Raw genomic sequence first — 50,473 nt, 5'->3', positions numbered from 1 at the left:
TTCAGTGGACTCTGCCTCAGCACCGACCGACTCGCGAATGCCCAGCTCCCGCTCGCGCAGGACCGTGTAGATCCGGGCGATGTCGCGCTTGACGGCCTTCAGACGGCTGGAGTTCTCCAGCTGACCGGTGGCGGACTGGAAGCGAAGGTTGAACAGCTCCTCCTTGGCGCTGCGCAGCTGCTCGGCGAGGGACGAGTCGTCCATCGCGGAGAGCGTCTCAACCGTCAGATCCTTCGACCCAACTGCCATGGTCACTCACCACTCTCTCGGCTGATCACGCGTGCCTTCATCGGCAGCTTGTGGATTGCCAGACGAAGGGCCTCCTTGGCCACCTCGTCGCTGGCACCGGTCACGGTCAGCTCGAACATCACGCGTCCGGGCTTCACGTTGGCCACCCACCACTCGGGCGAGCCCTTGCCGGAGCCCATGCGGACCTCGGCCGGCTTCTTGGTCAGCGGGTGGTCCGGGTAGATGTTGATCCAGACCTTTCCGCCGCGCTTGATGTGGCGGGTCATGGCGATACGCGCAGACTCGATCTGGCGGTTCGTGACCCAGCCGTGGCCGAGGGCCTGGATGCCGTACTCGCCGAAGGCGAGCTCAGTGCCGCCCTTGGCGTGGCCGCGGCGCTTCGGCTTGTGCGGCTTGCGGTACTTGACTCGACGGGGCATCAGCATCAGCTCTGACCTCCTTCTGCTGCAGACTCGGAAGCAGCCGGCTGGGCTGCGGTCTCAGCGGGGGCCTGCTGGTCACGACTGCGGCCGCCGCGCCGACGACGCTCGCCGCCGCGGCCACCGCCGCCGCCGCGCCCGCCGCCGCGGCCCGAAGGCTGCGCGGCCTGCTGGGCGGCCAGCTCCTTGTCGGTCAGGTCGCCCTTGTAGACCCAGACCTTCACGCCGATGCGGCCGAAGGTGGTCTTGGCCTCGTGCTTGCCGAAGTCGATATTGGCCCGGAGGGTGTGCAGCGGCACGCGGCCCTCGCGGTAGAACTCGTTGCGCGACATCTCCGCACCGCCCAGACGGCCGGAGCACTGGATCCGGATGCCCTTCGCGCCCGACCGCATGGCCGAGGAGATGGACTTCTTCATCGCGCGGCGGAAGGCCACCCGGGCGGCCAGCTGCTCGGCGACGCCCTGGGCGATCAGCTGCGCATCGGTCTCGGGGTTCTTGACCTCGAGGATGTTCAGCTGGATCTGCTTGGCGGTCAGCTTCTCCAGCTGACCGCGGATCCGGTCCGCCTCGGCGCCGCGGCGGCCGATGACGATGCCCGGACGGGCGGTGTGGATGTCGACCCGGACGCGGTCGCGGGTGCGCTCGATCTCGACCTTGGAGATGCCGGCGCGCTCCACGCTCTTCGCCAGCAGCTCGCGGATCTGGACGTCTTCCTTCACGAAGTCCTTGTAGCGCTGACCCGCGGCGTTGGAGTCGGCGTACCAGTGGGAGACGTGGTCCGTCGTGACGCCCAGACGGAAACCATTGGGGTTGATCTTGTTACCCACTACTGATCCCCACCTTTCTCGTCCGCACCGACCACGACGGTCACGTGGCTGGTGCGCTTGTTGATGCGGTAGGCCCGACCCTGGGCGCGCGGGCGGAACCGCTTCATGGTCGGACCCTCGTCGACCCGGGCCTCGGTCACGACGTAGTCGTCCTCGTTGAACGCGACGCCGGCCTGGTCGGCGTGCTGGCGAGCGTTCGCCATCGCCGAGGCCAGAACCTTGTAGACCGGCTCGGAGGCTCCCTGCGGGGCGAACTGCAGGATCGCCAGCGCCTCGTTGGCCTGCTTGCCGCGGACAAGGTCGACGACGCGCCGGGCCTTCATAGGCGACACACGCAGATAGCGCGCAATTGCCTTGGCTTCCATTGCTTTCCTTCTCTCGTCTCTGGATCGAAGAGGCAGCGTGCTCATCCCCTCGGGGATCAGCGGCGCTTGCCCTTCTTGTCGTCCTTCACATGGCCGCGGAACGTGCGCGTCGTAGCGAACTCGCCGAGCTTGTGCCCGACCATCGACTCGGTGATGAACACCGGGATGTGCTTCCGGCCGTCGTGCACGGCGATGGTGTGGCCGAGCATGTCCGGGACGATCATCGAACGGCGGGACCAGGTCTTGATGACATTCTTGGTGCCCTTTTCGTTCTCAGCCTGCACCTTCAGGTACAGGTGCTGATCAACGAAGGGGCCCTTCTTCAAGCTGCGTGGCATGGCTCCAGGCTCCTATCGCTTGTTCTTCTTGGTACGACGGCGACGCACGATGAGCTTGTCGCTCTCCTTCTTCGGGCGCCGCGTGCGACCCTCGGGCATGCCGTTCGGGTTGACCGGGTGGCGGCCGCCGGAGGACTTGCCCTCGCCACCGCCGTGCGGGTGGTCGATCGGGTTCATCACGACGCCGCGGACGGTCGGACGGACGCCCTTCCAGCGACTGCGGCCGGCCTTGCCCCAGTTGATGTTGGACTGCTCGGCGTTGCCCACCTGGCCGACGGTGGCGCGGCAGCGCACGTCGACGTTGCGGACCTCGCCGGAGGGCAGCTTCAGCTGGGCGTGCTTGCCCTCGCGGGCCACCAGCTGGATGGAGGCGCCGGCCGAGCGGCCGAGCTTGGCCCCGCCGCCCGGACGCAGCTCCACGCCGTGCACGACGGTGCCCAGCGGGATGTTGCGCAGCGGCAGGTTGTTGCCCGGCTTGATGTCGGCGTTCGGGCCCGACTCGACGGCCGCGCCCTGGGCCAGCCGGCCCGGAGCCAGGATGTAGCGCTTCTCGCCGTCGGCGAAGTGCAGCAGCGCGATGCGGGCGGTGCGGTTCGGGTCGTACTCGATGTGAGCGACCTTCGCCGGCACGCCGTCCTTGTCCGACCGACGGAAGTCGATCAGCCGGTACTGGCGCTTGTGTCCGCCGCCCTTGTGGCGAGTGGTGATCTTGCCCGAGCTGTTGCGTCCGCCGGTCTTGCTCAGCGGGCGCAGCAGGGACTTCTCCGGGGTGTCCCGGGTGATCTCTGCGAAGTCGGCCACCGACGAGCCACGCTGGCCCGGGGTGGACGGCTTGAGGTTACGGATAGCCATGTTCTTCTTCCTCGATTAAGTGGTCTCCGCCTGCCCTGGTCAGGACAGCGGACCTCCGAAGATGTCAATGTTGCCCTCGCGGAGGCTCACCACGGCACGCTTGGTGTCGTTGCGCGAGCCCCAGCCGAAGCGAGTGCGCTTCCGCTTGCCCGGGCGGTTGTTGGTGTTCACCTTGTCGACGGTGACGCCGAAGATCTTCTCCACGGCGTACTTGATCTCCGACTTGGTGGCCTTCACCTCGACGAGGAAGGTGTACTTGCCCTCGTCGATCAGGCCGTAGGACTTCTCCGAGACGACCGGCGCGATGATGACGTCGCGCGGATCCTTGACGGTCGGGACGCTCACTTGGCCTCCTCCTTGTTCGCACCCTGGGCGTGGGCCAGGAACGCGTCGTAGCCGGCCTGGGTGAACACCAGGTCGTCGGAGACGACGACGTCGTAGGTGTTCAGCTGGTCGGCGTACAGCGTGTGGACGGACGGCAGGTTGCGGGTCGACAGCGCGGCGGCGTCGTCGCTGCGGTCGATCACGACCAGCCAGTTGCGGTTGCGGCCGCCCAGACCCTCCAGGGCCTGCTTCGCAGCCTTGGTGGAGGTGGACCCCACCAGGGCGTCGACCACGTGGACGCGGCCGGCGCGAGCACGGTCGGAGAGGACCCCGCGCAGCGCGGCGGCCTTCATCTTCTTCGGGACCTTCTTGCTGTAGTCCCGCGGGGTCGGGCCGTGCACGACGCCGCCGCCGATCATGTGCGGGGCGATCATCGAACCCTGGCGCGCCCGACCGGTGCCCTTCTGCCGGAACGGCTTGGTGCCGGTGCCGGAGACCTCGGAGCGGGTCTTCACCTTGTGGGTGCCCTGGCGAGCTGCGGCCTGCTGCGCGACGACGACCTGATGGATCAGTGCGACGTTGGTCTTGGCGTCGAAGACCTCGGCGGGGAGATCGACGGAAACCTTGTTGGCCATGAGGATCATGCTCCCTTCACTGCAGTGCGGACCAGGACGACCTGGCCGCGAGCACCGGGGACGGCGCCCTTGATGAGCAGCAGGTTCTTCTCGGCGTCCACGGCGTGGACGGTGAGGTTGTGCGTGGTGTGGCGGTTGTTGCCCATCCGGCCGGCCATGCGCACGCCCTTGAACACGCGGCCCGGAGTCGCGGCGCCGCCGATGGCGCCGGGCTTCCGGTGGTTCTTGTGCTGACCGTGGGAGGCGCCGACGCCGCCGAAGCCGTGACGCTTCATGACGCCTGCGAAGCCCTTGCCCTTGGTGCGGCCGACGACGTCGACCTTCTGGCCGGTCTCGAAGGATCCGACGGAGAGATCCTGGCCGGCCTCGTACTCGGAGGCGTCGCCGGTGCGGATCTCGACGAGGTGACGGCGCGGCGTCACGCCGGCCTTCTCGAAGTGACCGGCCAGCGGCTTGGTCACCTTGCGCGGATCGATCTGGCCGTAGCCGATCTGGACGGCCGAGTAGCCGTCGTTCTCCGCAGTGCGGATCTGGGTGATGACATTGGATTCGGCCTGGACGACAGTGACCGGCACGAGGTTGTTGTCCTCGTCCCAGACCTGGGTCATGCCGAGCTTCGTGCCCAGCAGTCCCTTGACGTTCAGTTCGACGCGGGAAATGTTGGTCATAGTTCTCTCAGCACCTCCCTGCTTCAGAGCTTGATCTCGATATTGACGTCTGCAGGCAGGTCGAGACGCATCAACGAGTCGACCGCCTTGGGGGTCGGGTCGACGATGTCGATGAGGCGCTTATGAGTGCGCATCTCGAAGTGCTCGCGGCTGTCCTTGTACTTGTGCGGCGACCGGATGACGGCGTACACGTTCTTCTCGGTCGGCAGCGGCACCGGGCCGACGACCGTCGCGCCGGCGCGCGTCACGGTGTCGACGATCTTCCGAGCCGAGCTGTCGATGACCTCGTGGTCGTACGACTTCAGCCGGATGCGGATTTTCTGTCCCGCCATGGCATCTGCCTCTTTCTGGTCACTGCTTCGTCATGTGGTCTCTCACAGCCCGCAGCGGCCCGACGCGCGCGTCGGCGAGAAGGCCTGGCCATGCGCCGGACAGGGACGTCCCGCGGCACTCCCCTTCTGCAGTTGCGGACTGCGCGCCGCCTCCCCTCGAGGAGGTGACGCACATCCCGATCAGGCCGAACCGCATCCGTCGCGCTCTCCGCGCTCCGCCACGGCTGCTCGCCCTGTCGGATATCCGACCCCCGCGGTCGGGCGTGTCGCTTTGATGAGCAGAACATCTGCGCACAGCGAGACACACCACGAGAGTCGGTCTCGATCTCGAATGGCCTTTCGCCCACTGCAGCGCGCCCGAGAATGGGCACGCCGGGACGTGATCGTCCGTGAGCAACTTGTCCATCCTGACAGATGCCCCCACGGATTGCAAACTGCTCGACGGGCGGCCGGCCCCGGCCGGACAGCACGAGAGCCCCCGGCGTCGCAGGGACGTCGGGGGCTCTCGTCGACTCCGGGGAGTTATCCGACCTCGCCCATCAGAGGCGGGCCGGGGCCTTCCCCGAGATCAGCAGATCCGAAGGCTCACTTCAGGACCTTGGTCACACGGCCGGAGCCCACGGTGCGGCCACCCTCGCGGATGGCGAAGCCGAGGCCCTCCTCCATGGCGATCTCCTGGATGAGCTCGACGGTCATCTCGGTGTTGTCGCCCGGCATGACCATCTCGGTGCCCTCCGGCAGCTCGATGACGCCGGTGACGTCGGTGGTCCGGAAGTAGAACTGCGGACGGTAGTTGGTGTAGAAGGGGTTGTGACGGCCGCCCTCGTCCTTGGACAGGATGTAGACGTTCGCCTCGAAGTTGGTGTGCGGGGTGATCGAGCCCGGGGCGGCCACGACCTGGCCGCGCTCGACGTCGTCACGCTTCACGCCGCGCAGCAGCAGACCGCAGTTCTCGCCGGCCCAGGCCTCGTCGAGCTGCTTGTGGAACATCTCGATGCCCGTGACCGTGGTCTTCTGCTTCGGGCGGATGCCGAGGATCTCGATCTCGGAGCTGATCTTCAGCGTGCCGCGCTCGGCGCGGCCGGTCACGACCGTGCCGCGGCCGGTGATCGTGAAGACGTCCTCGATCGGCATCAGGAACGGCTTGTCCTTGTCGCGCTCCGGCTCCGGGATGTACTCGTCGACCTGCTCCATGAGGTCCTCGACGGTCTTGACCCACTCGGCGTCGCCCTCGAGGGCCTTCAGCGCCGAGGTGCGGATGATCGGGGTGTCGTCGCCGTCGAAGTCCTGCTCGGACAGCAGCTCGCGGACCTCCATCTCGACCAGGTCCAGCAGCTCGGCGTCCTCGACCATGTCGGCCTTGTTGAGGGCGACGATCAGCGCCGGGACGCCGACCTGGCGGGCCAGGAGGACGTGCTCACGGGTCTGGGCCATCGGGCCGTCGGTGGCGGCGACCACGAGGATGGAGCCGTCCATCTGGGCGGCACCGGTGATCATGTTCTTCACGTAGTCAGCGTGGCCCGGAGCGTCGACGTGCGCGTAGTGGCGCTTCTCCGTCTGGTACTCCACGTGGGACACGTTGATGGTGATGCCGCGCTCGCGCTCCTCGGGAGCGTTGTCGATGCCGGCGAAGTCCTTCGCGTCGTTCAGCTCCGGGTACTTGTCGGCGAGCACCTTGGAGATGGCGGCGGTCAGGGTCGTCTTACCATGGTCGACGTGACCGATGGTGCCGATGTTCAGGTGCGGCTTGCTCCGCTCGAACTTTGCCTTGGCCACAGGTTCCTCCTAAGAACGTGTTCAGTCAGAAGACGTGCTATCAGCCGCACTGGTGCAAGGCTGAAACTCTCGCAAGTCTACTGGGGCGCATGGTATTCAGTGAAATTTCCGGAGACCTCACGGGCCGGTCGCGCCTGCCCCGTCAGGCGGCTGATCGGCGGGGACCGCTCCGGATCCGGCCCCGCCGGGAGCCCGCTCCCCCGCCCGCCGGACGGCCGACGGGGGAACGGGGCCTCGTGCTGCGCCGAGGACGATCGGTCAGACCGTCACTCGCCGCGGTTCTTCTCGATGATCTCCTCGGCCACGGCCTTCGGGACCTCGGCGTAGGCCTCGAAGGTCATGGTGAAGACGGCCCGGCCCTGAGTGCGCGAGCGGAGCTCGCCGATGTAGCCGAACATCTCCGACAGCGGGACCGTGGCCTGGATGACCTTCACGCCCGCGGCGTCGTCCATCTGGCCGATCTGGCCGCGCCGAGAGTTCAGGTCGCCGATGACGTCGCCCATGTACTCCTCGGGAGTGCGGACCTCGACGGCCATCGTCGGCTCGAGCAGCACCGGCTTCGCGCGGGTGACGCCCTCCTTGAAGGCCTGGGAGCCGGCAATCTTGAACGCCATCTCCGAAGAGTCGACGTCGTGGTACTGGCCGTCGTTCAGCGTGGCCTTCACACCGACCATCGGGTAGCCCGCGAGCACGCCCAGGCCCATCGCGTCCTGGATGCCGGCGTCGACCGACGGGATGTACTCGCGCGGGATGCGACCACCGGTCACGGCGTTGACGAACTCGTACATCTCGCCGTCGGAGGTGTCCAGCGGCTCGAAGTCGAGGATGACCTTGGCGAACTGGCCGGAGCCGCCGGTCTGCTTCTTGTGGGTGTACTCCACACCCTCGGCCTTCTTGCGGATGGTCTCGCGGTAGGCCACCTGCGGCTTGCCGACGTTGGCCTCGACCTTGAACTCGCGCTTCATGCGGTCGACCAGCACGTCGAGCTGGAGCTCGCCCATGCCGCCGATCTCGGTCTGGCCGGTGTCCTCGTTGCGGTTCACCGTGAAGGTCGGGTCCTCGGCCGCCAGCTTCTGGATGGCCGTGGAGAGCTTCTCCTGGTCATTCTTCGACTTCGGCTCGATGGCCAGCGTGATGACCGGCTCCGGGAAGGACATCGACTCGAGCACGATCGGCTCGCCCGGGTCCGCCAGCGTGTCGCCGGTGGTGGTGTCCTTCAGGCCCACCACGGCGTAGATGTTGCCCGCGGTGACCTCCTCGACCGGGTTCTCCTTGTTGGAGTGCATCTGGAACAGCTTGCCGATGCGCTCCTTCTTGCCGCGGGTGGTGTTGACCACCTGCGCGCCGTTGGTCAGCCGGCCGGAGTACACGCGGATGTAGGTCAGCTGGCCGAAGAACGGGTGCGCGGCGACCTTGAAGGCCAGCGCGGAGAACGGCTCGTCCTTGCTGGGCTTGCGGGTCAGGACCTTGTCCTCGTCGTTCGGCGCGTGGCCCTCCATCGCCGAGATGTCCAGCGGGCTCGGCAGGTAGTCGACGACGGCGTCCAGCATCGGCTGCACGCCGCGGTTCTTGAAGGCCGAGCCGCAGAAGACCGGGTAGGCTTCGCCGCCGACGGTGAGCTTGCGGATGCCCTTGGTGAGCTCCTCGAGGGTGAGCTCCTCACCGGCGAAGTACTTCTCCATGAGGTCCTCGTCGGCCTCGGCGACCGACTCGACGAGCTCGTCGCGGTACTGCTGGGCCCGCTCCTTGAGCTCCTCCGGGATCTCCCGGGTCTCGTACTCGGCGCCCAGGGTCACGTCACCCTTGGCGTCGCCGGGCCACACCAGCGCCTTCATGTGGACCAGGTCCACCACGCCGACGAAGTCGGACTCGGAGCCGATCGGCAGCTGCATCACCAGCGGCTTGGCGCCCAGGCGGGACTTGATGGTGTCGACGGTGAAGTAGAAGTCGGCACCGAGCTTGTCCATCTTGTTGACGAAGCAGATGCGCGGCACGTTGTACTTGTCGGCCTGGCGCCACACCGTCTCCGACTGCGGCTCCACACCCTCCTTGGCGTCGAACACCGCCACCGCGCCGTCGAGCACGCGCAGCGCACGCTCCACCTCGACGGTGAAGTCGACGTGGCCCGGGGTGTCGATGATGTTGATCTGGTTGTTCTCCCAGAAGCAGGTCACCGCGGCGGACGTGATCGTGATGCCGCGCTCCTTCTCCTGAGACATCCAGTCCGTCGTGGACGCACCGTCGTGGGTCTCCCCCAGCTTGTGGTTGAGGCCCGTGTAGAACAGCACACGTTCGGTCGTGGTGGTCTTACCGGCATCGATGTGCGCCATGATGCCGATGTTGCGGACCTTCTTCAGGTCACTGAGCACGTCTTGTGCCACGGTTGATCCCCTTGTCCTCTCAGGTCTCTCGATGGATGCTGCCGGTGAAGCGGTGACCCGCCGCCGACAAGCCTACGCGGCGCGGATGCGGGCGAGAAGCCTCCCGTCGGAGGTCGCCGCGGCGCCGCGCGGGCCGTCGATCACCAGCGGTAGTGGGCGAAGGCCTTGTTGGACTCGGCCATCTTGTGGGTGTCCTCACGGCGCTTGACCGCGGCACCCAGGCCGTTGGAGGCGTCCAGGATCTCGTTCATCAGCCGGTCGGTCATCGTCTTCTCACGACGGTCCTTGGAGTAGCCGACCAGCCAGCGCAGCGCCAGGGCGGTCGCACGGCCGGCCTTGACCTCGACGGGCACCTGGTAGGTGGCGCCGCCGACGCGGCGGGAGCGGACCTCGAGGGCCGGACGAATGTTGTCCATGGCCTTCTTCAGCACGGTGACGGCGTCCTCGCCGGTCTTGGTCGCGACGCCGGAGAGGGCGCCGTAGACGATCCGCTCGGCGGTGGACTTCTTGCCGTCGGTCAGCACCTTGTTGATCAGCTGCGTGACCAGCGGGGAGCCGTGGACGGGGTCCTGAGTGATGGGGCGCTTCGGCGCCGGTCCCTTGCGCGGCATTACTTCTTCTCCTTCTTCGCACCGTAGCGGCTGCGGGCCTGGCCTCGGCCCTTGACGCCCTGGGTGTCGAGGGCGCCGCGGACGATCTTGTACCGGACGCCGGGGAGGTCCTTCACCCGGCCGCCGCGCACGAGCACGATCGAGTGCTCCTGCAGGTTGTGCCCCTCGCCGGGGATGTAGGCGGAGACCTCCACGCCGCCGTTCAGCCGCACACGGGCGACCTTGCGGAGGGCGGAGTTCGGCTTCTTGGGCGTCGTGGTGTACACGCGGGTGCAGACACCGCGACGCATCGGGCTGCCCTGCAGCGCAGGGGTGGTGTTCTTGGTCGGCTTGGGGGCGCGCCCCTTGCGGACCAGCTGCTGAATAGTAGGCACTATGCGCTCTCCATACGTGGTTTCGGGCGTGACGGACCACGGCGGGCCGCCGTCCGGTCAGGCTGAGGGATGCTCACCATCCCGCGGGCGATCAGTTCTTCGCACAGTCCGCGGGAGGAGCCCCTGGGCGTGCAAAAATGTGGCATTCGTCGCGCAACGACCCCGCGACCCGGACCGAGTCCCTCTGCCACACAGAAACAATCGAGTCAACGATAGCAGGAGCCGCAGCGTTCCGCCCAATCCCCGGCATCCGACACGTCGCCTGCGCCCCGTCGGCGGGTCCGCGGACACGGCCGGGGCCCGGGGCGAGCAGGACGCTCGCCCCGGGCCCCGGCCGGGTCACGGGGTCGCCCCCGCGGTGCGACGACCGGTCAGCGGAAGTCGACCTCGGTGTTGTAGTCGTCCAGCGGGATGGCGTGGAACTCGCCCTCGCCCTCCGCGCCGGCGTAGTCGAAGCTCGTGCTGTAGAGGCTCGGGCCGCTGAACAGGCTGGCCTTGGCCTCCTCGGTGGGCTCGACCGTCGACTGGGTGTAGCGGTCCAGGCCGGTGCCGGCCGGGATCAGCTTGCCGATGATCACGTTCTCCTTCAGGCCCAGCAGCGGGTCGGACTTGCCCTCCATCGCCGCCTGGGTCAGCACCCGGGTGGTCTCCTGGAAGGAGGCCGCCGAGAGCCAGGAGTCGGTGGCCAGCGAGGCCTTGGTGATGCCCATCAGCTCGTCACGGCCCGACGCCGGCTGGTTGCCGACGGCCACGGCCTTCCGGTTCTCCGCGATGAAGCGGAACCGGTCGGTGAGCTCGCCGGGCAGCAGGGCGGTCCCGCCGGAGTCGATGACGGTGATCCGGCGCAGCATCTGCCGGACGATGACCTCCACGTGCTTGTCGTGGATGCCCACGCCCTGGGACTGGTAGACGTCCTGGACTTCGGAGACCAGGAACTTCTGCGCCGCCCGGGGTCCGAGCACGCGGAGCACCTGCTTCGGATCCACCGCACCGCCGACCAGCTGGGTGCCGACCTCGACGTGCTCGCCGTCGGAGACGAGCAGACGCGACCGGCGCAGCACCGGGTAGGCCTGCTCCTCCGAGCCGTCGTCGGGGGTCAGCACCAGGCGCAGCTGCTTGTCCGAGTCCTCCAGCCGCACACGGCCCGAGGATTCGGCGATCGGGGCCACACCCTTCGGGGTGCGGGCCTCGAAGAGCTCCTGGATTCGCGGCAGACCCTGCGTGATGTCGTCCGCCGAGGCGATGCCGCCGGTGTGGAACGTCCGCATGGTCAGCTGCGTGCCGGGCTCGCCGATGGACTGGGCGGCGATGATGCCGACGGCCTCGCCGATGTCCACCGTCTTGCCGGTGGCCAGTGAGCGGCCGTAGCACTGCGAGCAGGTGCCCACCGCCGACTCGCAGGTCAGCACCGAGCGGATCTTGACCTCGGTGATGCCGGCCTCGAAGAGCCGCTGGATGAGCACGTCGCCGACGTCGGAGCTGGCCGCGGCCAGCACGGTGCCCTCGGCGTCGACGACGTCGACGGCCAGCGTGCGGGCGTAGGCGGAGTTCTCCACGGCCTCGTGCATCCGCAGCTCGCCGTTCTCGTCGGCGACCGCGATCGGCACCGTCAGCCCGCGCGAGGTGCCGCAGTCGGCCTCGCGGACGATGACGTCCTGTGAGACGTCGACCAGACGACGCGTCAGGTAGCCGGAGTTCGCGGTCTTCAGCGCGGTGTCGGCCAGACCCTTGCGGGCGCCGTGGGTCGCGATGAAGTACTCCAGGACCGACAGGCCCTCCCGGTAGGAGGACTTGATCGGACGCGGGATGATCTCACCCTTCGGGTTGGTCACCAGACCGCGGATGCCGGCGATCTGCCGGACCTGCAGCCAGTTGCCTCGCGCCCCGGAGGTCACCATGCGGTTGATGGTGTTCAGCCGGTCCATGCCGTCCTTCATCGCCCCGGCGACCTCCTCGGTCGCCTTGGACCAGATCTCGGCGAGCTCGGCGTGACGCTCGTCGTCGCCGATCAGACCCATGTCGAACTGCGACTGGACCTTCGTGGCCTGATCCTCGTAGGCGTCCATCAGGCCCTGCTTGTCCATGTCGGAGGTGATGTCCGAGATGGCCACGGTGACGCCCGAACGCGTCGACCAGTAGAAGCCGGCGTCCTTCAGGTTGTCCAGGGTCTGGGCGGTGGCCACCGTGGGGTACCGCTCGGCGAGGTCGTTGATCAGCGAGGACAGCTGGCCCTTGTCGGCCACCGAGTCCTGCCACGGGTAGTCCGCCGGCAGCAGCTCGTTGAACTTGACCTTGCCCAGCGTGGTATCGATCGTGGCCGGCTCGCCCTCGGTCCAGCCCTCCGGCGCGGAGACCGCCTCGGAAGGCACGAAGCCCTCGACGCGGATCTTGGCCGGAGCGTTGAGGTGCAGCTCGTTCAGGTCGAAGGCCATCTGGGCCTCGCCGACGGAGGCGAAGGCGCGGCCGGCGCCGACCTCGTCCTCACGGACGGTGGTCAGGTGGTGCAGACCGATGATCATGTCCTGCGAGGGCAGGGCCACCGGACGGCCGTCCGAGGGCTTCAGGATGTTGTTCGAGGACAGCATCAGGACCCGCGCCTCAGCCTGAGCCTCGGGGCTCAGCGGCAGGTGCACCGCCATCTGGTCGCCGTCGAAGTCGGCGTTGAAGGCGGAGCAGACCAGCGGGTGCAGCTGCAGCGCCTTGCCTTCGACCAGCTTCGGCTCGAAGCCCTGGATGCCCAGGCGGTGGAGCGTGGGCGCACGGTTCAGCAGGACCGGGTGCTCGACGATGATCTCCTCGAGCACGTCCCAGACCTGGGAGCGCTGGCGCTCCACCATCCGCTTGGCCGACTTGATGTTCTGCGCGTGGTTGAGATCCACCAGCCGCTTCATCACGAAGGGCTTGAACAGCTCCAGCGCCATCTGCTTCGGCAGACCGCACTCGTGCAGCTGCAGCTGCGGGCCGACGACGATGACCGAACGGCCCGAGTAGTCGACGCGCTTGCCCAGCAGGTTCTGCCGGAAGCGGCCCTGCTTGCCCTTGAGCATGTCGGACAGCGACTTCAGCGGACGGTTGCCCGGCCCGGTGACCGGACGACCGCGGCGACCGTTGTCGAACAGCGAGTCGACGGCCTCCTGCAGCATCCGCTTCTCGTTGTTGACGATGATCTCCGGGGCGCCCAGGTCCAGCAGACGCTTCAGCCGGTTGTTGCGGTTGATCACGCGCCGGTACAGGTCATTCAGGTCGGAGGTCGCGAAGCGGCCGCCGTCGAGCTGGACCATCGGACGGATCTCCGGCGGGATCACCGGGACGGCGTCGATGACCATGCCCTGCGGCGAGGTGCCGGTGGCCAGGAAGGCGTTGAGCACCTTCAGGCGCTTCAGCGCACGGGTCTTCCGCTGGCCCTTGCCGGTGGCGATGATCTCGCGCAGCCGCTCGGCCTCGGCGTCCATGTCGAAGGTCTCCAGGCGCTTCTGGATGGACTCGGCGCCCATGTAGCCCTCGAAGTACTGGCCGTAGCGGGCGCGCAGCTCGCGGAAGAGCGCCTCGTCGCCCTCGAGGTCGGAGACTTTGAGGTTCTTGAACCGCTCCCAGACCTGCTCGAGCTGCTCGATCTCGCCGTCGGCGCGCTTGCGGATCTGCGCCATCTGCTTGTCGGCAGTCTCGCGGGCCTTCTTCTTCTCCGCGGCCTTCGCCCCCTCGGACTCCAGACGCTCCAGGTCGTCCTCGAGGTCCTTGGCGACGGCGGCGATGTCGGAGTCCCGCTGGTCGGCCAGGTGCTTGATCTCCTGGTCGTACTCGGCCTGCAGGTTCTGCAGGTCGTCGTGGCGGCGGTCCTCGTCGACCCAGGTGATCATGTAGGCGGCGAAGTAGATGACCTTCTCGAGGTCCTTCGGGGCGAGGTCCAGCAGGTAGCCCAGCCGGGAGGGCACGCCCTTGAAGTACCAGATGTGGGTCACCGGGGCGGCGAGCTGGATGTGGCCCATCCGCTCGCGGCGGACCTTGGCACGGGTCACCTCGACGCCGCAGCGCTCGCAGATGATGCCCTTGAAGCGCACGCGCTTGTACTTGCCGCAGTAGCACTCCCAGTCGCGGGAGGGGCCGAAGATCTTCTCGCAGAAGAGCCCGTCCTTCTCCGGCTTCAGAGTGCGGTAGTTGATGGTCTCAGGCTTCTTGACCTCGCCGTGCGACCAGCTGCGGATGTCGTCTCCGGTGGCCAGCCCGATGCGCATGGTGCCGAATGAGGATTCAGTGGACATAGTCCGGTGTCTCTCTTTTCTCTCTCAAGATTCGTGACGTCTGGCGATGCATGCGTAGTCCGTCGACCTCCCCGCGTCGGCTCGCCGAGCCGACGCGGGGCGGCGAGGGACTCAGACCTCTTCGACCGAGTTCGGCTCCGCGCGGGACAGGTCGATGCCCAGCTCCTCTGCGGCGCTGAACCCGGACTCCTCCGCGTCACGCATCTCGATCGCGCTGCCGTCCGAGGAGAGGACCTCCACATTCAGGCAGAGCGACTGCATCTCCTTGATGAGGACCTTGAACGACTCCGGAACGCCGGGCTCCGGGATGTTCTCGCCCTTCACGATGGCCTCGTACACCTGCACTCGACCGTGGATGTCGTCCGACTTGATGGTCAGCAGCTCCTGCAGCGTGTAGGCCGAGCCGTACGCCTCCAGGGCCCAGACCTCCATCTCGCCGAAGCGCTGACCGCCGAACTGCGCCTTACCACCGAGCGGCTGCTGGGTGATCATCGAGTACGGTCCGGTGGAGCGGGCGTGGATCTTGTCGTCCACCAGGTGGTGCAGCTTCAGGATGTACATGTAGCCGACCGAGACGCCGTCCGGGAACGGCTCGCCGGAGCGGCCGTCGTACAGCTTGGCCTTGCCGTCGCCGCCGACGAGACGCTCGCCGTCGCGGGTCGGGTTGGTGGACTCCAGCACACCGGTGAGCTCGTCGGGCTCGGCGCCGTCGAACACCGGGGTCGCGACCTTGGTCGGGCCGGTCTCGCGCGGCAGGTTCGGCAGCTTCTGGACCCACTCGGGCTCGCCCTCGATCTTCCAGCCCTGCTTGGCCGCCCAGCCCAGGTGCAGCTCCATGACCTGGCCGATGTTCATGCGCCCGGGGACGCCCATCGGGTTGAGCACGACGTCGACCGGGGTGCCGTCGGCCATGAAGGGCATGTCCTCGACCGGCAGGACCCTCGAGATCACGCCCTTGTTGCCGTGGCGGCCGGCGAGCTTGTCGCCGTCGGTGATCTTGCGCTTCTGGGCCACGTAGACGCGGACCAGCTGGTTCACGCCCGGAGGCAGCTCGTCGCCGTTCTCGGCGTCGAAGATGCGCACGCCGATCACGGTGCCGGACTCGCCGTGCGGCACCTTCAGCGAGGTGTCGCGGACTTCGCGGGACTTCTCGCCGAAGATCGCGCGCAGCAGGCGCTCCTCCGGAGTCAGCTCGGTCTCTCCCTTCGGCGTGACGCGGCCGACGAGGATGTCGCCGGCCTCGACCTCGGCGCCGATGTGGATGATGCCGCGCTCATCGAGCTGGGAGAGCATCTCGTCGGAGACGTTCGGGATGTCCCGGGTGACCTCCTCGGCGCCCAGCTTGGTGTCGCGGGCGTCGACCTCATGCTCCTCGACGTGGATCGAGGTCATCACGTCGTCCTGCACCAGACGCTGGGAGAGGATGATCGCGTCCTCGAAGTTATGACCCTCCCAGGACATGAACGCCACCAGGAGGTTCTTGCCGATCGCCAGCTCGCCGGCCTCGGTGGAGGGACCGTCGGCGATGATCGACTGGCGCTCGACCCGCTGGCCCTCGGCGACCCGGACCCGCTGGTTGTACGCGTTGCCCTGGTTCGAGCGCTCGAACTTCATGATCGGGTAGTTGGTCGTGGTCCCGTCGTCGTTCATCACGGTGACCAGGTCGGCGGCGACCTTGGTGACCACGCCCGGCCGCTCGGCGGTGACCGAGTCGCCGGCGTCGACTGCGGCGTACTTCTCCATACCGGTGCCGACCAGCGGGGACTCCGACTCGAGCATCGGCACGGCCTGGCGCTGCATGTTCGCGCCCATCAGCGCGCGGTTGGCGTCGTCGTGCTCGAGGAACGGGATCATCGCGGTCGCGACGGAGACCATCTGCCGCGGCGAGACGTCCATGTAGTCGATGTCGTCGGCCGTGACCACCACCGGCTCGCCCTCGCCGCCGCGCTGACGGCAGAGCACGTGCTCCTCGGTGAACGAGCCGTCCTCGTTCAGCGGCGCGTTGGCCTGGGCGATCTGCGCGGCCAGCTCGTCGTCGGCGGTCAGGTAGTCGACCTGGTCGGTGACCTTGCCGTCGACGACCTTGCGGTACGGCGTCTCGATGAAGCCGAAGCTGTTGATCCGGCCGTAGGTCGCCAGCGAGCCGATCAGACCGATGTTCGGACCCTCGGGGGTCTCGATCGGGCACATGCGGCCGTAGTGCGAGGGGTGGACGTCGCGGACCTCCATGCCGGCGCGGTCGCGGGACAGACCGCCCGGACCCAGCGCGGAGAGACGCCGCTTATGCGTCAGTCCGGCCAGCGGGTTGTTCTGGTCCATGAACTGCGACAGCTGCGAGGTGCCGAAGAACTCCTTGATGGAGGCCACGACCGGCCGGATGTTGATCAGCGTCTGCGGTGTGATCGCCTCGACGTCCTGGGTGGTCATCCGCTCGCGGACGACGCGCTCCATGCGGGAGAGGCCGGTGCGGATCTGGTTCTCGATCAGCTCGCCGACCGCCCGGATGCGCCGGTTGCCGAAGTGGTCGATGTCGTCGACGGACACCGGAACCTCGATCTCCTCGCCGTCCGCGACGCCCTTGAGCGTCTCGCGGCCGGCGTGCAGCGCGCAGAGGTAGTGGATCATCGCGACGATGTCCTCCTCGGTGAGCACCGAGGAGTCCGCGTCGGTGAAGTCCTTGTCCACGCCCAGCTTGCGGTTGAGCTTGTAGCGGCCCACCTTCGCCAGGTCGTAGCGCTTCGGGGTGAAGTACAGCCCCTTGAGCAGGCCCTCGGCGGCCTCGACCGTCGGCGGCTCGCCCGGACGCAGCTTCCGGTAGATGTCCAGCAGCGCCTCGTCCTGGGTCTCGAAGGTGTCCTTCTCCAGGGTCGCGCGCACCGAGTCGTACTCGCCGAACTCCTCGATGATCCGCGACTCGGTCCAGCCCAGGGCCTTCAGCAGCGCCGTCACCGGCTGCTTGCGCTTGCGGTCGAGCCGCACGCCGACCTGGTCGCGCTTGTCGATCTCCAGCTCGAACCAGGCACCGCGGGACGGGATGACCTTGGCGGTGTAGATGTCCTTGTCGCTGGTCTTGTCCGGGCTGCGCTCGAAGTAGGCGCCCGGCGAGCGGACCAGCTGCGAGACGACGACGCGCTCGGTGCCGTTGATGATGAACGTGCCGTGGCCGGTCATCAGCGGGAAGTCGCCCATGAAGACCGTCTGCTGCTTGATCTCGCCGGTGCTGTGGTTCATGAACTCCGCCTTGACGTACAGCGGGGCGGAGTAGGTGGTGTCGCGTTCCTTGCACTCGGCGACCGGCATCTTCGGATCGGAGAACTCCGGGTCCGAGAAGCTCAGGGACATGGTGCCCTGGAAGTCCTCGATCGGCGACATCTCCTCGAAGATGTCGGACAGTCCGGAGGTGTCGGAGACGCCCTTGATGCCCTTCTGGCGGGCCTCCTCCACCCGGGCGGCCCAGGCGTCGTTGCCGACGAGGCGGTCGAAGGACTCGACCTGCAGAGCCAGCAGCTCGGGGACGTCGAGGGGCTCGGAGATCTTGGCGAATGAGAGTCGGCCGGCGTATTCAGCGGTGCGGGCCGAGGCAGCGGTTTGAGAGTTTGAGGTGCTCGAGGCGACCAAGAGGGATCCTTCCACAGACCTTCGTAGCTTCCTTGGCACGCTTCCCCCGCTCCCGCCGGGGGCGCCCGCGGTCGGCGCCGGCGGCTGTGCCGACGTCGTCAGGCCGCGACGACCCGGTCATGGATGAGGAGCAAGAGACGGTGCCCACCGCTATTTGAAGGCACGCGCATAGAGGGGAGGCGCAAAAGTACAGCATAAACGACGGCGACGCATGGGCGCAACAGCCGCCCGCGGAGATCCCGCGGGTCGCCGGTCATGGAGGTTGTGCGTCCGCCCGGCCTCGACCGGGCGTCGTCGTCCGGCCCGGAGCGATCCGGCGGACGCCGGGGCCCCGACGCCGCCGCCGGCCCTCGGCCGGGGTGTCCGCGGCGGAACCCGCGCAAGAGTGTAGCACCGGAGATCGGGGTCACGCACCGCCGGCGACGGCGCGCCGAGGTCGGCGACGTCCGGCGTCGTCGGCCCGTCCCGTCGGCCCGTCCCGCCGGACCGCTCAGACGATCCGGCGCTGCTCGGCCCAGCGGGTCAGCTCATGGCGGGAGGAGAGCTGGAGCTTGCGCAGCACGTTGGACACGTGGGTCTCCACCGTCTTGATCGACAGGAACAGATCCGAGGCGATCTCCCGGTAGGTGTGTCCGCGGGCGATCAGCCGCATGACTTCGACTTCGCGGGCGGACAGCAGATCCAGCTCCTCGTCCCGGACGCCGGCGGCCGCCGAGGTGCCGAATGCGTCCAGCACGAATCCGGCCAGCCGCGGGGAGAACACCGCGTCTCCGGCGGAGACTGTGGCCACCGCCGCGATCAGGTCGTCGGCGCTGATCGTCTTGGTCACGTATCCCCGGGCGCCGGCGCGGATGACCGAGACGACGTCCTCGGCCTGGTCGGAGACGCTGATCGCCAGGACGCGCACCTCCTCGAGCAGGTCCCGGCAGGCGAGGGCGACCTCGGCCCCGCCGCCTCCGGAGCCGCCGGGCAGGTGGACGTCGAGCAGCACCACCTCGGGCCGCTGCTCGCGCACGACGGCGATCGCCGACTCGACGTCGTGGGCCTCGCCGAGCACCTCCACTCGTCCCTCCAGCTCGGCGCGCAGACCTGCCCTGAAGATGGCATGGTCGTCGACGATCACCACGCGCCGCGGCCGGTCCGCGGACGCGGCCTGGGCCGCCCTCGTCGTCTCCTCGCTCATGACGGATCTCCTCCCCGCAGGTGTTCCCGGGAGTCCCCGGGATGCTCCTCGCCGCCGCCGGCATCCTGCTCGGCGGGGCCCTCCTCCCGCTCCTCGGCGCCGCGCTCGACGGGCATGATCAGTTCGACCTCCGTGCCCCGCTCCCCCGAGCGGATCCTCGCCTCGCCGCCGCCGCGGCGCATCCGGCCGATGATCGATTCCCGCAGACCCATCCGGTCGGCGCCGACGGCGTCGACGTCGAAGCCCGGCCCTCGGTCGCGGATGAACACCGCGTCGGCCGCGGGATCGGACTCGACATAGACCGACGCCGGCCCGGCGTGCGTGAGCGCGTTGGCCATCGCCTCGCGCGCCGCGGCGACCAGCACCCGGTGGTCGCGGGCCTGCGACTCCCCCACGGCGACGACGTCGACGGCCGCTCCGTGCAGCTCCTCCAGCTCCGCGCCGACGGCGAGGAGCTGATCTTTCAGCGTGCCGGGATCGGCGGCGTCGCGCCGATAGAGCCACCCGCGCAGCTGCCGCTCCTGGCGCCGCGCGAGATGTTCGACCGCCGCCGGGTCGCCGCGCTGCTTCTGGATCACCGCCAGCGTCTGCAGCACCGAATCGTGCAGATGGGCGGCGATGTCGGCACGCTCGGCCTCGGCGGCGGCCCGGGCGCGCTCGGCGGTCATCGTCCGGTACATCCGCAGCAGCCAGGGCGCGGCGACCAGCACGACGCCGGCCAGCAGCATCAGGGCCACCACCAGGCCCACCAGCAGATCGCCGGCGGGCACGAAGCCGCCGGCGAGGACCAGCAGCGCGACGACGACCAGGCCGGCGCCGGCGGCGACCTGCCAGAGCGCGCCGCGCCGTCCGCCGTCGCGTCCGGTGCGGTCCACCTGCGACCAGGCCAGCAGCACGCCGACGACGATGACTGCCGGAGGGCCGACGAGCCGCCAGTTCAGCGGCACGCCGACCAGCGTCAGCGCCAGCAGACCGGCGGCGCCGAGCAGCAGTCCGCCGGCCAGCACCTCCGGAGAGCTGGTCAGGCTGTCCAGCACGGCGCGCACCCGATCGGCGGGGGTCTCCGGGCCGCGGGAGGCCGAGCGTCCGCGATCCTCGCCGGGCTCGTCCGAGTCGGCCGTCTCCGCCGCGGCGCCGTCCCGTGCAGCGCCGTCCGGTGCGGCGGCGTCGACGGCCGGACCGCTGAGGCCGCGCACGCCGGCCGTGCCGGCCGGCTCGTCCTCGGCCGGGACGAAGATCCACAGCCAGCAGTAGAGAAGCACGCCCAGTCCGCCGGCGATGGCCAGTCCGATCATCACCGCGCGGACCACCGGAGCCGAGACCTGCAGGTGCCGCGCGACGCCGAGGCAGACCCCGGCCACGGGAGTGCCGGCCGCCCGGCGCAGCGGCGGGCGGGGTGCAGGGTCGGTCATGGCTCCATCCTGTCACGCAGGCCCGTCCCCGAGTCCGCCGATCCCCGGAATTCCGGGAGTCCCGAGGGCGACTCAGGGTCGGTTCAGGGCGATCCCCGATAGCGCGCGGCGCGGCGCCGGAGGATGCTGGAGCCATGGATTCGACCACTCGACCCGATGACGACGCCCGGCGGGAGCCCGGCCGGACGTCCGAGCCCGAAGCAGGCCGGCGGCTGTTCGACCGGCTCCGCGCCACCGGCCTGCAGCGCCCCGAGGAGGGCTGGATCGGCGGCGTGATGGCCTTGATCGCCCGCCGGCTGCGCTGGGATCCGACGCTGGTGCGCGGCCTCGGCGTCCTCGCCGCGCTGCTCTTCTTCTCGCCGATGCTCCTGCTCTACGGCCTCGCCTGGATCCTGCTGCCGGACCACCGGGAGAGGATCCCGGCCCAGCGGGCGATCCGCGGCGACGTCACCGGCGGATTCGTCGTCGGCGCGCTGCTGGCGGTGCTCGGCGCGCTGAACGTCATCACCCCGCTGAATCTGGCCGGGCCCTTCGCCGTCCTGGCCAACGTGGTGATCATCGCCGTGGTCGTCGCTCTCGTGGTCGCGACGACGCGCGGACGTCGCGGACACCGTGGACGCCGGAGCCGCCCGAGCGACGACGCCGGGGACGCGGCGGATCCCCAGGGCGGCGACGCCGCGGGAAAAGCCCGGGCCGGGCGCTCGTCCCCCGCCCGTGAGGACGGCCGCCCGGCGTGGTTCCCGAAGGACTCCGCCCCCTCGGCCGACGCGGCCGCGACGGCGTCGACCGGAGCGGCTGCGCCCGCCCCGGCGACTGCCGACGCGCGCCGGCCCGGAGGCTGTCACGAGGCGGCGCCCTCGGCGCGCAGCCTGCGTGAGCGCGAGGCCGGGCGGCGACGTCGCCGGGTCACCCTCGGCCTGGTGCTGCTGGTGGTGCCCGGGCTGATCCTGCTGGGCCTGGCCGGGGACGCCCTGGGCTTCCCCGGATCCGCCCTGGTGCTCGCCGGCCTGATCGGCATCGTGGCGCTGCTGGCCGTCGGCCACCTGGTCGCCGCGCTGCGCGGCCGCCGCGCCCGCGGGGGCCTGCTGGTCCTCGCGACGGCGGCGATGTTGCTGGTGTTCGCCGTCCACCAGGGCGCGGCGGACGCCCCGCGCTCCGACGGCGCCTACCGGGCCTTCAGCAACAGCACCACCGAGGAGGACGCGCTCAACGCGGCCTTCTCGAACTCCACGATGGACCTGCGGCATCTGCAGGGCGAGGAGGGCACTGTGGAGGCCTCGCTGAACACGGCCTTCGCCAGCAACGACGTCGTCGTCCCGGACGGAGCCGCCGTCGTCCTGGAGTCCCGGCAGGCTCTGGGCTCGCTGGCCGTGGAGATGCAGGACGACGAGCGCCGCATCGCGGGGCTCGACGCCGGCGAGCATCGCTTCGGCCCGGCCGACGCGTCCCTGGAGATCCGGCTGACAGTGCAGTCGGCCTTCGGCTCGACCACGCTCTATGACGCCTCCAGCTATGCCGCAGCGGACCCCGAGGCGGCCGCGGCGCCCCGCCCCGACGGAGAGGTGACCCTCTGATGACGACGAATCCGCAGCACGAGACGACAGGCTCCGGCGGCTCCGACAGCTCGAGTGGCTCCAGCGGCGCTGGCGGCTCCGGCGACCCGCGGACCACGACGCCGCCGCCCCGCGAGCCCGAGGACGTCGACTCGCTGCTCGCCGAGACGCTGCGCGCCGAGAGCGAGGAGCACTTCACCTGGAAGGAGCCGGAGCGGAAGCCGCGGTGGTTCGAGCGCGTGGAGCAGCAGAGCCCCGCGGCGGCGTCGGCGAGCCGGACCGTCTCGCCGACGAGCTCCGCGGCGCCGGCTCCGATCGGCTCGTCTACCGCGTCTTCGGGCGGCGGGCCGCGCATCGGCCAGCTCCTCCTGGGCGCGGTCTGCCTGATACTGGCGCTGTGGTGCCTCGCCGCCCTGGTGTTCGGCGTCGTGTTCGACCCGCTGCTGATGGCGCTCGGGCTGTGCACGCTCGGCGGGCTGGCGCTCGTGGTCACCGGGCTGCGACCGCGCCGACGTCGGCGGCTCTGACCGCGCGCCGCACAGCCGCGCTCCTGAGGACCCCGCTCCGCACCGTCCCGCTCCTCCGCCGCACCTCGTGTCCGGTGCTCGCCGCGGAACCTTGACTCCGGCGCGCCGCCGAGGCCTACTCTGCAGATCCGCCGGCGCACCCGTGCCGGGCGACCCGAGGGAGTGAGACCGATGAGTCCGTCCGTGCCTCATGCGGTGGACGAGAAGACCTGGCGCCGGGAGCTCGAGACGCTCCGCGCCCGGGAGAAGGCGGCCACCCGCGAACTCGATGCGATCGCCGCGCAGCGCCGCCGGCTGCCCATGGTGGAGATGCCGCCGTACACGTTGACCGGGCCCGACGGTCCGGTTCCGCTGGCCGAGGTCTTCGACGGCGCCGCGCAGCTGATCACCTACCACCACATGTGGTTCCCCGACGAGGAATGGCAGTGTCCCGGGTGCACCTGGTTCAGCTCCCAGTTCACCCGGCTGGAGTTCCTCGCCGCCTACGACGCGCGCTTCGTGGTGGTGACCCAGGGAGAGATCGACGCCGCGCTGGCCTACCGGGAGAAGGTCGGCAACAGGATGCCCTGGTACTCCACCGCCGGCAGCAGCTTCGGCGCCGACGTCGGCGCCCCGCCCGGCGGCCAGTTCGCGATCAACGTGTTCCTGCGCGACGGCGACACCGTCTACCGCACCTGGCACACCACCGACCGCGGCCTGGAGCAGCTGTCGCACACCTTCGGGCTGATCGACACTCTGCCCTACGGCCGCCAGGAGGAGTGGCAGGACTCCCCCGCGGGCTGGCCGCAGTCGCCCACCTACAGCCGATGGCCCGATGCGCAGACCCTCGCCGCGACCTACGGAGGACAGTCCCGATGACCACCGGATCCCCGCACGCTTCGGCCGCCGAGGCCGCTCGGATGCGTCGCAGCAGGACCCTCGAGGCGCCGCCCGCGGCGGTCTTCGCCGTGCTGGCCGATCCGGCCGAGCACCAGCACACCGAACCGACCGACTGGGTGCGCGAGCCGCATGACGCCGCGCCGCTCACCGGCGTCGGCCAGATCTTCGGCATGCATATGTTCCATGTGAACGCCGGCGGCGACTACCGGATGGACAATCGGGTGATCGCCTTCTTCCAGGACCGGGTCCTCGCCTGGGAGCCCGGTCAGTACAACGACGCCGGGCGGCTGGACACCGGCGGCTGGACCTGGCGCTATGATCTGACCCCCGTCGACGGCGCCGAGGCCGGCACCGCGGTGACGCTGACCTACGACTGGTCGGCGGTCCCGGAGCCGCTGCGCGAGACGCTCGGGCTGCCGCCCTTCGGCCCCGAGTTCCTCGACGACTCGTTGGCCGCCCTGGCGTCGCGGGTGGCCGAGCGCGGCCGCTGAACGCCCCGAGACGCAGACGGGCCCCGCCGGAGCAGATGCTCCGGCGGGGGCCCGTCCATCAGCCGTCACCGGCCTACGCGGAACGACGCGGACGCCGTCCCGGGATCACACGGCGGTGATCACTTGAGGGAGATCGAGGCGCCTGCGCCCTCCAGGGTCTCCTTCGCCTTCTCGGCGGCCTCCTTGTCGACGCCCTCGAGCACCGGCTTCGGCGCGCCGTCGACCAGCTCCTTGGCCTCCTTCAGGCCGAGCGAGGTCAGGCCGCGGACCTCCTTGATGACGCCGATCTTCTTGTCGCCGGCGTCGTCCAGGATGACGTCGAACGCGGTCTGCTCCTCGACCTCCTCGGCGGCCTCGCCGCCGGCCGGGGCAGCACCGACGGCGGCGACCGGGGCGGCGGCCGACACGTCGAAGGTCTCCTCGAACTCCTTCACGAACTCGGAGAGCTCGATCAGGGTCATCTCCTTGAACTGCGCGATCAGCTCTTCGTTGCTCAGCTTCGCCATGGTGGCGCTCCTTCTCGTCTTCATTCGCGTCGAGCCTCGACGGCTCCGACGCCTGCGGATCTCGGTGGTCTCAGCCGTGGGTCACGGCCGCGGTCGCTTCCCGGTACGCCGCCGGGGGTCCTGCGACCAGTCGTACTCAGCTCACTCGCCGGCCTGGTCGGCCCGCAGCGCCTCGACCGTGCGCGCGGCCTTCGACAGCGGGGCCTCGAACAGCGAGGCGGCCTTGGACTGGACGCCCACGAGGGCGCCTGCCAGCTTGCTGAGCAGAACCTCACGGGATTCAAGATCCGCGAGCTTCTGGACGTCCTCAGCGTCGAGGGTGGCGCCATCCATGTAGCCGCCCTTGACGATCAGCTGAGGGTTCTTCTTGGCAAAGTCACGCAGCGACTTCGCGACGTCCACGGGGTCGCCGTGGACGAAGGCGATCGCGGACGGACCGGCCATCTGCCCCTTGAAGGAGTCGATGCCGGTCTCTTCGGCCGCGATCTCGGTCAGCGTGTTCTTCACCACGGCGTAGTGCGCGTTCTCCCGCACGGACCGGCGCAGCGTCTGCAGCTGGTCCACGGAGAGGCCGCGGTATTCCGTGAGCACTGCGGCGTTCGAGGAGGAGAAGAGATCCTTCAGCTCCTCGACGGCGGCAGCCTTCTCAGGGGTCGCCATGGCACTCCTTCCGATCACTGGAGCCGGCCAAGGTCGTCCGAGGAACCTGAGGGCACGAAAAAAGCCCCGGCGCGCAGGCGCACGGGGCTCACTCCTCCGCCCGGGGCGCGGCACATCCTGGAGACGCGCGACCCCCACGGGTCAGGAATGGCTGGAATGCACCTGCGCAGGTCGCCCGAACGGGTCTTTACAGTTGCGCCATGCTCCGGGATCACTCCCAGCGACCTCGGGGATCCAGTGCCACTGGCTCCCCTGGCGACAACGACCGGCGGTCTTTGGTCAGTGGATACTCTACAGGACCGGCCCCGGACCCTCAAATCACCCTCGGATCGCCCCGGGAGCGGGCCGTCGGCGAGCCTGCTGAGCGGGAGCGACGCCGGCCCCACACACGGCTGAGGCCCGGCTCCCCCGTCGGGGAGCCGGGCCTCAGTGCGGACGTCGGCGGAGCCGGCGGGTCGGGCGAGGATCAGGCCTCGGCGACGACCTTGGTGACATTCGGGTCGACCTGGATGCCCGGGCCGAAGGTCGTGGTCATCGCGGCGCGCTGGATGTAGCGGCCCTTCGACGACGACGGCTTCAGCCGCAGCACCTCGTCCAGCGCGGCGGCGTAGTTCTCCGCCAGCTGCTGGTCGTCGAAGCTGGTGCGCCCGATGATGAAGTGCAGGTTCGCCTGCTTGTCGACGCGGAAGTCGATCTTGCCGCCCTTGATGTCGCCCACGGCCTTGGCGACGTCGGGGGTCACCGTGCCGGTCTTCGGATTCGGCATCAGGTTGCGGGGACCGAGGACCTTGCCGAGCCGGCCGACCTTGCCCATCATGTCGGGCGAGGCCACGGCGGCGTCGAAGTCGGTCCAGCCGTCGGCGACCTGGGCGATGAGCTCGTCGCCGCCCACGAAGTCGGCGCCGGCCTCCTCGGCCTTGGCCGCGTTGTCACCCTGGGTGAAGACCACCACGCGGGCGGTCTTGCCGGTGCCGTGCGGCAGGTTCACCGTGCCGCGGACCATCTGGTCGGCCTTCCGCGGGTCGACGCTCAGCCGGAACGCGACCTCGACGGTGGCATCCTTGCTGGACGGGTTGGTCTCCTTGGCCAGCTTCACGGCCTCGACCGGGGTGTAGAGGGCGTCCTCGCTGACCTTCTCAGCGGCTGCCCGGTATGCTTTGCTGCGCTTTGCCATCTGCGGTGTTCTCCTTAGCAGGTGTGGTGTGACGGACCGCGCGCGATCCTTCCCACAGTTGTTCGCCGGTCGGAGGCTGGATCAGCTCTCGACCGTGATGCCCATGGACCGGGCGGTGCCGGCCACGATCTTCGTGGCGGACTCGAGGTCGTTCGCGTTCAGATCCTCCATCTTGGTCTGAGCGATCTCCTCGACCTGGGAGAGGTTGACGGAGCCGACCTTCTGCATGTGCGGCTCGCCGGATCCCTTCTTCACGCCCGCGGCCTTCTTGATCAGCTCAGCGGCCGGCGGAGTCTTGGTGATGAAGGTGAAGGAGCGGTCCTCGTAGACCGTGATCTCCACAGGGATCACATTGCCGCGCTGCGACTCAGTCGCGGCGTTGTAAGCCTTGCAGAACTCCATGATGTTGACACCGTGCTGACCCAGCGCGGGACCGATGGGCGGTGCCGGGTTGGCGGCACCCGCCTCGATCTGCAGCTTGATCAGGCCGGCGACTTTCTTCTTCGGGGCCATGTCTCAGCGTCCTTCGTTCGTTCGGTGTCCCTGCTGCCACAGGAGCGTGAGCAGAGGGGGTGGCCACCCTGGCGTGATGACCGCACGACGACGCCGACCAAAGCCATCGGCGTCGTCGAAGCTTGTATTCGGATGTGTCCGTCCGTCCCCGGCGTCGGCGACGCGGCGGCGGATCAGTAGACCTTGTCCACCTGGCTGAAGTTCAGCGTCACCGGAGTCTCGCGCTCGAAGATCGAGACCAGCACGACCAGCTGGCGGCTGTCCGGGTGGATCTCGGAGACCGTGGCCGGCAGCGTGGCGAACGGGCCGTCGTTGACGGTGACGGACTCGCCGATCTCGAAGTCCACGGTGACGCCCTCGGGGGCGGCCGGGGCGGCGCCGCCGCCGGACTCGCCCGCGCCGGACTCCGCCGCCTTCGGGGCATCCGGACGGCCCAGCCGGTGCTCGGCGAGCATGTCGAAGACCTCGTCGAGGGTCAGCGGATGCGGATCGTAGGCGTTGCCGACGAATCCGGTGACTCCGGGGGTGTGGCGCACCACGCCCCAGGAGGCGTCGGTGAGCTCCATGCGCACGACCACGTAGCCGGGGATCCGCACGCGATTGACGACCTTGCGCTGGGTGCCCTTGATCTCCACGGCCTCTTCCATGGGGACGTCGATCTCGAAGATCAGCTCCTCCATGTCCTGAGTCTGGATGCGCGTCTCCAGATTGGACTTCACGCGCTTCTCATAGCCGGAGTAGGTGTGCACGACGTACCAGTCGCCGAGCTGGCGACGCAGCTTGCCGCGCAGCTCCTCGGCGCGCTGCTCCCAGGTCTTCTCCTCCTCGGCCGGCTCCTCCGCCGAGTCGTCGGCCTGGTCGCCCGCCTGCGCGCCGTCCTGCGCGGAGGCGGCGGCCTGCTGATCGGCGTCGGCCTCGTCGCCGGCGTCCTCCGCGGCAGGGGCCTCGACCTCGGCGGAGTCGGCCGCGTCCTCCGGGGCGAACTCGGTCGTCCCCTCGACGCCGGCCTCCGGGGCCTCAGCCTCGGCCTGCTGCGAACGTTCCTGATCAGACACTGCGTCTCCTGCTCTGCGTGGTGCGTGCCTCAGGCCCGCTGCGCTGCAGGGGATCCGTCGGCCGCTTCGTCATGTCACTGCGGTCATCCGTCGTCCGGCCGACGGGCGACCCGTGCGGATCACTCGCCGACTGCGCCCTCCCCGGCCGCCGCGGCGGAGGCGTCGCCGCCGCCGAACAGCCAGTCGGCGCCGGTGCCGAACAGCCAGTCCAGCCCCGTGACGATGAGGATCACCACGATCACGAACACCAGCACGACCAGCGTGTAGTTGGTCAGCTCGCGCCGGGTGGGGACGACCACCTTCTTGAGCTCGTCGACGACCTGGCGGAGGAACAGCCACATCCTGCCGAACGGACCCCGGGGGCCTCCTCCGTCCGGGGAGGACCCCTGGACTTCGGTGGACGGCGTCTGGGACACGGGGGCTCCATCTGGTCGAAGAACTCGGTGCGATGCTGATCGCCGTGACCGGGTCACGACGACGCTCAGCGCAGGGCAGACAGGACTCGAACCTGCAACCTACGGTTTTGGAGACCGTTGCGCTACCAATTGCGCCACTGCCCTAGGGATCCCACGGACCCGCACCGACCATTCTCGCATCGAACCTCACCGGCGCAAAGACGGCGCAAATCAGGTCTCGAACACGGCACGGCCGTGCCAGCCCACGTGATACCGATGGGCAAGTCTACGCTCCGGCGACGAAACTCGGCAAACCAGCCCCGCCGACGGTCGAGTCCGCCGCGCTCCGACGCTAGGCTGACCATCGTCGGCGGCCGCGCCGCGACGCACGTCCCCGCTGCACGACGCCGCCGCATGACCCCGAAGAAGGCCCGGACAGCAGGCCGCACGAAGGCCACGGAAGGAACCTCTCCATGACCGCACCGACCTCCCGCGTCTCCCGCCGGATCGGCTCCATCGCCGAGTCCGCGACGCTCGCCGTCGACGCCAAGGCCAAGGCCATGAAGGCCGCCGGAGAGGATGTGGTCGGGTTCGGCGCCGGAGAGCCCGACTTCCCGACGCCGGACTACATCGTCGAGGCCGCCGTCGACGCCGCCCGGACCCCGCGCTTCCACCGCTACTCGCCGGCCGCCGGCCTCCCCGAGCTGCGCGAGGCGGTGGCCGAGAAGACCACCCGCGACTCCGGCCTGTCCGTCGAGGCGCAGAACGTGCTGATCACCAACGGCGGCAAGCAGGCGGTGTACAACACCTTCGCGACGCTGCTCGACCCCGGCGACGAGGTCCTGGTGCCTGCTCCCTACTGGACGACCTACCCGGAGGCGATCAAGCTCGCCGACGGCGTGCCGGTGGAGGTCTTCGCCGGCCCGGAGCAGGGCTACCAGGTCACCGTCGAGCAGCTCGAGGCCGCCGTCACCGCACGCACCAAGGTGCTGGTCTTCGTCTCGCCGTCGAACCCCACCGGCGCGGTGCAGTCGCCTCGGGCCACCGCGGAGATCGGACGCTGGGCCGCGGAGAAGGGCCTGTGGGTGGTCACCGACGAGATCTACGAGCACCTGACCTACGACGACGTCGACTTCGCCTCGATCGCCTCGGTGGAGGAGCTCGCCGACCAGGTGGTGATCCTCAACGGCGTGGCCAAGACCTACGCGATGACCGGCTGGCGCGTCGGCTGGATGGTCGGCCCCGCCGACGTCATCAAGGCCGCCTCCAACCTGCAGTCGCACGCGACGTCGAACGTCGCCAACGTCTCGCAGATGGCCGCGCTGGCCGCGGTCACCGGCCCGCTGGACTCCGTGGAGGAGATGAAGGCCGCCTTCGACCGGCGACGTCGGACGATGGTCGACGGGCTGAACGCGATCGCCGGATTCTCCTGTCCCACTCCGCAGGGCGCCTTCTACGCCTACGTGGACGTCCGCGGGGCGCTGGGCCGCGAGATCGGCGGCAGCACGCCGCAGACCTCCGCGGAGCTGGCCGAGGTCATCCTCGAGCAGGCCAAGGTCGCCGTCGTCCCGGGCGAGGCCTTCGGGCCCGGAGGCTTCCTGCGACTGTCCTACGCGCTCGGCGACGAGGACCTCGCCCGCGGGCTGGAGCGCATCCGCGAGCTGCTCGGCGCGGCCTGAGCCGCCGTCGGCCCGCCGGGCGCCCGGAGACCTCGCCGGATGCGCGTCCGACGGCGAGAACGGTGAGAACTGTGAGCAGCACCGCCTAGACTGGATCCGCACCTGCCGACGGCGTCAGGCTCCCCATCCCGCGACACACAGGAAGGATGAGCTGCATCATGCGCATCGGCCTGCTCACCTCCGGGGGCGACTGCCCCGGACTCAATGCCGTCATCCGGTCCGCCGTGCTGCACGGCATCAAGAGCTTCGGCGACGAGTTCGTCGGGTTCCGCGGCGGCTGGCGCGGACTCATCGAGGGCGACTACATGGCGCTGGAGCGCCAGGACGTCCGCGGCCTCTCCCGCGACGGCGGCACGATCCTCGGCACCTCGCGCACGCACCCGTACAGGCACCCGCAGGGCGGCGCGGAGAACATCGCCGCGACCATGCGCGAGCACGCCATCGACGCGGTCATCGCCATCGGCGGCGAGGGCACGCTCGCCGGGGCCCGCCGGCTCGCCGCCGACGGCCTGCCGGTGGTCGGGGTGCCGAAGACCATCGACAACGATCTCAAGGCCACCGACTACACCTTCGGCTTCGACACCGCGATCTCCATCGCCACCGATGCGATGGACCGGCTGCGCACCACCGGCGAGTCCCACCACCGCTGCATGGTCGCCGAGGTCATGGGCCGCCACGTCGGCTGGATCGCCCTGCACTCGGGGATGGCCGCCGGCGCCCACGCCATCCTCATCCCGGAGCAGAGCGTCGGCATGGAGCAGGTCACCGAGTGGGTCGAGCAGGTCCACTCCCGCGGCCGCTCGCCGCTCGTCGTCGTGGCCGAGGGCTTCATCCCGGAGGGCACCGAGGAGGCGGTCGCCGACAAGGGCCGCGAGGCCGACGGCCGGCCCCGGCTGGGCGGCATCGGCCAGTGGCTGGCCGGAGGCATCGAGGAGCGCACCGGCATCGAGACCCGCAGCACGACGCTGGGCCACATCCAGCGCGGCGGCAACCCCACCGGCTACGACCGGGTGCTGGCGACGCGCTTCGGCATGCGCGCGCTGGATCTGGTGCACGAGGAGGCCTGGGGTCACATGGCATCGCTGCGCGGCACCGAGATCGTCAAGGTCGACCTCGCCGAGGCCCTGGACGGGCTCAAGGAGGTCCCGGCCGAGCGCTACGAGGAGGCTCAGATCCTCTTCGGCCGCTGAGGCCCGATCCCCCGCTGCGATGACTCCGTGGGTCGTGCGGGAATGCGCGCGCGTTCCCACACTTTCCACGGAGTCATCCTGTGCGTCGGACGCGTAGGGTGGAGGTCATGCCGCTGACCGAGCACACCCGCCAGATCATCCGCCTGGCCTGGGCGCGCACCCTGCAGCTCGACGACTTCGACCTCGAGCGCGGCGACCCGGGGCTGCGCCTCGAGGTCGTCGACGACGACGCCGCGTCCCTCTCCTTCACGCGGCTCTTCGACCGGGCCGTGCTCTCCGGACCGGAACCGCTGCTCGACCGCGCCCGCTCCGTGCCCGACGAGCAGCTGGCCGACGAGACCCGCCTGCTGGCGCTGGCCGCCGCCGAGCACCCCGGCGCGCGCATCGCCGGCGAGACCTTCCTGCTGTGCAGCGAGGAGCCGCCCGAGGTGCCGCCCTCGCCGGTGGCCTCCGGCGCGATCTCCTTCGAGCCGGAGCCGGTGCACGCGCTCCTGGAGGACTCCCCGGCCGACGACGTCGCCGCCTCCGGGCTGCCCGCGGCCGAGTGGGCCGCGACGCTGGTCGACGAGTCCGACGGGACCCCGCTGACCGCTGCCGGACGCCGCGTGCAGCAGATGCTGCTCGGCGAGCTGGGGGTGCTCACCGCCCCGGCGCATCGCGGCCGGGGGCTGGCCGCCCACGTCGGCGCCGTCGCCGTGGAGGAGGCCTTCGTCGACGGACTGGTCCCGCAATGGCGGGCCGCAGTGGAGGCCCCGGCCTCCCGTCGGCTGGCCCACGCGCTGGGCTTCGTCGACATCGGCGCCCGCACCACGGTCACGCTGACCTGACAGCCGCGCCCACCGACAGGATGACTCCGTGGGATGGGTGGGAATGCGCGCGCATTCCCACCCATCCCACGGAGTCATCGCAGCCGGGACATAGTCGCCGGCGGCGGGGGCTGGGGGCGGGGCCTGCTCAGCGGCGCGGCGGGCGCACGAAGTCGCCCGTCGGGCGGCCCACCACCTGGCCGGCGTCGGGCTTCACGATCATCTCCTGGGCGGCAGCGTAGAAGCTCGGCGCAGGATCCTCCCCGGCCTCCGCGCCCTCGGCCGTCTCGACGCGATCCGACGCCTCGTCGCCCTGCTCCGCCGCGGACGAGCGGTTCGGATCGCGGACGACCAGCTGCGCCTCGGGGTCGACCCGGCGCTTGACCAGCGCCAGCGCGATCGGCCCCATCTCGTGGTGCCGCGCCGTGGAGGTCACCCGGCCCACCGACCGTTCTCCGGCGAGCGTCTCCGGATCCGTCGCCCCGCGCGGGGCGAGCACGTCCGAGCCGACCGCCGGCAGCGTGTGCTCGCTGCCGTCGAGCTGCAGGAAGACCAGCCGGCGCGGCGGATGGCCCAGGTTGTGCACGCGGGCGACGGTCTCCTGGCCGCGGTAGCAGCCCTTGGCCAGATGCACCGCCGTGCGGATGAGGTCCAGCTCGTGCGGGATGGCCTTCTCATCGACCTCGCGGGCCAGCCGCGGACGCCAGGCGGCCACGCGCAGCGCCTCGGCGGCGTGGACGCCGGCCAGGCTCCAGGCGGCTCCGGTCTCCAGGGCCTCGACGCCGGCGGCGAGCTGCTCGAGGGCGACGACCGTCAGATGCCAGGACCAGCCCGCCCCGGGGTGCTCGGCCTCCTCGACAGCGGCGTAGCTGGCCGCTCCGGGCCCCAGCCGCGGCCACGGGTCCTGCCAGCGGACGACCTCGCCGGGCAGCTCCTCGGGCGGCGCGGCCACGGAGCCGAGCACCGCACAGTCGCCGGTGCGGTCGACGATCTCGACCTGGAGCATGAACTTCATCGACTCCAGCCACGCGGCGAGCACGCCGCCGTGGGTGTTCTCGGTGATCAGCCAGGTCGTGGCGCCGTCGTCGACGACGGCGGCGTCGTGCTCGATGCGTCCGGAGAGGTCGAGCAGCAGCAGCTCGGTGGACTCGCCGGGGGCCAGCGAGGAGACCTGCTGCGAGGAGAGCGTGGTCAGCCAGGACAGCCGGTCCGGGCCGGAGACGGTCACCACCGAGCGGTGGGAGAGGTCGACGACGGCCTGACCGGCCTCCAGCCGACGCTGCTCGCGCACCGGGTCGCCGTAGTGGGCCGCGACGGCGGCGTCCTCGGCCTCGGCGGCGACGGCGCCGCGGCGGTCCAGCAGCGGCGAGCGCTCCTGGCCGGGCCGGTCGCCGACGTGCTCCTCGGCATGCTCCCCGGCGGGGTCGGTCGGCGGGGTCTCGGTGTCGGTCACCAGCGCTCCTGACGTCGTGGGCTCGTCGCCAGCGGATCCGGCGCCGGGCATCCTGACGGGACGCCGACGCGCGGCGTCGGGATCAGACGCCGTCGACCTCCGAGGCGGAGGCGATGCGGTCCAGCACCGCCGAGGCGTGCGGGACGGTCTCGCCGTCGACGGTCTGCAGATCCCAGCGCCAGAAGAGCTGGCCGTTCACCAGCCCGAACATGCGGGTGGCCCCGCTGTATTCCGCCGCATGCTCGCCGCGCATCACGCCGTCGGTGGCCAGCTGCAGCTGCGGGCCCTTGATGCGCCCGGTGTACAGCTCGGTGAGGCTTCCCGGATGCGCGATCGTCGCCGTGATCGGATAGGTGCCGTCGTCGACGGCCAGCTCCTCGACGTCGGAGGCGGTCTTATAGGCCGGGACCACGTCGGCGGGGTCCAGTCCGGGGCCGACGTCGGCGTCGGCGCGCGGGCGATGCAGCGACCAGAAGCCGGTCTCCACGCTCAGCGGGCGCAGTCGCGTGCCGTCCGCGTCGGAGAGCCAGCTCTGCGCGCGGTACTCGACGAACTCCAGCCCGGAGTCGCGGAAGGTGACCCGCTGGGTGAAGATCGGGTCCGACTCCTCGCCGGCGCCGAGGCGCCCCTGCCCCTCCCAGCGGCCGAGCAGCCAGTACAGCGGCGCCAGCTCAGGGGTGATGTCGGTGGGGAGCTCCATCGGTGCCACGGGTCAGCGCTGTCCCTTGTACAGGCGGGTGATCACGGTCAGCGAGATGCCGGCGATGACCAGAGCCACCAGCACGAGCAGGCCGATGAAGAAGATCTCCAGTCCCAGCAGCGAGACGTTCTGCAGTGCGATGTCCATGTCCGCGAGTCTACCGGGTCGGCTGCGCCGTCGTCAGACGTGCGTCAGACCAGCAGCAGGCGCTCGGCGAAGAAGACCAGCGCGCCCATCACCGCCACCGGGGCGGTGCCGACGGCGAACGCGGCCATCCGCCCGGCGGGCGCGCCGCGGTGCAGCAGCAGCCGCCGCATCGCCGAGACCAGCAGTCCGGCCGCCAGTCCGAGCACCACGGAGAAGAGCGCGGTCAGTTCGCCCCAGGCCAGGCCGACTCCGAGAGCGGCGGCCGCCGTGCCCAGGATGATCAGCGGCACTGCGAGGAGATCGCGCAGCGGCAGGCAGGCCAGCAGCACCGCGACGCAGAGCGCCAGCGCGGCCAGGCCGACGACGGTCAGCTCGCCGGAGGCGCCGGTGACGCCGAGCACGCCCCAGTCCTCGTAGGGCAGCGGGCTGCGGATGAGCACCAGTCCGGCGCGGTCGCCGCCGACGCCGACCAGCTCGGCGGGATACCGCAGCCCGGCCACCCAGCCGGCCGCCGTCGTCGTCACCACCACGCCGGAGGAAGCGCCGATCGTCGACTCGATCCGGTGGGGACGTCCGGTGCCGCGGACGACCTGGATGACGAAGATGGCCATCACTCCGAAGGCCAGCGCCACCGAGGACCAGAAGAACAGCGACTCGACCGCCGAGACGACGGCCGCGCCGAGCGCGGCGACGACGCCGGCGCCCAGGATGACCGCCACGAGCGAGCGGCGCGCGGCCACGCCCATCAGCTGCGGCCAGCCCAGCGAGACGACGAGGCACATCAGGCAGACCACCGCCGCGAGCACCGACGCGCCGGCGAAGGAGGAGGCCAGCAGCGCCGCCGCGGAGAGCAGGCCGGAGAGGGCCACGGGGAGGTGTTTCACAGCAGACCATCCTGCCAGAGCCGACGCGACGCGGCTCGGTCCGGCGGCGGCGCGGCTATACTCGATCCGTGCGGCACGACGGCGCCAGGCCCGCCGGCCCGTGATGTCGCCGCCCTCCGGCCGAGGAGACGACGCGAGGACAGGGGAGACCACGGATGGCCCAGGTGCTGCTGCTCACCGACACCCCCGAGGACGCCCTGCCGTCGCTGGAGCTGCTCACCCACCGGGTCCGGGTATTCCCCGCCGAGGCCTCGAGCATCGTGCGCGCTCCCCGCGCGGACATCACTCTGGTCGACGCACGCACCGAGCTCGCCCACGCCCGCTCGCTCTGCCAGCTGGTGCGGCAGTCGACGGCCGCCCCGGTGGTCGCCGTCGTCGCCGAATCGGGGCTCCCCGCGCTGAACGAGAGCTGGCAGGTCGACGACTTCGTGCTCGCCGAGGCCGGCCCCGGGGAGATCGACGCGCGCATCCGGATGGGCGCCGTCGAGGCCGCCGAGGAGGGCCACGCCGACGAGATCCGCGCCGGCGGGATCACCATCGACGAGACCACCTATATGGCCACCATCGACGGCCGGCTGCTCAATCTCACCTACAAGGAGTTCGAGCTGCTCAAGCATCTGGCGCTGCATCCCGGCCACGTCTTCACCCGGGACCGCCTGCTGCACGAGGTCTGGGGCTACGACTACTTCGGCGGCACCCGCACCGTCGACGTCCACATCCGTCGGCTGCGCGCGAAGCTGGGACCCGACCACGAGTCGCTGATCGGCACCGTCCGCAACGTCGGCTACCGCCTGGTGGTCTCCCGCGCCGACCAGGAGCCGGAGGACGGCGAGGACGCCGCGAGCGAGGACGAGCCGCGCGCCTGACCTGACGCCTGGTCCGGCGCCTGCCCCCACCTCCTGCTCCCGCCTCTGCTCCGACGCCGCCCCGCCCCGGGGATGCCCCGAGCTCGACCACGCCGGAGGCGGGCCCCGCGGGTGGTTCCGCTCCGATACAGTAGAGCCATGAGCTCCGAGGACACGACGAGCACCCCCGCCCCGACGGGATCCCCCGCAGGGAGCGCCCCGGGGGCCCCGGCCGAGATCACAGTGGAGCCCCGCTCCGCCGCCCCGGGTCCCGACCTGGTCCGCGCGCTGGAGGAGCTGGCGCGCACCGCCGAGGAGGCCGACGGCAATCCGCCCTTCTCGGAGCAGACGCTGATCGAGCTGGAGAAGGCCGGCGCGGCCGGCGCGGACGGATCCCCGCTGCGCCTCGCCGTCGCCTGGGCCTGGCCGGCCGGCGAGGGCGGACCCGAGACCACCGGGGAGCCCGCTGACGAGGCGGCAGATGAAGGGGCCGAGGACGCGAGCGCGGGGCCGCTGCTCGCCGGCGCCGGCGTCGTCGTCCGCGGCGACGCGGAGACCCCCGATGTGCTGGAGATGGTGGTCCGGCCGAATTGCCGCCAGCACGGCGTCGGCGGCCGGCTGGCCGACACCCTAGCCGCCGACGCCCTCGCCCCGGCCGCCGGACGGACGCGCCGAGCCTGGGCGCACGGCGAGCACGAGGCCGCCGTGCGGCTGGCCTCCCGCTTCGCCTGGCGCCCGGTGCGCGAACTGTGGCGGATGCGGCTGACCGCCCCGCAGGAGATCACCGTGCCGGACGCTCCGGCGGGCGTGCAGATCCGCGCCTTCGAGCCCGGCCGCGATGAGGAGGTCTGGCTCCGCGTCAATGCGGCGGCCTTCGCCGACCACCCCGAGCAGGGGCGGCTGACCCGCGAGGACCTCGAGGCCCGGATGGCCGAGGACTGGTTCGATCCCGCCGGCTTCCTGCTCGCCGAGGAGGACGGGCGGCTGCTGGGCTTCCACTGGACCAAAGTCCACCCCGCCGATCCCTCCGAGGGCCGCCACGAGCCCGTCGGCGAGGTCTACGTCGTCGGCGTGGCCCCCGAGGCCCGCGGCCGCGGGCTGGGCCGCGTGCTGACGCTGGCCGGCATCGAGCATCTGCGCTCGCGCGGGCTGGGGGCGATCATGCTCTACACCGACGCCGACAACACCCCGGCGGTGCAGCTCTACACCGCGCTGGGCTTCGCCCGCTGGGACGTCGACACCATGTACGCCCCCGCCGGCGACGCCGACGGCGACGTCTCCTCCTGACCCTCGCCGGGTCTCCCAGGGACCCCGCAGACCCCGCCTGAACGCCGCACCGCCGAGCAGCTCCCGAGGATCATCACCGACGTGAACACCACAGACCGCAGCCTCGACGACGCCGTTCCCGACATCGCCGACGACGCGCGCGCGGGCGCCTCGGCGCGCTCCGTGCCGGACGCCGCCGTCGCCGCCCCCTCGACGAACGGCACCGGGGCGACGCCGGCCGAGCCGACAGCGGCGACAGAGTCAGCAGAGCCGGCAGAGCTGATGACCCGCGTGCCGCGCCGGCGCACCACGACCTGCGCCGACGACGGCCACGACGCCGCGGTGCTCGCCGCCGGCGCCCTGTGCTGGCGGCTGAACCGCGGCGCGCTGGAAGTGCTGCTGATCCACCGGCCGCGCTACGACGACTGGTCCTTCCCCAAGGGCAAGCTCGACCCCGGCGAGACGCTGCCGGAGTGCGCAGTGCGCGAGGTCCATGAGGAGATCGGGCTGAAGGTGCGCCTGGGCATGCCGCTGCCGATCACCCGCTACATGGTCGGCAAGAGCGGCAGGATGAAGTCCAAGGAGGTCTGGTACTGGGCGGCCCAGGTCACCGAGGGCAAGCCCAAGCCCGACGCCGAGGAGACCGACGAGGTCCGCTGGGTCGCCGTCCCGCAGGCCCGCGAGATGCTGAGCAACGACACCGACCGCCAGCCGCTGGACGAGCTGGAGCGGCTCCACGAGGAGATGCGGCTGCGCACTTCCCCGTTCATCGTGCTGCGCCACGCCAAGGCCAAGCCGCGCGCCTCCTGGTCCAAAGCCGAGGGCAAGCGTCCGCTGGCGGCCACCGGCAAGCGCCAGGCCAAGGCCGTCGAGCGGCTGCTGACCGCCTGGCGGCCCCGGATGCTGGAGTCCAGCCCGTGGAAGCGCTGTGTGGAGACCGTCGCCCCCTACGTGAAGCGCCACCGCCACCGGCTGAAGTACCGCGACTCGCTCACCGAGAAGCGGGCGCTGGAGAAGCCGCAGAAGCCGCGGAACCGCACCCGCAAGTCGCTGGAGGCGCTGCAGCCGCTGCTGATGTGCACCCACCGGCCCGTGCTGCCGACGGTGCTCGAGGAGCTGCGGGACTGGATCCGCGACCCCGAGCTGCTCGAGGCGCTGCCCGCCGAGGACCCGTATCTGCGCCCGGGCGCGGTGCTCGTCGCCCAGCAGGCGGTGGACCGTTCGGGCACGATCGTCGCGGTCGAGGTCCACGACCCGTTCGACGACTGAGCCGCGGCCTCCGCGACGCGCGGACCTGCGACGTCGACCGCTGACAGCCGCCGACTGTGACGGTAGTCTCCTGGTCATGGAGCAGAAGAAGAACGTCCACCCGACGGCGCGGATGCATCTCGACGCCGACCGCGGCCGGGCCGAGCTCTGGGACACGCTCGACGGCGTCGACACCTTCATCGGATTCGTCGGCTTCGCCGAAGAGACGATCGGCGGCCAGCAGGTCACCCGGCTGCAGCACACGATCATCAGCCCTGCCCACGGCCGGAAGGGCTACGCCCGCAGCCTGGTCACGCTGCTGCTGGACCACCTGGCCGCGCAGGACGCCCGCTTCCTCTCCGAGTGCAGCTACATCGACGACTACCTGCATCGGCATCCCGAGTACCGACGCTTCCAGGCGCCGGTGAGCTGAGCCGCGGGGCGCGAGCGCGCAGACTCGTTGCGGCCGGCGTCGCCGTCGTCCCCGCCGGCGCCCGCGTCGCCTGCGGCTTCCGGACCGGTACGCTGGTGTCGTGAGCGAGACGATCCCCACCCCGTACGAGGACCTGCTGGCCGAGGTGCTGGAACACGGCACCGCCAAGTCCGACCGCACCGGCACCGGCACGCGCAGCGTCTTCGGCCGCCAGCTGCGCTTCGACCTGAGCGAGTCGTTCCCGCTGATCACCACCAAGCGGGTGCACTTCAAGTCCGTCGCGCACGAGCTGCTGTGGTTCCTCCGCGGCGACTCCAACGTGCGCTGGCTCCAGGAGCACGGCGTGCGCATCTGGAACGAGTGGGCCGACGCCGACGGCGAGCTCGGCCCGGTCTACGGCGTGCAGTGGCGCAGCTGGCCCACGCCCGACGGCGGCCAGATCGACCAAATCGCCCAGGTCGTCGAGTCGCTGCGCACGAACCCCGACTCGCGCCGCCACCTGGTCACCGCCTGGAACCCGGCCGACGTCGAGGACATGGCGCTGCCGCCCTGCCACGTGATGTTCCAGTTCCACGTCGCCGACGGGCGGCTCTCCTGCCAGCTCTACCAGCGCAGCGCCGATCTGTTCCTCGGAGTCCCGTTCAACATCGCCTCCTACGCGCTGCTCACCCGGATGGTCGCCCAGCAGGTCGGCCTGGAGCCCGGTGAGTTCATCTGGACCGGCGGCGACTGCCACATCTACGACAACCACCTCGAGCAGGTGACCGAGCAGCTCAGCCGCGACCCGCTGCCCTCCCCGCGGCTGGAGTTCGCCCGCACCCCGGAGTCGATCTTCGACTACGCCTACGAGGACTTCGAGGTGGTCGACTACCAGCACCATCCGGCCATCAAGGCCCTGGTGGCGGTATGAGCCCGAGGAGCGAACAGCCGGAGGCCGTGCCGACGCACACTGAGCGCGAGCACCCGTGGGTCGGGATGATCTGGGCCCAGGCCCGGGACCGAGTCATCGGCGACGACGGCGACATGCCCTGGCATCTGCCCGAGGACTTCGCCCATTTCCGGGCGATGACCCGCGGCTGCCCGGTGGTGATGGGCCGGCGCACCTGGGAGTCGCTGCCCGAGGCCGCCCGCCCGCTGCCCGGCCGGCGGAACATCGTCGTCACCGGCGACGCCTCCCGCGCGGCGGAGATCGAGGGAGCCGGCGCCGAGACGGCCGACTCGCTGGCGACCGGACTGCAGGTCGCCGCGGCCCCGTCGTCGGCGTCGGACGCCCGCTCGGCGGCTTCCGCCGTCCGCGACTCCTCCGGCGCCCCGGAGCGGATCTGGATCCTCGGCGGCGGGGCGATCTACGCCGAGGCGGTCGAGCGCGGCCTGGCCGACGCGGCCGTGGTCACCGTCATCGACCTCGACGTCGACGGCGACACCCGGGCGCCGCGGCTGCCGGAGGAGGACTGGCGGCTGGAGTCCTCGGATCCGGCCGACGACGGCTGGCACGTCGCGGAGAACGGTCTGCGGCACCGCTTCGAGACGCATGTGCGCCGCCGCTGATTCCCTGCTCTGACGGCGGCTGATCCCCGCTGGACGCCGCCCGGCGCCCGGGGGCGACGGCGGCCTCCGTGACGTGCGGCATGCCCCGGCGCACGGCAGTTCGTTATCCTGGGACATATGGCTTCTATGACATCGCCCGCAGTCTCCGCCCTCTCCACCGCCGAGACCCCGTCGATCGGTCTCGTCGGCTGGCGCGGCATGGTCGGCTCCGTGCTGGTCCGTCGCATGCTCGACGAGGGGGACTTCGAGCACCTCGATCCGGTGTTCTTCTCCACCTCCAACGCCGGCGGCGAGGCCCCCTCCTTCGACGGCGTCTCCCCGTCCGAGCCCACGCTGCAGGACGCCCATGACATCGAGACGCTGAAGAAGCTGCCGATCATCGTCACCGCCCAGGGCGGCGACTACACCAAGGCGGTCTACCCGAAGCTCCGCGAAGCCGGCTGGGACGGCATCTGGATCGACGCGGCGTCGACGCTGCGCATGGCCGACAGCTCGATCATCGCGCTGGACCCGATCAACCGCGACGTCATCGACGCCGGCCTCGAAGCCGGGGTGAAGGAGTTCATCGGCGGCAACTGCACCGTCTCCTGCATGCTGATGGGCCTCGGCGGCCTCTTCACCGAGGGTCTGGTCGAGTGGGGCACTGCGATGACCTACCAGGCGGCCTCCGGCGGCGGCGCGAAGCATATGCGCGAGCTGGTGTCCCAGTTCGGCGACATCCACGGCGCCGTCTCCACGGAGCTGGCCGACCCGGCCTCGGCCATCCTGGACATCGACCGCAAGGTCCTCGAGACCCAGCGCGAGGGTCTCGACGCCTCCCAGTTCGGCGTCCCGCTGGCCGGCTCGCTGATCCCCTGGATCGACGGCGACCTTGGGAACGGCGTCTCCAAGGAGGAGTGGAAGGCCGGCGTCGAGACCAACAAGGTCCTCGGCCGCGGCGACGACCTGGCCCCCGGCGTCGAGCGGCGCGGCGAGGCGATCCCCTTCGACTCGCTGTGCGTGCGCGTCGGCGCGCTGCGCTCGCACTCGCAGGCGCTGACGCTGAAGCTCCGCGAGGAGCTGCCGGTCTCCGAGATCGAGGCGATCATCGCCTCCGGCACCGACTGGGCGAAGGTCGTCCCGAACGAGAAGGACGCCACCATGCGGGAGCTGACCCCGGTGGCCGCCACCGGCGACCTCACGATCCCGGTGGGCCGCATCCGCCCGATGGCCATGGGAGGCGAGTACATCTCCGCCTTCACCGTCGGCGACCAGCTGCTCTGGGGCGCGGCCGAGCCGCTGCGCCGCATGCTGCTCATCGCCGTCGGCAAGCTCTGAGCCGACCGCCGCATCCAGGCCGGTCCGCCGGCCCTCCGACGAGGCCCCGACGTCGCAGAATCGACGTCGGGGCCTCGTCGTGCGCGGCGGGCGCGACGGTGAGACAGTGATCCTCCTCACAGGGCGAGGTGATCATCATCACTTACTCCGGAGTTTCCCGGTGCCGACTGACGACCGGCTGGACGCCCTCTCCACACCGGCTCGGAAGCCCTCGTCGACGTCGCGCGCCGCACGCCCGACCGCGCTCGTCAGGCCGAAGCAGCGTCCCGTGCGCGTCCGGTCGCCGACCGCCGCCGCCGCGCCCTGCGAGGCATCGACCCGGAGCCCGCGACGGCGGGGCCCCGCAGAATCGCCCCTCCGGCACCTCTGTAGCCTGATCCGGTATGCGCGCAGCCGCGCCGCACGCCGTCCTTCGTCCGCGAGGGAGGTCCGCGCGCTGTCCGCCGACCCTCTGCCGCCGACAGGAAGGACCCTATGGGGGAACCGGGAACGTCATTCCTCAGCTCGACCACCGTGCTGGTGATCCTCGCCGCGTTCTATGGGGCCACGCTCTACATGGCCCTGAAGATCCGCCGGAAGAAGGAGAACGCCGACGCGTACATGACGGCCGGCAACAACGTCGGCTTCGGCATCGCGGCGGCCAGCATGACCTCCACCTGGATCTGGGCCTCCTCGCTCTACGCCTCCGCCACGTCCGGATACACCTACGGGATCTCCGGGCCGATCCATTACGGACTCTGGGGCGCCCTGATGATCCTGTTCATCTACCCGTTCGGACGGCGCATCCGCAGCATCGCCCCGAATGCCCACACGCTGGCCGAGATCATGCGGGCACGCCACGGCAGCTCCAGCCAGCTGCTGCTGGCGAGCTCCAATGTGATCGGCAGCATCATCAGCCTGACGACGAACTTCGTCGCCGGCGGGGCGATCATCTCGCTGTTCTCCCCCTTCACCTTCGCCCAGGGCGTGCTCTTCGTCGCAGGGGGCGTGCTGATCTACACCCTGTGGTCGGGATTCCGCGCCTCGTCACTGACCGACTTCATGCAGCTGGTGGCGATGTTCGCCCTGATCGGCGTGATCATCCCGATCATCTTCTTCGCCGCCGACTTCCCCTCCAGCTTCCAGACGGGCGCGGAGAACCTGTCCGCCGAGCAGTCGAACTTCTTCTCCTCGGAGGCCTTCCTCAGCCAGGGCGCACCCTACATCGCGGCGGTGCTCGCCTACGCCATCGGCAACCAGACCATCGCCCAGCGCCTCTTCGCCGTGCGCGAGGACCTCATCAAGCGCACCTTCGTGACCGCCACGATCGGCTACGGGGCCATGGTCATCGGCATCGGCATGCTCGGCGTGCTGGCGCTGTACCTCGGCCTCACGCCCTATGAGGGCGACGCCAACAACATCGTCCCGCAGATGGCCGCCGAGCATCTGCCGACCGTGGCGCTGGGGCTCTTCCTGGTGGTCATCGTCGGCGCGCTCTCCTCGACCGCCGACTCCGACCTCTCGGCACTGTCCTCGATCATGATGGCCGACGTCTACGGCCAGAACGTCGCTCGCCGCGGCACGGTCGACCCGAAGCGCATGCTCCTGGTCGGCCGGGTGACGATGATCCTGGCGACGACCGCCGGCGTGCTCATCGCGAGCTTCCGGCTGGACATCCTGGACATGCTCGTCTTCGTCGGCGCGCTCTGGGGCGCCCTCGTCTTCCCGGTGATCTCCAGCTTCTACTGGGACCGGGTCACCAATCGGGCCTTCGTCACCGCCGTGCTCGCCGCCCTGGCGGTCTTCCTTCCGGTGCGCTTCGAGTGGCTGCCCGTCGACGGGGCCCTCGGGGCCCTGCTGGGCGTGGCCGTCGACGTGCTCGGCGTGCTGGGGATCGGTGTGATCATCGGGCTGATGGCCTTCGGATTCTTCGGCCTCCGCGTCGGCTGCGTCGCCGCCGTGCTGGCCGTCGTCGGCGCCTCCCCCTGGGCTCTGGGCACGCTCCACGACTACACGGTGCTCTCGGGGTCCCTGGTCGCCTACTCGGTCAGCACGCTGGTCTGCGTGCTGATGTCGATGCGCAGCGGACAGGAGTTCGATTTCAGCACCATCCATGCCCGCGTCGGCAACTTCGACAGCGCCGAGACGACTGACGACGCCGGCTCGCGCCCCGCCGAGACCGCCCCCACCGGACCGAAGGAGTGATCATGGACCTGCTGCTCAGCGTCTACGTCCTGATGTGGCCCGCCCTCGTGCTGGGCGTGCTGGTGGTCATCGCCGGCGGCTTCGCCCGCGACGCGCGCCGCGCCCGCGACGAGGGTCGTCCGATGATCTGACGCCCGGCCCGTGCGACGACAGACGAGCCCTGCTGATCCATCACCCGACGGATCTGCAGGGCTCGTCCTCTGCCGCAGGCGGCGTCGCCGGCCCGAGTCGCTCAGCGCGAGCCGGGAGCGGCCACCTCGGCACCGATGATCACCGGTTCAGGATGCAGGTCGAGGCCGAAGCGCGCGTGGACCTTCTCGCGGACGGCGCCGGCGACGGCGAGCAGGTCGCCGGTGCCGGCCGGCCCGCGGTTGGTGATCGCCAGCGTGTGCTTCGTCGACAGCGAGGCTCGACCGTCGGTCAGCTCGGCCCCGAAGCCGCGGCCGCAGCCGGAGTGGTCGATCAGCCAGGCGGCCGAGAGCTTGACCCGCCAGTCGTCCAGGGGGAAGCGCGGAGCCTCCTCCGGCAGGCCGGCGGCCATGTCCGCCGGCACGATCGGGTTGGTGAAGAAGGACCCGGTGGACCAGGTGTCGTGGTCGTCGGCGTCGAGCACCATGCCCTTGCCCGCACGCAGCGCCAGCACCTGCTCGCGCACCTGGTCCAGCGGCGCGCGCCGCCGCTCCTCCTCCAGCACGGGGTCCAGCCCCAGCGTGCGAGCCAGCTCGGCATAGCGGATCGGCGCCGAGAGAGTGTCCTCGCCGTCATGGGCGAGCCGCAGACGCAGCGAGAGCACCACGTAGCGCGGCGATCCGTGCAGCGTGGTGCGCTTGAGCACCGACTCCCGGTAGCCGAATGCCAACGCCTCCGCGTCGAGGGTGACGAGCTCGCCGGCCGCCCGGTCCCAGGCGCGCAGGTCCACCAGCGTCTGGGCGATCTCCGCGCCGTAGGCCCCGACGTTCTGCACCGGCGTCGCCCCGGCCGCGCCGGGGATCCCGGAGAGCGCCTCCAGACCGGCCAGCCGGTGCCGGACGGTCCAGGCGACGACGTCGTCCCAGCGGTGGCCGGCGGCGATCCGGACGAGGCGCGAGCCGGCGTCGTCGCTGCTCGCCTCCTCGGTCTCCTCGGCGATGCCCTCGAAGGCGAGCTGCAGCACCGTGCCGCCGAAGCCGCCGTCGGCGACCAGCAGGTTCGATCCCCCGCCGAGCACCAGCAGGCTGTCCTCGCCGGCGGCGCGGGTCTCGTCGTCGGGCAGCGGATGCGCGGCGAGCACCTCCAGCGCCTGGTCCTCGGTCTCGGCGACGATCCAGTCCCCGGCCGGGCCGCCGACCCGGGCGGTGGTGTGCTCGGCCAGATGACGGGGCCCGTCGGAGACGGCGACGGACGGTGCGGAGGAGGTCTGCAGAGAGTTCACGCGGCTCACCCTACCCGGCGCGGCTCAGTCGTCGAGGTCGACATGGGTCGGGTCGAGCACCCGGCGCAGGAAGTCCTGGGTGCGCGGCTGCTGCGGATTCCCGATGACCTGCGCGGCCGGACCGGCCTCGACCACATGGCCCTGGTCCATGAAGACCACCCGGTCGGCGACCTCGCGGGCGAAGGTCATCTCATGGGTGACCACGATCATCGTCATCCCGGCCTCGGCCAGCTGGCGCATGATCGCCAGCACATCGCCGACGGTCTCCGGATCCAGCGCCGAGGTCGGCTCGTCGAAGAGCATCAGCCGCGGGCGCATGGTCAGCGCCCGGGCGATCGCCACGCGCTGCTGCTGGCCGCCGGAGAGCTGGTCGGGGCGACGGTCCGCGAGCTCCTCGAGGCCGACGCGCCGCAGCTGGGCCATCGCCTCGCCGTCGGCGTCGGCCTGGGACTGCTTGAGCACCCGGCGCGGGGTGATCGTGCAGTTCTCCAGCACGCTCAGATGGGGGAAGAGGTTGAACTGCTGGAAGACCATGCCGATCTCGCGACGCATCGCGTCGAGGTCGACATCGGGATCCGAGGCGACGTGGTCGGCGACGGTGATCGTGCCGGCGTTGGGCTCCTCCAGGCGGTTCACGCAGCGCAGCAGCGTCGACTTGCCGGAGCCGGAGGCGCCGACCAGGCAGACCACCTCGCCGGGCTCGACGGTCATCGAGATGCCCTTGAGCACCTCGTTGCTGCCGTAGGCCTTGTGCAGCGCGGAGATCGCGACGCCGGCCGGCGCCTGCTCGCCGACGACGGCGGCGCCAGGTGCGGCATCGGGTGCGGGGGTGGACTCGGCCATGCCGGGCCTCCTACTTCTTCGTCGACGTCCGCCGCTCCATGCGGCGGGCGAGGATGGACAGCGGCACGGTGATCAGCAGATAGCAGACGCCGGCGGCGACCAGCGGGGTCAGTCCCGCCTGGTAGATGTTGATGCCGTCGCGGCCGAACTTGGTCAGCTCCGCCGCGCCGGCGGTCAGTCCGACCACGAAGATCAGCGAGGAGTCCTTGGTCAGCAGGATCGCCTCGTTGGTCAGCGGGGGCATCACGATCCGCACCGCCTGCGGGATCTGGATCGAGACCATCGCCCGCCAGGCCGGCATGCCCAGCGCGCGGGCGGCCTCGATCTGGCCCTTGGGCACCGCCTGCAGTCCGGCGCGCAGCGTCTCCGCGATGTAGGCCGCGCCGACCAGCCCCAGCGAGACGCCGGCGATCTGCAGCGAGTCGAGGTTCCAGCCGAAGGCGATGGAGACGCCGAAGCCCAGCGCCAGGAAGACCAGGATCGCCGGGATGCCACGGAAGAACTCGATGTAGCCGGTGGCCAGCCACCGGTAGACGGGGAAGCTGGAGAGCTTCATCAGCGCCAGCACCAGCCCGCCGAGCAGGCCGAGCAGGAAGCCCACTGCGGTGTAGGCCAGGGTGTTCTTCAGCCCGACGAGGAGGATGTCCGGGAACATCGGGCCGATCCGCTCGACGTCGAAGAAGCTGGTGGCGATCGCCTGCCAGTCCATGACGACGGCGAGCACGGCGACGGCGACGACGAACAGGCCGGCCTGGATCCCCAGGCTCAGCCGGGCGCGCTCACGGGTGGTCATCGCCATGCGGTTCAGCCGTCATCCTCGGTCGAGGAGTCCTCCGTCGACTCCTCCGACTCCCCGGCGGACTCCTCGGAGCCCTCCTCGGGCGTCTCGCCGCTCTCGAACCACTTGGTCTTCACCTCGTCCATGTAGCCGGAGGACTCCATCTCGGCCAGCACCTCGTCCACGGCGTCGATGAGCTGCTGGTTGCCCTCCTGGGCGGCGATGCCCAGCTGCTCGCCGGTGTCGATCTCCTCGACGAAGGTCACGCTGGCGTCCTCACCGGCCTGGTAGCCGAGGATGGAGATATTGCCCATCGCCGCCTCGACCTGGCCGGACTCCAGCCCCTGGATCAGCAGCCCGGAGTCCGGGTACTCGCGAGTGGAGTACCCCTGGTCGGTCGCGTAGGTCGCGCCGGTGGTGTCGGCCTGGACGCCCACGGTGATCGAGTCGTCGAGGTCGTCGGCGGATTCGACGCCGCTCTCCTCGGCGGCCAGCAGGCCCAGGTTGTCGTTCAGGTAGGGCTCGGAGAAGAGCATGTTGCCGGCCCGCTCCTCGGTGATGCTCATCCCTGAGATCGCCAGGTCGCAGCTGTCGGCGTTGAGCGCGACGCCGGACTGGATGCCCTCGAAGCCGGTCTGCACGACCTCCAGCTCCGCGCCGAAGGCGTCGGCGAGGCCCTGGGCGATATCCATGTCGAAGCCGACCACGTTCCCCGCGTCGTCGTGGTACTCGAAGGGCGGGTACGGCACGTCGGAGCAGACCGAGAGCGTCCCCTCGGAGGCGAGCTCGACGTCGTCGATGCTGATGTCCAGCTCGGTCTGGATGTCGGTGCTCGCCGCGGTGTCCCCGCCGGAGCCGCCGGACTCCGAGGAGCCGTCGTCGCCGCAGGCCGAGAGCGCCAGCGCGGCGACGGTCAGCGTGCCGAGGGCGGCGGCACGGCGCGGGATGCGGAAGCGGGGCTCCCGGAAGGTCTCGATCGTGGTGCTGGGCATGATGCTTCCTCTGACGATGGACGGTGATCCGTGTGCAGGCGATTATACGGCGGCGGCCGCCACACCCTGCCCGGCGAGCGGGGTGTCGCGGCGGCGTCGACCGTGGATCCGGCCCCGGGAACGCACCCGCGGACAGTCTGCAGGTCGACCGTCGGAGGCCGACGACGGCTCAGAGCTGGACGATGACCTGGGACTTCGCCAGGACCTTGGCCTCGTCGAGGGTGACGGCCAGGTCCACGCGGACGGTGGCCGCCTCGGCGTCGACCGTCCCGACGGTGCCGACGATGCGCAGTTCCGCCGTCGGCGCGTCCGGGGCGCCGGAGGCGACGTCGGGCACCGGCACCGGCTTGGTGAAGCGGGCCTGATAGTCGACGACCCGGCCGGGGTCGCCGACCCACTCGGTGACCAGGTCCACCGCCGCACCCATGGTGAGCATGCCGTGGGCGATGACGCCGTCGAGGCCGACCTCGCGGGCGAAGCGCTCGTTCCAGTGGATCGGATTATGGTCGCCGGAGGCTGCGGCGTAGCGGATCAGATCCGTCCGGGAGAGCGCGACCGTGCGGCGGCCGATCTCCTGGCCCTTCTCCACGGCGGCGATGTCGGGGGTCTGTGCGGGGGTCTGCGGGGTGCTCATGCGTCCTCCTCAGCGTCGTCGGCGCGGACCAGCAGCGAGGAGGTCACCGTGCTGCGCGCGGTCCCGTCCTCGGCGGCGACCTCGACGACAGTGGTGACCATCGCACCGGCGCCCATCACGCGGATGCGCTCCAGCCGGACGGTCGCGTGCAGCGTGTCGCCGGCCAGGATGGGGCTGTGGTGGGTGAAGCGCTCGTCGGCGTGCACGACTCGGGAGAAATCGATGCCGACCTCGTCGTCGGCGACGACGGCGGCCTCGGCGCGCTGGGCGACGATCACCGCGAAGGTCGGCGGGGCGACGAGGTCGCCGCGGCCCAGCGCGCGGGCGGCGTCGACGTCGTGGTGGGCGGGGTGGGAGGCCTGCACGGCGGTCGCGAACTCGCGGACCGCCTCGCGGCTGACCTGGAAGGGCTCGGCGGGCGGATACTCGCGACCCTCGAGGGCGGGATTGATGCTCACGTGTCGGTGTCCTTCGCGTTCTGCGTCGACGATGAGGTGCGCTCGGCGGCGAGCGCGACGCGGACGTCGCGCATCCGCACGCCGATGCTGATCAGGTGCAGCAGGATGCCCAGCCCCAGCAGCACCGCTGCCGGGGCGACGGCGTCCGCCGCGCCGGAGGCCGTCAGGATCGCGGCGACCACGCCGGCGGCGAGCAGCAGCATCCCGGCCACCAGCGTCGCCCGGTAGGCGGTGGACCCGCCGGCCCAGGGGTCCGGGGCGGAGCCCGGCGGGCGCGAGGGGCTGCTCATGGACGCTCCTGGATGTCGTCGGTGCGGACGGCCGGGCGCCGGCGGCGGCGCGACCGGAGTCCACGGTACCGCAGGCCGCCGCGCGCGTGCCGCTCGGACGCCGCTCAGACGCCGTCGGCGGCGCGGGCGGTGAGCGCCCGCTCGCCCGCGGCGAACCGGTCGAGCATGACCTCGATCAGCTGCCGCGGCGAGTCCGGAGCTCCGCCCCGGCCTTCGGGCGCGGGAAGCAGCGGCGCGGCGGTGACATCGGCGCCGGCGGAGACGAGCAGGTCCTGGAAGTAGCCCGGCGCGAGCAGGTAGCTGGCGACGACGACGCGGCGCTGCGGCCGCTCCCGGCGGGCGGCGGCGACGGCGTCGCGCACCCGCGGCTCGGCGGCCGAGAGGAAGGCGACCTCGACGTCGGCGTCCAGCCGCGCGGCGAGCCGGCGGCCCATGTCGCGGCAGTCGTCGACGGCGGCGGGGTCGGAGGAGCCGGCGGCGCCGAGGAGGATCGTGTCGGCCCGCGGATCGGCGCCGACGGCCTCCAGCCGCTCGACCAGCAGCTCGACGAGCCGGTCGTCGGGCCCCAGGGCGCCGCTGATCGTGACCTCGCGGCCGACGTCGGCGGTCTCCCGGGCGAGGTCGACGTTGACGTGGTAGCCGGCGGAGAGCAGCACCGGCACGACGACGGCGGGGGTCCCCTCGGGCAGCGCGGCGAGCGTGGCGGCGACGTCGGGATCCTGCACGTCGACGTGGCCGAGGCGGACCAACTCGGAGTGGCCGCGGCGGGCGGCCTCGGCGGCGACGTCGGCGGCCAGGCGGGCGACGACGGCCTGGCCGGCCGGGTCCGAGGTGCCGTGGGAGATCGCGGCCAGCGCTGCTCGGCTCATCGGGTGGGTCCTCTCTCGCCGGATGCCGGGGACGGTGCTGCCCTCCAGCCTAGACCTGAGAGGTCACGGCGGTGTGAACGCCGGCGGCCGGCTCAGCGTTCGACGAGGACGCCGTCCTCGTC

General features: G+C 70.6%; 53 protein-coding genes and 1 tRNA gene (1 of these 54 only partly in view). 16 read left to right on the top strand and 38 right to left on the bottom strand.

Annotated elements, in window-relative coordinates; all coding sequences use genetic code 11:
* The 18 genes from rpmC to GCL72_RS00970 form a co-directional block, all read right to left on the bottom strand.
* Positions 1-249, bottom strand: a 249-nt coding sequence (rpmC, locus tag GCL72_RS01055; protein ID WP_153142851.1) for a 50S ribosomal protein L29, incomplete at its 3' end; no start/stop codon positions are given.
* 2 nt (positions 250-251) lie between these two features.
* Positions 252-674: a 50S ribosomal protein L16 gene (gene rplP, locus GCL72_RS01050; RefSeq protein WP_010524594.1), complete on the bottom strand. Its 423-nt coding sequence runs from the start codon at positions 672-674 to the stop codon at positions 252-254.
* The gene (gene rpsC / locus GCL72_RS01045; protein ID WP_029514047.1) at positions 674-1,495 is read right to left on the bottom strand and encodes a 30S ribosomal protein S3; all 822 of its coding nucleotides are present in this window, start codon (positions 1,493-1,495) and stop codon (positions 674-676) included. The genes rplP and rpsC overlap by 1 nt, the downstream gene beginning before the upstream one ends.
* Entirely contained in the window at positions 1,495-1,860 is a 366-nt protein-coding gene (gene rplV / locus GCL72_RS01040; RefSeq protein WP_010524597.1) for a 50S ribosomal protein L22, read from the bottom strand. The genes rpsC and rplV overlap by 1 nt, the downstream gene beginning before the upstream one ends.
* A 56-nt stretch (positions 1,861-1,916) precedes the next feature.
* The gene (gene rpsS / locus GCL72_RS01035; protein WP_153142850.1) at positions 1,917-2,198 is read right to left on the bottom strand and encodes a 30S ribosomal protein S19; all 282 of its coding nucleotides are present in this window, start codon (positions 2,196-2,198) and stop codon (positions 1,917-1,919) included.
* Positions 2,199-2,210: 12 nt separating this feature from the next.
* Complete coding sequence (gene rplB, locus GCL72_RS01030) at positions 2,211-3,050, bottom strand: 50S ribosomal protein L2 (protein ID WP_153142849.1); 840 nt, start codon at positions 3,048-3,050, stop codon at positions 2,211-2,213.
* Positions 3,051-3,089: 39 nt separating this feature from the next.
* Positions 3,090-3,395 (bottom strand): 50S ribosomal protein L23, encoded by a 306-nt coding sequence (gene rplW, locus GCL72_RS01025; protein WP_010524600.1) that lies wholly within the window; start codon positions 3,393-3,395, stop codon positions 3,090-3,092.
* Positions 3,392-4,009 carry a 50S ribosomal protein L4 gene (gene rplD / locus GCL72_RS01020; RefSeq protein ID WP_153142848.1) on the bottom strand — a complete coding sequence of 206 codons (618 nt, stop codon included), beginning with the start codon at positions 4,007-4,009 and terminating at the stop codon, positions 3,392-3,394. The genes rplW and rplD overlap by 4 nt, the downstream gene beginning before the upstream one ends.
* 5 nt (positions 4,010-4,014) lie before the next feature.
* Positions 4,015-4,677 (bottom strand): 50S ribosomal protein L3, encoded by a 663-nt coding sequence (rplC, locus tag GCL72_RS01015; protein ID WP_153142847.1) that lies wholly within the window; start codon positions 4,675-4,677, stop codon positions 4,015-4,017.
* Between the two features lie 23 nt (positions 4,678-4,700).
* The gene (rpsJ, locus tag GCL72_RS01010) at positions 4,701-5,009 is read right to left on the bottom strand and encodes a 30S ribosomal protein S10 (RefSeq protein WP_010524603.1); all 309 of its coding nucleotides are present in this window, start codon (positions 5,007-5,009) and stop codon (positions 4,701-4,703) included.
* Positions 5,010-5,594: 585 nt separating this feature from the next.
* Positions 5,595-6,785 (bottom strand): elongation factor Tu, encoded by a 1,191-nt coding sequence (gene tuf, locus GCL72_RS01005; RefSeq protein ID WP_153142846.1) that lies wholly within the window; start codon positions 6,783-6,785, stop codon positions 5,595-5,597.
* Between the two features lie 266 nt (positions 6,786-7,051).
* Positions 7,052-9,166 carry an elongation factor G gene (fusA, locus tag GCL72_RS01000; RefSeq protein ID WP_153142845.1) on the bottom strand — a complete coding sequence of 705 codons (2,115 nt, stop codon included), beginning with the start codon at positions 9,164-9,166 and terminating at the stop codon, positions 7,052-7,054.
* Positions 9,167-9,306: 140 nt separating this feature from the next.
* Entirely contained in the window at positions 9,307-9,777 is a 471-nt protein-coding gene (gene rpsG / locus GCL72_RS00995; protein ID WP_153142844.1) for a 30S ribosomal protein S7, read from the bottom strand.
* Positions 9,777-10,151: a 30S ribosomal protein S12 gene (rpsL, locus tag GCL72_RS00990; protein ID WP_153142843.1), complete on the bottom strand. Its 375-nt coding sequence runs from the start codon at positions 10,149-10,151 to the stop codon at positions 9,777-9,779. Before rpsL ends, rpsG begins: the two co-directional genes overlap by 1 nt.
* Positions 10,152-10,522: 371 nt before the next feature.
* Entirely contained in the window at positions 10,523-14,410 is a 3,888-nt protein-coding gene (locus tag GCL72_RS00985; RefSeq protein WP_153142842.1) for a DNA-directed RNA polymerase subunit beta', read from the bottom strand.
* A 111-nt stretch (positions 14,411-14,521) separates the two neighbouring features.
* Positions 14,522-18,028 (bottom strand): DNA-directed RNA polymerase subunit beta, encoded by a 3,507-nt coding sequence (gene rpoB / locus GCL72_RS00980; RefSeq protein WP_153142841.1) that lies wholly within the window; start codon positions 18,026-18,028, stop codon positions 14,522-14,524.
* Between the two features lie 490 nt (positions 18,029-18,518).
* Positions 18,519-19,211, bottom strand: coding sequence for a LuxR C-terminal-related transcriptional regulator (locus GCL72_RS00975; RefSeq protein WP_153142840.1), 693 nt, complete (start codon positions 19,209-19,211; stop codon positions 18,519-18,521).
* The gene (locus tag GCL72_RS00970; protein ID WP_153142839.1) at positions 19,208-20,623 is read right to left on the bottom strand and encodes an ATP-binding protein; all 1,416 of its coding nucleotides are present in this window, start codon (positions 20,621-20,623) and stop codon (positions 19,208-19,210) included. The genes GCL72_RS00975 and GCL72_RS00970 overlap by 4 nt, the downstream gene beginning before the upstream one ends.
* Before the next feature lie 134 nt (positions 20,624-20,757).
* Here GCL72_RS00970 and GCL72_RS00965 point away from each other — a divergent pair, with 134 nt between their 5' ends.
* The 4 genes from GCL72_RS00965 to GCL72_RS00950 all read left to right on the top strand — a co-directional run bounded on the left by GCL72_RS00965 (position 20,758) and on the right by GCL72_RS00950 (position 24,073).
* Complete coding sequence (locus GCL72_RS00965; protein WP_153142838.1) at positions 20,758-22,197, top strand: PspC domain-containing protein; 1,440 nt, start codon at positions 20,758-20,760, stop codon at positions 22,195-22,197.
* The gene (locus GCL72_RS00960; protein ID WP_153142837.1) at positions 22,197-22,703 is read left to right on the top strand and encodes a hypothetical protein; all 507 of its coding nucleotides are present in this window, start codon (positions 22,197-22,199) and stop codon (positions 22,701-22,703) included. The genes GCL72_RS00965 and GCL72_RS00960 overlap by 1 nt, the downstream gene beginning before the upstream one ends.
* A 171-nt stretch (positions 22,704-22,874) precedes the next feature.
* Positions 22,875-23,561: a DUF899 family protein gene (locus GCL72_RS00955; protein WP_153142836.1), complete on the top strand. Its 687-nt coding sequence runs from the start codon at positions 22,875-22,877 to the stop codon at positions 23,559-23,561.
* Positions 23,558-24,073: an SRPBCC family protein gene (locus tag GCL72_RS00950; RefSeq protein ID WP_153142835.1), complete on the top strand. Its 516-nt coding sequence runs from the start codon at positions 23,558-23,560 to the stop codon at positions 24,071-24,073. The genes GCL72_RS00955 and GCL72_RS00950 overlap by 4 nt, the downstream gene beginning before the upstream one ends.
* Before the next feature lie 119 nt (positions 24,074-24,192).
* Here GCL72_RS00950 and rplL read toward each other — a convergent pair whose 3' ends face one another.
* The 7 genes from rplL to GCL72_RS00915 all read right to left on the bottom strand — a co-directional run bounded on the left by rplL (position 24,193) and on the right by GCL72_RS00915 (position 28,541).
* Positions 24,193-24,579: a 50S ribosomal protein L7/L12 gene (gene rplL, locus GCL72_RS00945; RefSeq protein WP_153142834.1), complete on the bottom strand. Its 387-nt coding sequence runs from the start codon at positions 24,577-24,579 to the stop codon at positions 24,193-24,195.
* Between the two features lie 141 nt (positions 24,580-24,720).
* On the bottom strand, positions 24,721-25,239 hold the full coding sequence (gene rplJ / locus GCL72_RS00940) for a 50S ribosomal protein L10 (protein WP_010524233.1): 519 nt from the start codon (positions 25,237-25,239) through the stop codon (positions 24,721-24,723).
* A 466-nt stretch (positions 25,240-25,705) separates the two neighbouring features.
* The gene (gene rplA, locus GCL72_RS00935) at positions 25,706-26,413 is read right to left on the bottom strand and encodes a 50S ribosomal protein L1 (protein WP_153142833.1); all 708 of its coding nucleotides are present in this window, start codon (positions 26,411-26,413) and stop codon (positions 25,706-25,708) included.
* An 81-nt stretch (positions 26,414-26,494) separates the two neighbouring features.
* Complete coding sequence (rplK, locus tag GCL72_RS00930) at positions 26,495-26,926, bottom strand: 50S ribosomal protein L11 (protein ID WP_153142832.1); 432 nt, start codon at positions 26,924-26,926, stop codon at positions 26,495-26,497.
* A gap of 173 nt (positions 26,927-27,099) precedes the next feature.
* The gene (locus tag GCL72_RS00925) at positions 27,100-27,981 is read right to left on the bottom strand and encodes a transcription termination/antitermination protein NusG (protein ID WP_153142831.1); all 882 of its coding nucleotides are present in this window, start codon (positions 27,979-27,981) and stop codon (positions 27,100-27,102) included.
* Positions 27,982-28,100: 119 nt separating this feature from the next.
* The gene (secE, locus tag GCL72_RS00920; RefSeq protein WP_153142829.1) at positions 28,101-28,397 is read right to left on the bottom strand and encodes a preprotein translocase subunit SecE; all 297 of its coding nucleotides are present in this window, start codon (positions 28,395-28,397) and stop codon (positions 28,101-28,103) included.
* 71 nt (positions 28,398-28,468) lie between these two features.
* Positions 28,469-28,541 (bottom strand) — tRNA-Trp (locus GCL72_RS00915).
* Between the two features lie 308 nt (positions 28,542-28,849).
* On the opposite strand from GCL72_RS00915, the gene GCL72_RS00910 reads away from it, so the two are divergent.
* From GCL72_RS00910 to GCL72_RS00900, 3 genes are all read left to right on the top strand, one after another.
* Entirely contained in the window at positions 28,850-30,055 is a 1,206-nt protein-coding gene (locus GCL72_RS00910; protein ID WP_153142828.1) for a pyridoxal phosphate-dependent aminotransferase, read from the top strand.
* 158 nt (positions 30,056-30,213) lie between these two features.
* Entirely contained in the window at positions 30,214-31,245 is a 1,032-nt protein-coding gene (locus GCL72_RS00905; RefSeq protein ID WP_153142868.1) for a 6-phosphofructokinase, read from the top strand.
* Positions 31,246-31,352: 107 nt separating this feature from the next.
* Positions 31,353-32,072, top strand: a complete 720-nt coding sequence (locus tag GCL72_RS00900; RefSeq protein ID WP_153142826.1) for a GNAT family N-acetyltransferase — start codon at positions 31,353-31,355, stop codon at positions 32,070-32,072.
* Between the two features lie 127 nt (positions 32,073-32,199).
* Here GCL72_RS00900 and ygfZ read toward each other — a convergent pair whose 3' ends face one another.
* The 4 genes from ygfZ to GCL72_RS00885 form a co-directional block, all read right to left on the bottom strand.
* Positions 32,200-33,504, bottom strand: a complete 1,305-nt coding sequence (gene ygfZ / locus GCL72_RS00895; RefSeq protein ID WP_460743878.1) for a CAF17-like 4Fe-4S cluster assembly/insertion protein YgfZ — start codon at positions 33,502-33,504, stop codon at positions 32,200-32,202.
* A gap of 82 nt (positions 33,505-33,586) precedes the next feature.
* Entirely contained in the window at positions 33,587-34,204 is a 618-nt protein-coding gene (locus tag GCL72_RS00890; protein WP_153142825.1) for a nitrobindin family protein, read from the bottom strand.
* 12 nt (positions 34,205-34,216) lie between these two features.
* Positions 34,217-34,351 (bottom strand): hypothetical protein, encoded by a 135-nt coding sequence (locus GCL72_RS09915; protein ID WP_255348835.1) that lies wholly within the window; start codon positions 34,349-34,351, stop codon positions 34,217-34,219.
* Between the two features lie 44 nt (positions 34,352-34,395).
* Entirely contained in the window at positions 34,396-35,235 is an 840-nt protein-coding gene (locus GCL72_RS00885; protein WP_153142823.1) for a hypothetical protein, read from the bottom strand.
* A gap of 155 nt (positions 35,236-35,390) precedes the next feature.
* Between GCL72_RS00885 and GCL72_RS00880 the strand changes: the two genes are divergently transcribed.
* The 9 genes from GCL72_RS00880 to GCL72_RS09740 all read left to right on the top strand — a co-directional run bounded on the left by GCL72_RS00880 (position 35,391) and on the right by GCL72_RS09740 (position 44,207).
* Positions 35,391-36,101, top strand: coding sequence for a winged helix-turn-helix domain-containing protein (locus GCL72_RS00880; RefSeq protein ID WP_153142821.1), 711 nt, complete (start codon positions 35,391-35,393; stop codon positions 36,099-36,101).
* Between the two features lie 138 nt (positions 36,102-36,239).
* Positions 36,240-37,367 carry a mycothiol synthase gene (gene mshD, locus GCL72_RS00875; RefSeq protein WP_153142820.1) on the top strand — a complete coding sequence of 376 codons (1,128 nt, stop codon included), beginning with the start codon at positions 36,240-36,242 and terminating at the stop codon, positions 37,365-37,367.
* A 261-nt stretch (positions 37,368-37,628) separates the two neighbouring features.
* Positions 37,629-38,615: an NUDIX hydrolase gene (locus GCL72_RS00870; protein ID WP_153142866.1), complete on the top strand. Its 987-nt coding sequence runs from the start codon at positions 37,629-37,631 to the stop codon at positions 38,613-38,615.
* Positions 38,616-38,691: 76 nt separating this feature from the next.
* Entirely contained in the window at positions 38,692-39,027 is a 336-nt protein-coding gene (locus tag GCL72_RS00865) for a GNAT family N-acetyltransferase (RefSeq protein ID WP_153142818.1), read from the top strand.
* Positions 39,028-39,127: 100 nt separating this feature from the next.
* Positions 39,128-39,937 carry a thymidylate synthase gene (locus GCL72_RS00860; protein WP_153142816.1) on the top strand — a complete coding sequence of 270 codons (810 nt, stop codon included), beginning with the start codon at positions 39,128-39,130 and terminating at the stop codon, positions 39,935-39,937.
* Positions 39,934-40,575, top strand: coding sequence for a dihydrofolate reductase (locus GCL72_RS00855; RefSeq protein ID WP_153142815.1), 642 nt, complete (start codon positions 39,934-39,936; stop codon positions 40,573-40,575). The genes GCL72_RS00860 and GCL72_RS00855 overlap by 4 nt, the downstream gene beginning before the upstream one ends.
* Before the next feature lie 117 nt (positions 40,576-40,692).
* Positions 40,693-41,892 (top strand): aspartate-semialdehyde dehydrogenase, encoded by a 1,200-nt coding sequence (gene asd / locus GCL72_RS00850; RefSeq protein ID WP_425486754.1) that lies wholly within the window; start codon positions 40,693-40,695, stop codon positions 41,890-41,892.
* Between the two features lie 474 nt (positions 41,893-42,366).
* Positions 42,367-44,076 carry a sodium:solute symporter family protein gene (locus GCL72_RS00845; RefSeq protein ID WP_153142814.1) on the top strand — a complete coding sequence of 570 codons (1,710 nt, stop codon included), beginning with the start codon at positions 42,367-42,369 and terminating at the stop codon, positions 44,074-44,076.
* Between the two features lie 2 nt (positions 44,077-44,078).
* Positions 44,079-44,207: a putative transporter small subunit gene (locus GCL72_RS09740; protein ID WP_010525303.1), complete on the top strand. Its 129-nt coding sequence runs from the start codon at positions 44,079-44,081 to the stop codon at positions 44,205-44,207.
* 101 nt (positions 44,208-44,308) lie between these two features.
* Here the strand turns inward: GCL72_RS09740 and GCL72_RS00840 are convergent, their stop codons facing one another.
* From GCL72_RS00840 to rraA, 9 genes are all read right to left on the bottom strand, one after another.
* Entirely contained in the window at positions 44,309-45,487 is a 1,179-nt protein-coding gene (locus GCL72_RS00840) for a UDP-N-acetylmuramate dehydrogenase (protein ID WP_246160947.1), read from the bottom strand.
* A 24-nt stretch (positions 45,488-45,511) separates the two neighbouring features.
* A complete protein-coding gene (locus tag GCL72_RS00835; RefSeq protein WP_246160946.1) occupies positions 45,512-46,330 on the bottom strand; it encodes an amino acid ABC transporter ATP-binding protein in 819 nt (272 codons plus the stop codon).
* A gap of 10 nt (positions 46,331-46,340) precedes the next feature.
* Entirely contained in the window at positions 46,341-47,129 is a 789-nt protein-coding gene (locus GCL72_RS00830) for an amino acid ABC transporter permease (protein WP_153142812.1), read from the bottom strand.
* Positions 47,130-47,134: 5 nt separating this feature from the next.
* Positions 47,135-48,100 (bottom strand): ABC transporter substrate-binding protein, encoded by a 966-nt coding sequence (locus tag GCL72_RS00825; RefSeq protein WP_153142811.1) that lies wholly within the window; start codon positions 48,098-48,100, stop codon positions 47,135-47,137.
* A gap of 169 nt (positions 48,101-48,269) precedes the next feature.
* Positions 48,270-48,734, bottom strand: coding sequence for a MaoC family dehydratase (locus tag GCL72_RS00820; RefSeq protein ID WP_153142810.1), 465 nt, complete (start codon positions 48,732-48,734; stop codon positions 48,270-48,272).
* On the bottom strand, positions 48,731-49,192 hold the full coding sequence (locus GCL72_RS00815; protein WP_153142809.1) for an FAS1-like dehydratase domain-containing protein: 462 nt from the start codon (positions 49,190-49,192) through the stop codon (positions 48,731-48,733). The genes GCL72_RS00820 and GCL72_RS00815 overlap by 4 nt, the downstream gene beginning before the upstream one ends.
* Positions 49,189-49,482 carry a hypothetical protein gene (locus GCL72_RS00810; RefSeq protein ID WP_153142808.1) on the bottom strand — a complete coding sequence of 98 codons (294 nt, stop codon included), beginning with the start codon at positions 49,480-49,482 and terminating at the stop codon, positions 49,189-49,191. The genes GCL72_RS00815 and GCL72_RS00810 overlap by 4 nt, the downstream gene beginning before the upstream one ends.
* A gap of 104 nt (positions 49,483-49,586) precedes the next feature.
* Positions 49,587-50,351 carry a sirohydrochlorin chelatase gene (locus GCL72_RS00805; protein ID WP_153142807.1) on the bottom strand — a complete coding sequence of 255 codons (765 nt, stop codon included), beginning with the start codon at positions 50,349-50,351 and terminating at the stop codon, positions 49,587-49,589.
* 92 nt (positions 50,352-50,443) lie between these two features.
* A protein-coding gene (gene rraA / locus GCL72_RS00800) for a ribonuclease E activity regulator RraA (RefSeq protein WP_153142805.1) crosses the window boundary here: on the bottom strand, positions 50,444-50,473 show its final stretch. Its footprint extends 435 nt past the window's final position; only the last 30 of its 465 coding nucleotides appear in the window; its start codon lies beyond the right edge, outside the window; it ends in the stop codon at positions 50,444-50,446.

The sequence above is a fragment of the Nesterenkonia halophila genome (assembly GCF_009467795.1).
GTDB lineage: Bacteria > Actinomycetota > Actinomycetes > Actinomycetales > Micrococcaceae > Nesterenkonia > Nesterenkonia halobia.
Note: the sequence above shows the minus strand (reverse complement) of the source record. Positions and strands in the feature narration are given on the sequence as shown.

Coding starts and splice junctions, on each gene's coding strand:
- GCL72_RS00820 (WP_153142810.1), bottom strand. CDS start 48,734: ATGAGCACCCCGCAGACCCCCGCACAGACCCCCGACATCGCCGCCGTG.
- GCL72_RS00965 (WP_153142838.1), top strand. CDS start 20,758: ATGGATTCGACCACTCGACCCGATGACGACGCCCGGCGGGAGCCCGGC.
- GCL72_RS00955 (WP_153142836.1), top strand. CDS start 22,875: ATGAGTCCGTCCGTGCCTCATGCGGTGGACGAGAAGACCTGGCGCCGG.
- GCL72_RS00810 (WP_153142808.1), bottom strand. CDS start 49,482: ATGAGCAGCCCCTCGCGCCCGCCGGGCTCCGCCCCGGACCCCTGGGCC.
- GCL72_RS00905 (WP_153142868.1), top strand. CDS start 30,214: ATGCGCATCGGCCTGCTCACCTCCGGGGGCGACTGCCCCGGACTCAAT.
- GCL72_RS00865 (WP_153142818.1), top strand. CDS start 38,692: ATGGAGCAGAAGAAGAACGTCCACCCGACGGCGCGGATGCATCTCGAC.
- GCL72_RS00985 (WP_153142842.1), bottom strand. CDS start 14,410: ATGTCCACTGAATCCTCATTCGGCACCATGCGCATCGGGCTGGCCACC.
- rpsG (WP_153142844.1), bottom strand. CDS start 9,777: ATGCCGCGCAAGGGACCGGCGCCGAAGCGCCCCATCACTCAGGACCCC.
- GCL72_RS00830 (WP_153142812.1), bottom strand. CDS start 47,129: ATGGCGATGACCACCCGTGAGCGCGCCCGGCTGAGCCTGGGGATCCAG.
- rplV (WP_010524597.1), bottom strand. CDS start 1,860: ATGGAAGCCAAGGCAATTGCGCGCTATCTGCGTGTGTCGCCTATGAAG.
- GCL72_RS00870 (WP_153142866.1), top strand. CDS start 37,629: ATGACCCGCGTGCCGCGCCGGCGCACCACGACCTGCGCCGACGACGGC.
- rplA (WP_153142833.1), bottom strand. CDS start 26,413: ATGGCAAAGCGCAGCAAAGCATACCGGGCAGCCGCTGAGAAGGTCAGC.
- GCL72_RS00910 (WP_153142828.1), top strand. CDS start 28,850: ATGACCGCACCGACCTCCCGCGTCTCCCGCCGGATCGGCTCCATCGCC.
- GCL72_RS00950 (WP_153142835.1), top strand. CDS start 23,558: ATGACCACCGGATCCCCGCACGCTTCGGCCGCCGAGGCCGCTCGGATG.
- rplJ (WP_010524233.1), bottom strand. CDS start 25,239: ATGGCGACCCCTGAGAAGGCTGCCGCCGTCGAGGAGCTGAAGGATCTC.
- GCL72_RS00900 (WP_153142826.1), top strand. CDS start 31,353: ATGCCGCTGACCGAGCACACCCGCCAGATCATCCGCCTGGCCTGGGCG.
- rplD (WP_153142848.1), bottom strand. CDS start 4,009: ATGGCCAACAAGGTTTCCGTCGATCTCCCCGCCGAGGTCTTCGACGCC.
- GCL72_RS00880 (WP_153142821.1), top strand. CDS start 35,391: ATGGCCCAGGTGCTGCTGCTCACCGACACCCCCGAGGACGCCCTGCCG.
- GCL72_RS00890 (WP_153142825.1), bottom strand. CDS start 34,204: ATGGAGCTCCCCACCGACATCACCCCTGAGCTGGCGCCGCTGTACTGG.
- GCL72_RS09915 (WP_255348835.1), bottom strand. CDS start 34,351: ATGGACATCGCACTGCAGAACGTCTCGCTGCTGGGACTGGAGATCTTC.
- GCL72_RS00960 (WP_153142837.1), top strand. CDS start 22,197: ATGACGACGAATCCGCAGCACGAGACGACAGGCTCCGGCGGCTCCGAC.
- GCL72_RS00835 (WP_246160946.1), bottom strand. CDS start 46,330: ATGGCCGAGTCCACCCCCGCACCCGATGCCGCACCTGGCGCCGCCGTC.
- rplK (WP_153142832.1), bottom strand. CDS start 26,926: ATGGCCCCGAAGAAGAAAGTCGCCGGCCTGATCAAGCTGCAGATCGAG.
- GCL72_RS00975 (WP_153142840.1), bottom strand. CDS start 19,211: ATGAGCGAGGAGACGACGAGGGCGGCCCAGGCCGCGTCCGCGGACCGG.
- rplB (WP_153142849.1), bottom strand. CDS start 3,050: ATGGCTATCCGTAACCTCAAGCCGTCCACCCCGGGCCAGCGTGGCTCG.
- GCL72_RS09740 (WP_010525303.1), top strand. CDS start 44,079: ATGGACCTGCTGCTCAGCGTCTACGTCCTGATGTGGCCCGCCCTCGTG.
- mshD (WP_153142820.1), top strand. CDS start 36,240: ATGAGCTCCGAGGACACGACGAGCACCCCCGCCCCGACGGGATCCCCC.
- GCL72_RS00805 (WP_153142807.1), bottom strand. CDS start 50,351: ATGAGCCGAGCAGCGCTGGCCGCGATCTCCCACGGCACCTCGGACCCG.
- rplP (WP_010524594.1), bottom strand. CDS start 674: ATGCTGATGCCCCGTCGAGTCAAGTACCGCAAGCCGCACAAGCCGAAG.
- rplC (WP_153142847.1), bottom strand. CDS start 4,677: ATGACCAACATTTCCCGCGTCGAACTGAACGTCAAGGGACTGCTGGGC.
- GCL72_RS00825 (WP_153142811.1), bottom strand. CDS start 48,100: ATGCCCAGCACCACGATCGAGACCTTCCGGGAGCCCCGCTTCCGCATC.
- GCL72_RS00845 (WP_153142814.1), top strand. CDS start 42,367: ATGGGGGAACCGGGAACGTCATTCCTCAGCTCGACCACCGTGCTGGTG.
- asd (WP_425486754.1), top strand. CDS start 40,693: ATGGCTTCTATGACATCGCCCGCAGTCTCCGCCCTCTCCACCGCCGAG.
- rplL (WP_153142834.1), bottom strand. CDS start 24,579: ATGGCGAAGCTGAGCAACGAAGAGCTGATCGCGCAGTTCAAGGAGATG.
- rpsS (WP_153142850.1), bottom strand. CDS start 2,198: ATGCCACGCAGCTTGAAGAAGGGCCCCTTCGTTGATCAGCACCTGTAC.
- rpsJ (WP_010524603.1), bottom strand. CDS start 5,009: ATGGCGGGACAGAAAATCCGCATCCGGCTGAAGTCGTACGACCACGAG.
- GCL72_RS00855 (WP_153142815.1), top strand. CDS start 39,934: ATGAGCCCGAGGAGCGAACAGCCGGAGGCCGTGCCGACGCACACTGAG.
- GCL72_RS00970 (WP_153142839.1), bottom strand. CDS start 20,623: ATGACCGACCCTGCACCCCGCCCGCCGCTGCGCCGGGCGGCCGGCACT.